Annotated in this window: 42 protein-coding genes and 1 pseudogene (2 of these 43 running past the window's edge); 18 read left to right on the top strand and 25 right to left on the bottom strand. The window is 69.5% G+C overall.

Annotation, left to right across the window (positions count from 1 at the left end):
• Together HWX31_RS06060 and HWX31_RS06055 are read left to right on the top strand one after the other, a co-directional pair.
• Positions 1-575, top strand: the 3' portion of a protein-coding gene (locus HWX31_RS06060; protein WP_174966085.1) for a DMT family transporter. 340 nt of this gene lie to the left of the window's left edge; only the last 575 of its 915 coding nucleotides appear in the window; the start codon falls outside the window, past its left edge; its stop codon occupies positions 573-575.
• A 339-nt stretch (positions 576-914) separates the two neighbouring features.
• Complete coding sequence (locus HWX31_RS06055; RefSeq protein ID WP_174966086.1) at positions 915-2,195, top strand: EAL domain-containing protein; 1,281 nt, start codon at positions 915-917, stop codon at positions 2,193-2,195.
• A gap of 9 nt (positions 2,196-2,204) precedes the next feature.
• Here the strand turns inward: HWX31_RS06055 and arfB are convergent, their stop codons facing one another.
• From arfB to recC, 4 genes are read right to left on the bottom strand one after another with little or no spacing between them, the layout of a single operon-like run.
• A complete protein-coding gene (arfB, locus tag HWX31_RS06050; RefSeq protein ID WP_059715641.1) occupies positions 2,205-2,609 on the bottom strand; it encodes an alternative ribosome rescue aminoacyl-tRNA hydrolase ArfB in 405 nt (134 codons plus the stop codon).
• Positions 2,606-4,858 carry an AAA family ATPase gene (locus HWX31_RS06045; RefSeq protein ID WP_175933879.1) on the bottom strand — a complete coding sequence of 751 codons (2,253 nt, stop codon included), beginning with the start codon at positions 4,856-4,858 and terminating at the stop codon, positions 2,606-2,608. Before HWX31_RS06045 ends, arfB begins: the two co-directional genes overlap by 4 nt.
• Positions 4,855-8,574, bottom strand: a complete 3,720-nt coding sequence (gene recB, locus HWX31_RS06040; RefSeq protein WP_174965682.1) for an exodeoxyribonuclease V subunit beta — start codon at positions 8,572-8,574, stop codon at positions 4,855-4,857. The genes HWX31_RS06045 and recB overlap by 4 nt, the downstream gene beginning before the upstream one ends.
• Positions 8,571-11,909: an exodeoxyribonuclease V subunit gamma gene (gene recC / locus HWX31_RS06035; RefSeq protein ID WP_174965696.1), complete on the bottom strand. Its 3,339-nt coding sequence runs from the start codon at positions 11,907-11,909 to the stop codon at positions 8,571-8,573. Before recC ends, recB begins: the two co-directional genes overlap by 4 nt.
• 184 nt (positions 11,910-12,093) lie before the next feature.
• Between recC and HWX31_RS06030 the strand changes: the two genes are divergently transcribed.
• Both HWX31_RS06030 and HWX31_RS06025 read left to right on the top strand, forming a co-directional pair.
• Positions 12,094-14,385, top strand: coding sequence for an FUSC family protein (locus HWX31_RS06030; protein ID WP_174965683.1), 2,292 nt, complete (start codon positions 12,094-12,096; stop codon positions 14,383-14,385).
• A gap of 240 nt (positions 14,386-14,625) precedes the next feature.
• Positions 14,626-15,993, top strand: a complete 1,368-nt coding sequence (locus HWX31_RS06025) for an amino acid permease (protein WP_174965684.1) — start codon at positions 14,626-14,628, stop codon at positions 15,991-15,993.
• A 67-nt stretch (positions 15,994-16,060) separates the two neighbouring features.
• Here the strand turns inward: HWX31_RS06025 and HWX31_RS06020 are convergent, their stop codons facing one another.
• Complete coding sequence (locus HWX31_RS06020) at positions 16,061-16,225, bottom strand: hypothetical protein (protein WP_174965685.1); 165 nt, start codon at positions 16,223-16,225, stop codon at positions 16,061-16,063.
• Between the two features lie 252 nt (positions 16,226-16,477).
• Here HWX31_RS06020 and HWX31_RS06015 point away from each other — a divergent pair, with 252 nt between their 5' ends.
• The 3 genes from HWX31_RS06015 to HWX31_RS06005 are packed head-to-tail and all read left to right on the top strand — an operon-like array spanning position 16,478 to position 19,968.
• Positions 16,478-17,521: a Fe(3+) ABC transporter substrate-binding protein gene (locus HWX31_RS06015; protein WP_059537643.1), complete on the top strand. Its 1,044-nt coding sequence runs from the start codon at positions 16,478-16,480 to the stop codon at positions 17,519-17,521.
• The gene (locus HWX31_RS06010) at positions 17,511-19,190 is read left to right on the top strand and encodes an ABC transporter permease (RefSeq protein ID WP_174965686.1); all 1,680 of its coding nucleotides are present in this window, start codon (positions 17,511-17,513) and stop codon (positions 19,188-19,190) included. Before HWX31_RS06015 ends, HWX31_RS06010 begins: the two co-directional genes overlap by 11 nt.
• A gap of 4 nt (positions 19,191-19,194) precedes the next feature.
• Positions 19,195-19,968 (top strand): ABC transporter ATP-binding protein, encoded by a 774-nt coding sequence (locus HWX31_RS06005; protein ID WP_174965687.1) that lies wholly within the window; start codon positions 19,195-19,197, stop codon positions 19,966-19,968.
• 69 nt (positions 19,969-20,037) lie between these two features.
• Here the strand turns inward: HWX31_RS06005 and HWX31_RS06000 are convergent, their stop codons facing one another.
• The 5 genes from HWX31_RS06000 to HWX31_RS05980 all read right to left on the bottom strand — a co-directional run bounded on the left by HWX31_RS06000 (position 20,038) and on the right by HWX31_RS05980 (position 25,031).
• Entirely contained in the window at positions 20,038-20,505 is a 468-nt protein-coding gene (locus HWX31_RS06000; RefSeq protein WP_174965688.1) for an Lrp/AsnC family transcriptional regulator, read from the bottom strand.
• 173 nt (positions 20,506-20,678) lie between these two features.
• Positions 20,679-23,168: a mechanosensitive ion channel family protein gene (locus HWX31_RS05995; protein ID WP_415493114.1), complete on the bottom strand. Its 2,490-nt coding sequence runs from the start codon at positions 23,166-23,168 to the stop codon at positions 20,679-20,681.
• A gap of 130 nt (positions 23,169-23,298) precedes the next feature.
• Positions 23,299-23,940 carry an NAD(P)-dependent oxidoreductase gene (locus tag HWX31_RS05990; RefSeq protein WP_174965689.1) on the bottom strand — a complete coding sequence of 214 codons (642 nt, stop codon included), beginning with the start codon at positions 23,938-23,940 and terminating at the stop codon, positions 23,299-23,301.
• Positions 23,941-24,073: 133 nt separating this feature from the next.
• Positions 24,074-24,529, bottom strand: a complete 456-nt coding sequence (locus HWX31_RS05985; RefSeq protein WP_174965690.1) for an Rrf2 family transcriptional regulator — start codon at positions 24,527-24,529, stop codon at positions 24,074-24,076.
• Positions 24,530-24,623: 94 nt separating this feature from the next.
• Positions 24,624-25,031, bottom strand: coding sequence for a BCAL1086 family glycoprotein (locus HWX31_RS05980; RefSeq protein ID WP_415493108.1), 408 nt, complete (start codon positions 25,029-25,031; stop codon positions 24,624-24,626).
• 186 nt (positions 25,032-25,217) lie between these two features.
• Here HWX31_RS05980 and HWX31_RS05975 point away from each other — a divergent pair, with 186 nt between their 5' ends.
• The 8 genes from HWX31_RS05975 to HWX31_RS05940 all read left to right on the top strand — a co-directional run bounded on the left by HWX31_RS05975 (position 25,218) and on the right by HWX31_RS05940 (position 38,977).
• Positions 25,218-25,553: a hypothetical protein gene (locus HWX31_RS05975; protein WP_174965692.1), complete on the top strand. Its 336-nt coding sequence runs from the start codon at positions 25,218-25,220 to the stop codon at positions 25,551-25,553.
• Between the two features lie 253 nt (positions 25,554-25,806).
• Positions 25,807-27,000, top strand: coding sequence for an ammonium transporter (locus HWX31_RS05970; protein WP_059614594.1), 1,194 nt, complete (start codon positions 25,807-25,809; stop codon positions 26,998-27,000).
• 159 nt (positions 27,001-27,159) lie between these two features.
• Positions 27,160-29,118, top strand: a complete 1,959-nt coding sequence (locus tag HWX31_RS05965; protein ID WP_059619205.1) for a PhoX family protein — start codon at positions 27,160-27,162, stop codon at positions 29,116-29,118.
• A gap of 483 nt (positions 29,119-29,601) precedes the next feature.
• The gene (locus HWX31_RS05960; RefSeq protein WP_059960622.1) at positions 29,602-30,426 is read left to right on the top strand and encodes an IclR family transcriptional regulator; all 825 of its coding nucleotides are present in this window, start codon (positions 29,602-29,604) and stop codon (positions 30,424-30,426) included.
• Between the two features lie 224 nt (positions 30,427-30,650).
• The gene (locus HWX31_RS05955) at positions 30,651-32,012 is read left to right on the top strand and encodes an MdtA/MuxA family multidrug efflux RND transporter periplasmic adaptor subunit (RefSeq protein WP_174965693.1); all 1,362 of its coding nucleotides are present in this window, start codon (positions 30,651-30,653) and stop codon (positions 32,010-32,012) included.
• Between the two features lie 15 nt (positions 32,013-32,027).
• The gene (locus HWX31_RS05950) at positions 32,028-35,141 is read left to right on the top strand and encodes an MdtB/MuxB family multidrug efflux RND transporter permease subunit (protein ID WP_174965694.1); all 3,114 of its coding nucleotides are present in this window, start codon (positions 32,028-32,030) and stop codon (positions 35,139-35,141) included.
• A gap of 3 nt (positions 35,142-35,144) precedes the next feature.
• Positions 35,145-38,450 (top strand): efflux RND transporter permease subunit, encoded by a 3,306-nt coding sequence (locus HWX31_RS05945; protein ID WP_174965695.1) that lies wholly within the window; start codon positions 35,145-35,147, stop codon positions 38,448-38,450.
• A gap of 143 nt (positions 38,451-38,593) precedes the next feature.
• Positions 38,594-38,977, top strand: coding sequence for a VOC family protein (locus HWX31_RS05940; RefSeq protein WP_059619214.1), 384 nt, complete (start codon positions 38,594-38,596; stop codon positions 38,975-38,977).
• Positions 38,978-39,024: 47 nt separating this feature from the next.
• On the opposite strand, the gene HWX31_RS05935 is transcribed toward HWX31_RS05940, so the two are convergent.
• On the bottom strand, positions 39,025-40,494 hold the full coding sequence (locus HWX31_RS05935; protein ID WP_175933878.1) for an NYN domain-containing protein: 1,470 nt from the start codon (positions 40,492-40,494) through the stop codon (positions 39,025-39,027).
• 230 nt (positions 40,495-40,724) lie between these two features.
• Between HWX31_RS05935 and HWX31_RS05930 the strand changes: the two genes are divergently transcribed.
• Positions 40,725-41,354 carry an SDR family oxidoreductase gene (locus tag HWX31_RS05930; protein WP_059614616.1) on the top strand — a complete coding sequence of 210 codons (630 nt, stop codon included), beginning with the start codon at positions 40,725-40,727 and terminating at the stop codon, positions 41,352-41,354.
• A 58-nt stretch (positions 41,355-41,412) separates the two neighbouring features.
• On the opposite strand, the gene HWX31_RS05925 is transcribed toward HWX31_RS05930, so the two are convergent.
• The gene (locus tag HWX31_RS05925; protein ID WP_174965146.1) at positions 41,413-41,967 is read right to left on the bottom strand and encodes a peroxiredoxin; all 555 of its coding nucleotides are present in this window, start codon (positions 41,965-41,967) and stop codon (positions 41,413-41,415) included.
• A 281-nt stretch (positions 41,968-42,248) separates the two neighbouring features.
• On the opposite strand from HWX31_RS05925, the gene cdpA reads away from it, so the two are divergent.
• Positions 42,249-43,991, top strand: a complete 1,743-nt coding sequence (cdpA, locus tag HWX31_RS05920) for a putative bifunctional diguanylate cyclase/phosphodiesterase (RefSeq protein ID WP_208456075.1) — start codon at positions 42,249-42,251, stop codon at positions 43,989-43,991.
• A gap of 31 nt (positions 43,992-44,022) precedes the next feature.
• Entirely contained in the window at positions 44,023-45,507 is a 1,485-nt protein-coding gene (locus tag HWX31_RS05915; protein ID WP_174965148.1) for an HDOD domain-containing protein, read from the top strand.
• Positions 45,508-45,603: 96 nt separating this feature from the next.
• On the opposite strand, the gene HWX31_RS05910 is transcribed toward HWX31_RS05915, so the two are convergent.
• From HWX31_RS05910 to HWX31_RS05855, 13 genes and pseudogenes are all read right to left on the bottom strand, one after another.
• Entirely contained in the window at positions 45,604-46,398 is a 795-nt protein-coding gene (locus HWX31_RS05910) for an ABC transporter substrate-binding protein (protein WP_059614629.1), read from the bottom strand.
• Between the two features lie 269 nt (positions 46,399-46,667).
• Positions 46,668-47,708, bottom strand: a complete 1,041-nt coding sequence (gene astE, locus HWX31_RS05905; RefSeq protein WP_174965172.1) for a succinylglutamate desuccinylase — start codon at positions 47,706-47,708, stop codon at positions 46,668-46,670.
• A gap of 7 nt (positions 47,709-47,715) precedes the next feature.
• Positions 47,716-49,056 carry an N-succinylarginine dihydrolase gene (gene astB, locus HWX31_RS05900; protein ID WP_174965149.1) on the bottom strand — a complete coding sequence of 447 codons (1,341 nt, stop codon included), beginning with the start codon at positions 49,054-49,056 and terminating at the stop codon, positions 47,716-47,718.
• A gap of 14 nt (positions 49,057-49,070) precedes the next feature.
• A complete protein-coding gene (gene astD / locus HWX31_RS05895) occupies positions 49,071-50,534 on the bottom strand; it encodes a succinylglutamate-semialdehyde dehydrogenase (RefSeq protein WP_174965150.1) in 1,464 nt (487 codons plus the stop codon).
• A 7-nt stretch (positions 50,535-50,541) separates the two neighbouring features.
• Positions 50,542-51,573: an arginine N-succinyltransferase gene (gene astA, locus HWX31_RS05890; protein ID WP_174965151.1), complete on the bottom strand. Its 1,032-nt coding sequence runs from the start codon at positions 51,571-51,573 to the stop codon at positions 50,542-50,544.
• Positions 51,570-52,625, bottom strand: coding sequence for an arginine/ornithine succinyltransferase subunit alpha (gene aruF, locus HWX31_RS05885; RefSeq protein WP_060001570.1), 1,056 nt, complete (start codon positions 52,623-52,625; stop codon positions 51,570-51,572). The genes astA and aruF overlap by 4 nt, the downstream gene beginning before the upstream one ends.
• 30 nt (positions 52,626-52,655) lie before the next feature.
• Entirely contained in the window at positions 52,656-53,888 is a 1,233-nt protein-coding gene (locus HWX31_RS05880) for an aspartate aminotransferase family protein (RefSeq protein WP_059614641.1), read from the bottom strand.
• A 194-nt stretch (positions 53,889-54,082) separates the two neighbouring features.
• Positions 54,083-54,307, bottom strand: a complete 225-nt coding sequence (locus HWX31_RS05875) for a hypothetical protein (protein WP_174965152.1) — start codon at positions 54,305-54,307, stop codon at positions 54,083-54,085.
• A gap of 233 nt (positions 54,308-54,540) precedes the next feature.
• A pseudogene (locus HWX31_RS35320) lies at positions 54,541-54,636 on the bottom strand (ion transporter); the annotation flags it as partial.
• Positions 54,637-54,679: 43 nt separating this feature from the next.
• Positions 54,680-55,723, bottom strand: a complete 1,044-nt coding sequence (locus HWX31_RS05870) for a GlxA family transcriptional regulator (protein WP_059614643.1) — start codon at positions 55,721-55,723, stop codon at positions 54,680-54,682.
• Positions 55,724-55,742: 19 nt separating this feature from the next.
• Positions 55,743-56,537 carry an ABC transporter ATP-binding protein gene (locus HWX31_RS05865; RefSeq protein ID WP_042583512.1) on the bottom strand — a complete coding sequence of 265 codons (795 nt, stop codon included), beginning with the start codon at positions 56,535-56,537 and terminating at the stop codon, positions 55,743-55,745.
• 21 nt (positions 56,538-56,558) lie between these two features.
• The gene (locus tag HWX31_RS05860; RefSeq protein WP_042583511.1) at positions 56,559-57,272 is read right to left on the bottom strand and encodes an ABC transporter permease; all 714 of its coding nucleotides are present in this window, start codon (positions 57,270-57,272) and stop codon (positions 56,559-56,561) included.
• Positions 57,269-57,671, bottom strand: the 3' portion of a protein-coding gene (locus tag HWX31_RS05855; RefSeq protein ID WP_174965153.1) for an ABC transporter permease. The gene runs 287 nt beyond the window's last position; the window shows 403 of its 690 coding nt (coding positions 288-690); its start codon lies off the right edge, out of view; it ends in the stop codon at positions 57,269-57,271. Before HWX31_RS05855 ends, HWX31_RS05860 begins: the two co-directional genes overlap by 4 nt.

Raw genomic sequence — 57,671 nt, 5'->3', positions numbered from 1 at the left:
ACGTGTGGCTGAAGGACAAGCTGTCGCTGCCGCGCGCGCTCGGCCTCGTGATCGGCTTCGCCGGCGTGCTCACGCTCGTCTGGGACCAGGTTGCGAGCGCGCACGGCGGCGCCGGCGCGGGCGCGACCGCACTCGCCGCGGCCGCGGCGCTCGGCGCGACGCTGCTGTATGGCATCGCGGCCAACTACACGAAGCGCAAGCTGACCGGCGTCGACCCGCTCGTCAACGCGACCGGCAGCATGATCGGCTCGACGGTGCTGCTGCTGCCGTTCGCGATCGCGACCTGGCCGGCCGCGCCGATCGGCGCGCACGCGTGGGGCGCCGTCCTCGGCCTCGGCATCGCGTGCACGGGCATCGCGTATTTCATCTTCTTCTACCTGATCGCGCACGTCGGGCCGGCCCGCGCGATCACCGTGACGTTCGTGATCCCGGTGTTCGGCCTGCTGTGGGGCGCGCTGTTCCTCGGCGAACACGTGTCGGCCGTGATGCTCGAGGGCTGTGCGATCGTGCTCGCCGGTACGGCGCTCGCGACCGGCGTGATCAAGCGGCTGCCCGGCATGCGGCCGGCGACCTGACCAACGCGCGGGCGTCGGCCTGGCCCGATGCCCGCCCGGATGCGCGCCGGACGCGCCCGCATGGGCGCGTTTTTTGCGTTCGCGCCGCCTCTCCCGCATCACGGTTTCCGTTGATCCATGTCGATGCCTGCGCGCGCCTTCCCGCCGGACCGGGTTGTACGCGCAGAGCGTGTGGAGTTACCCTGATACGCCAACCGGGCGTATCCCGCTACACTCGGAACACTTATCCGCAGGAGGCGGCCAAGATGGACCTCGTTCTACCGCGCCTGCCTGCGCGCGCGGCCGCTTCGGCGGCGCGCCGCGACACTGCGTTGCCGTTCGTCCCGGGGCGCCGCTGACATGCCGCAGACCCGTGGCCTTTCACTCGAATCCTTGCTCGAACGCCTCACGCCGACGCCCAGCGGCTGGGTGACCGACTATCGCGGCGTGACGCTGCGCAGCGTGTTCCAGCCGGTGCTGTCGATCACGCACAAGCGCGTCGTCGGCTATGAAGCGCTGCTGCGCGCGACCGATGCGAACGGCGAGACGCTGTCGCCCGGCATCCTGTTCGAGCAGCAACGCGGCGTCGCCGACGCGCTGCTGCTCGACCGGCTCGCCCGCTGCCTGCATACCGCCAATTTCGTCGCGCAAGGCATCGGCGACGGCTGGCTGTTCCTGAACGTGACGCCGCGCGTGCTCGATTCGGGCCTCGTGCAGCGCGAGTTCGTCGAGTTGCTGTGCAAGCATTTCGCGTTGCCGCCGAACCGCGTCGTGCTCGAGGTCGTCGAGCAGCCGTCGCGCGACGAAGCCGCGCTCGCCCGCACGATCGACATGATCCAGCACCGCGACTTCCTGATCGCGATCGACGATTTCGGCACCGGCTTCTCGAATTTCGACCGCGTGTGGCGCGCGAAGCCCGACATCGTCAAGCTCGACCGCTCGCTCGTCGAGCGCGCGACGTGGTCCGCCGAGGACCGCCGCATCATGCATCACCTCGTGTCGATGCTGCATCAGGCCGGCGCGATGGTGCTCGCGGAAGGCGTCGAGAGCGACGACGCACTGCAGGCGCTGATGGAAGCGGACATCGATTTCGTGCAGGGCTTCCAGTTCGGCCAGCCCGACCCGTCGATCGCCCGCGCGAGCGCGGCGGCGCCCGCGCTGCTCGATGCCGCGTGGAAGCGCTTCATCGCCCGCCGCCACGCGCAGACGAGCACCGCGCAGCCGGGCTTCGATGCGATCGAACGGCTCGTGCTCGCCGGCGCGGCCGCATTCGCCGCGAGCGGCGACCTGCACAACGCCGCGCAGCGCGTGCTCGTGATGCCGTCGGCGCGCCGCGTGTTCGTCACGAACGAGATCGGCGAACAGTTCCTGCCGTCGATCAGCGCGCAGCCCGACGAGCGCAATCCGGCCACCACACGCCTCGCGCCGCTGTTCCCGGAAACGCACAGCAACTGGTCGCGGCGCCCGTACTTCCAGCGCGCGATCGCCGCGCCGGGCCGCGTCGCGCTGATGGGGCCGCACTTCTCGCTGACGGAAGGCCGCGATTGCTATACGGCCGCCGTCGCGACCCGCGTGCACGAGCGGCTCGTCGTGTTCTGCGTCGACTTCGTGCTCGACAGCGCGGGCACGATCATGCGCTGACGGCGCGCGTCAATCCACGATCTTCCCCCGCCCGGACTTCACGACGCTGCGGCGCGCCTTGTGCTCCAGCCGCCGCTCTTTGGACGCGCGCGTCGGCCGGGTCGCGACGCGCGCGCGCGGCGTGACGGCGACGCCGCGAATCAACGCGTCGAGCCGCGCCAGCGCGGCTTCGCGGTTGCGCTCCTGGGTCCGGTGCTCCTGCGACTTGATCACGACGACGCCGTCGCGCGTGATGCGCTGATCGGACAGTGCGAGCAGCCGCTCCTTGAGCAGCGGCGGCAGCGACGACGCGCGGATGTCGAAGCGCAGGTGGATCGCGCTCGACACCTTGTTGACGTTCTGTCCGCCCGCGCCCTGCGCACGCACCGCGGTCCATTCGATCTCGGCCGGATCGAGCGTATAGCGGATCATCATCGCGACGCCTCCGTGGCGCACCGCGCGAGCGCCTCGGCGATGCGCGCCGACAGCCCCGAATCACGCTGCGTGCGCGTCGCGATCGCCTGCGCGAGCACGCGCCGCCCGCCGATCACCTGCACGCGCGTGCGCGCCCGCGTCACCGCCGTATAGACCAGCTCGCGCGACAGCACGCGGCCGAACGTCGCCGGCAGTACGAGCGCGGCTTCGTCGAATTCCGAGCCCTGCGATTTGTGAACGGTCAGCGCGAACGCGGTCTCGTGCGGCGGCAGCGCGGCCGGCGACACCGCGCGCGCGGTACCGTCCGCCCGCTTGAACCACACGCGCAGCACGCCCTGCGCGTCGGGCAGCGCGATGCCGATGTCGCCGTTGAACAGCCCGAGCGCATAGTCGTTGCGCGTCACCATGATCGGCCGCCCGGTGAACCAGTGCGCGCCGACCGCGAGCGGCACGCGCGCGGCGCGGCGCACGTGCGCCGCGACGAGCGCATTGACGTGTTCGGCGCCGCGCGCCCCGCCACGCGTCGCGCACAGGATCCGGAAGCGGTTGAGCGCGTCGAACAGCGGCAACGGGTCCGGCGCGGCGGCAGCGAGCGCATCCTGCAACGCGTCCAGATAGGCGGAAAAGCGACGCGCGAGCCGTTCGACGGTCGTCGCGGCGAGCGCGTCGCCGGCATCCTCGTGGAACGATGCGGCGGCCGCGTCGCTCGCCGGCAGCGCGTCGAGCGCCTCCTGCACGTCGCCGCGGCGTATCGCCAGCGACAGGCGGCCGATCGGCGAATCGAGCCCGAAGCGGTAATTGCGCTCGAGCCACACGACGCAATCCGCGAGCGGCGCCGGTGGGGTTGCTTCAGCCGCTTCAGCGGCCTCGACGTCCTCCCGGGAAACGGGAATCATCGCCGCGACGCGCTGCGCGGCACCGGCATCGAGCGGCGGCAACGCGGCCGCGTCGAGCCACGCGAGTTCGTCGGCCTCGATCCATGCGGGCCCATCGTCAGCGTCGTCAGCGTCGTCGGCGTCGTCGGCGTCGTCGGCGTCGCCCGCGGCTTCGTCGGCCGTCGCCACAGCCGCAGGTGGTTCATCATCGAACAGCGACGCCTGGCGGGGGCCGGCCGGCGGCGGCGCGACCCGCGTGCGCCCGATCGCGACCGCCGCCGCGGCTGCGTCCGGCTCCGCATCGGCCGGCGTCGGCAGCGCCGCGACGAACGCCGCTTCGTCGATGCCGAGCGCCTGCGCGATGCGTGCGCAAGCTGCCGCACTGAACGACGGCCGCGCGCTCAGTTCGGCGAACACGGCGCCCGCCTCGACCGCGGCAAGCTGGTCCTTGTCGCCGAGCAGCACGAGCCGCGCGCCCGGCGCGAGCGCGTCGAGCAGATGCGCGGCCAGCGCGACGTCGATCATCGACGCTTCGTCGACGACGATCAGGTCGTACGGCAGCGGGTTGTCGCGATGATGGCGGAACCCCGCCGCCCCGCCGCCGCCCAGCAGGCGGTGCAGCGTATACGACGTGTTCGGCAGGCGCGCGGCGAGTTCGGGCGGCAGATCGCCGGCCCGTGCGTGCAGCGCTTCCTGCATCCGTTGCGCGGCCTTGCCGGTCGGCGCGGCCAGCGCGATGCGCAGGCCGGGATGCGCGTCGAGCAGGCACGCGAGCACGCCGACGACGGTGGTCGTCTTGCCGGTGCCGGGACCGCCGCTGACGATCGTCACGCGGCCCGTCAGCGCCACGATCGCCGCGACGCGCTGCCAGTCGGTTTCGCCGGTCGCCGGCCCGAAGTAGCGGGCGAGGCGCTCGCGCAGCACGTCGGGCGCCGGCGCATCGTCGGCCGCCACCGCGCCCGCCTGCGCGACGAGCGCTTCGGCGAGCCGCCGTTCGTACGCGAAATAGCGCGCGAGGTAGAGACGGTCGTGCCGGTCGACGATCAGCGGCCGCTCGTCGCCGCGCTCGAGCGCGCCGAACGCGACGACGCCGCTCGCCGCGAGCGCCGCGCGCACGTCGGCGAGCGGTTCGTCGTAACGCTGTGCGAGCGCGCCGAGCGACACGCACACGTGTCCGCCGGCGGTCGCGCGGCTGGCCGCGAACGCGGCGCGCGCAGCCCAGCGCGCCGCCGCGGCCGGCGCGCCCGCACGGCGCGCGAGATCGCCGATCCGGCGCGCGAAGCCTTCCGCGAGCGCAATGCCGAAATCCGCGGGCTCGGGCAGGCGCGCGACGAGGCCGCCGGTAAACTCGAGCGTATCGTCGGGCGTGCTCATGCGCGGCCCCCTTCCATCATCCGGTCGAGCGCGTCGACGAGCTCGCGCGCGGGCCGCCGCGCATGCACGCCGGCCGGCCCGCCGCCGCTGCGCCAGCCGGGCCGCACGCCGCGCACGAACAGGTACAGGTAGCCCGCGATATGCGTGTCGTAGTCGTAGTCGCGCAGCCGGCCGCGCAGGTAGCGATGCAGCGCGACCGTATAGAGCAGCCCCTGCAGGTGATACGCGTGATCGGCCATCGCCGCGTCGAGCGCGCGCGGGCCGTAGGCATCCGGCGTATTGCCGAGATGGTTCGATTTCCAGTCGACGATCCAGAATCGGCCGTCATGTTCGACGATCATGTCGATGAAACCCTTGATGTAGCCGGCGAGCACGCCCGCCTCCAGCGCGACGTCCGGATACCCGTGCGCGACCAGCAGCCGGCGCAACGCGGTCAGGTCCAGCGACGGCGCCGCGAACAGGAAGCCCATTTCGTTGAGCCGCCTGGCCGGATCGAGCCCGGCCAGCCGCATGCCCGGCACGAGCTCGGTGCGCACGACGTCGTCGACGAGCCGCGCCATCATCGCGGGCAGCCGCTCGCCGAGCTCGGGCTCGGCCTCGACGGGCCGGTCGTGCAGCGCGCCGAGCGCGGCCGCGTGCCACGACCCCGGATCGGTGAAATCGCTCAGCTCGAACAGGCGGTGCAGGCACTCGCCGGCCGCCGCGCCACGCGGAAACACGAGGATGTCGTCGTCGGGCGGCACGGCCTCCGGCCACCCATCGCCCGGATCGTCATCCGGCGCGAGCGCCGCGAGCGCATCGTGATCGGGCCGCAGATCGTCTTCCGGCACGGCCGCGACGCCCGCCTCCTCGCGCGCCATCGACGCCGTCAGCGAACTGAAGCTCGCCATCCGCCACGCATCCCGCAGCAGGCGCGACGCCAGGCGCGCCGCCAGCGCCTCGTTCGCGTCGTGTCCGGCCGCAAGCCGCTCGCGGCGCGCGGGCACCGGCAGCGGCGCGACGCTCACGGCGCCGCCCGCGAGCGCGCGCCACGCCTGTTCGAGCGCCGCATCGTCGGGCGGCTCGTCGAGCCACGCGTCGAACGACCCGCCGCCGCCGGCCACGAGCCAGTTGAGCACGCTGCGCCGCGATTCGCGCGTCGAGCGCGACGACAGGTACGGCCCCGCGACGAGATAGCAGCGGTAGACCGCGCGCGTGAGCGCCACGTAGACGAGCCGCGCGCGCTCCGCCGCCTGCTCGCGCAACGCCTGTCGCGCCGCATGCTCGGCGGCCGCGTCGTCGCAGCCGTAGTGCAGCACCGCATCGCCCGCTTCGTCGTGATATTCGCGTGCGTCCGGCAACCCGGACGCGAACGGTTCGCGCAGCGCGCCGTCGTTCAGGAACGGGCAGAACACGATCGCGTATTCGAGCCCCTTCGATTTGTGCACGGTCACGATCTGGACGAGGTTGCGATCGGATTCGAGGCGCAGCTGCGCGTCCTCGCCGCCGCCGTCGAGCCGTTGCGCGGCCAGCCAGCGCAGCGTCGGCGCGATGCCCGGCTGCGCCGACGCGCGCGCCTGCGTCAGCTCGGCCAGATGGTTCACGTCGGTCACGCGGCGCTCGCCGTCGGCGCCCGCCATCAGCCGCTCGGCGATCCGCAGCTCGCGCGTGAACGTGCGCCACATCACCGCGAAGCCGCGTTCGCGCCACACCAGGCGGTAGCGCGAAAAGCGCTCGACCCAGCTCATCGCATCGGCGCCGTTGGCGGCAACGATAGCGGCGGCATCCGCGCCGGGCGCATCATCGCCGCCCTGCTCCATCCGCCACAGCGCGTGAGCGTCGAGGCCGAACCAGTCCGACGCCAGCGCCGCGCGCAGCCGCCGCAGGTCGCCCGGCGCATCGATCGCCGCGAGCACGCGCTCGAGCTGCTCGGCGTCGCCGGTCGAGAACACCGATGCCTGCGCGAGCTCGACGCTGCCGATCCCCCATCGCGCGAGCTCGCGCTTCACGAGGCTGCCCTGCTTGTGCGTCTGCACGAGCACCGCGACGTCACCCGGCGACAGCGGCGTATCGCCGAGCCGCACGCGGCCGTCGCGCGCGCCGCGCATCAACCGGGCGATCTCCGACGCGCACGCCTGCGCGGCATACGCTTGCGCGTCGCGCTTGAGCCATACGTCGTCGCCGTCCGGCAGCGTCCAGATCCGGAAATCGCCCGCCGGGCCCGCATCCGTCTCGTCGGCCAGCGGCGCGCGCACACGCGTGCCCGCGCGCACCGGGTAATAGTCGAGCCCGTCGAGCACGAACGCGCGCGGGTTCGACTGGAAGAAGCGGTTGCACGCATCGACGATCGCCGGCGTCGAGCGCTGGTTGACCGCGAGCGTGTAACACGCGCTCGCCCGCGCGCGCGCGGCCAGGTACGTGTGCAGATCCGCCGCGCGGAAGCTGTAGATCGCCTGCTTCGGATCGCCGACCAGGAACAGCGGCCCGCCGGGCGCGAAGATCCGGTCGAAGATCGCGAACTGCAGCGGATCGGTATCCTGGAACTCGTCGATCAGCGCGGCCGGATAGCGCGCGCGCAGCGTGTCGGCGAGCCACGGATGCTCGTGCAGCGCGTGATACAGGTTCGCGAGCAGATCGTCGAACGACACGATGCGCCGCGTGCGCTTGCGTTCGGCCAGCTCGCGCGGCGCCTCGTCGAGCCAGGCGGCGATCAGCGCGAGCCAGCGCGCGCGCTGCACGGCCTCGGCCGCGGCCACCGCCGCGTCGAGCGCGTCCGCGATCTCGAAGAACGGGTGCGCGGGCGTCGCGCCGCCCTTCTTCGTCGCCTTGACGAGCGCCGTGCGCGTCAGCTTCAGCGCGGCCTTCGGCAGCGCGGCCGTCGCATCGGCTTGCGCGAAATGCGCGGCCCATGCGTCGAGCGCATCGGCGATCGCCTCCGGCTTGTGCGAGCGCTGGTTGAGCGCCGGCTGCGCGGCGCGCAGCAATGCGTCGAGCGCGTCGCGCTCGGCCGCCCACATCCGGGCCGCCTCCGCGAAACATTCCGCCGCGGCCGCTTCCGCCGTTTCGTCCGGCTCCGCGACGCCGTCCCAGCGCAATGCGGCGAGCGGCTTCTTCAGCCGGCGCGCGAGCTGCGCGTCGAGCGCGGCCGGCCCCGCGCCGGATTCGACGAGCCACGCGGCGAAGCCCGGCCAGCGCGCCGCCATCGGTTCGACGCGGGTGCGCCAGAAATCCGCCGCGAGCTCGAAGCGCAGCGCCGCATCGTCGGCCTGCATCTCGAACGCGAACGGCATCGCGGCCGCGAACGGGGCCTCCTGCAGCGCGCGCTGGCAGAACGCGTGGATCGTATGAATCGCGGCCTGGTCGAAGGCGCGCAGCGCGCGCCGGATCCGCTTCGCCGCCGTCTCGGGATCGAGCACGCCGCCGTCGCCGAGCGTCGTGTCGACGAGCCGCGCGATGAACGGATCGCCGCCGTCGTCGCCGGTGTCGAGCGCGTGCGCGAGCTGCGCGAGCCGGCCGCGGATGCGCTCGTGCAATTCCGCGGTCGCGGCCTTCGTGAAGGTCACGACGAGAATCTGGTCCGCGCCGAGATCCTTCTCGAGCAGCAGGCGCACGTACAGCGCGCAGATGTTCCAGGTCTTGCCGGTGCCCGCCGACGCCTCGATCTGGTTGACGCCGTCCAGCGGACAGGCGAACACGTCGAGCTCGAGCGACGCGTGCGGATGCGATGCGCCGCTCATGCCGCCTCCCTCAGGTGCTCGACGAGCGGCTCGAACACGAGCCGCGCGAGCGTGCCGAACGGCTCGTCGAGCGACGGATTCGCGCCGCGCCACGCGATCGCGAGCGCGGGATCGTCGGCTTCGCTCACGACCCGGTCGTTGATCCACACGCTTGCCGCCTTCGCTTCGCTGTCGGTCACCCGGGCCCACGCGCTGCGCGGAAAGAAGCGCAGCGGCATGCGCCGGCCGGCCCTGAACAGCGCGGCGAGCGGCGCGAGGCGCTCGAGCGGCGCCGCGACGGGCGTCAGCTCGAACGCGCCGCCGCTGCCGAACCACAGCGTGCGGCGCGGCCCGTCCGGCACGGCTGCGCAGTAGACGAGATGCGCGAGCCATGCGGACAGGTAGTCCCGCGCGCTCGGCCGCGCATAGCGGAAGATAACCTGCCCCGCGGCCGTCACGCGATTCAGCGTGCCGTGCAGCGCGAGCGGCGCGGCCGCCGCGTCGCGCGACAGCGCCGCGTCGAACGGGCCGAACAACGCCTGCTCCGTTGCGGGCCACGCCGGCGCGACCTCGATCGAGAACGGCAGGCGCTCGGCGCCGTCGGCGAGCGCCTGCCGCACGTTCGTCGCCAGTTGCGTCAGCGAACCGAGCGCCTGGTCGCGCCACACGGCCCCGGTCGCGCCGCCCGGCAGCTCCGGGCTCGCGTCCGCGATCCGCAGCGCATGGTCGCGTGCGCGCGCGTCGCCCGATTCGATCAGGAGCGGCAGCACGCGCTCGGCGAGCGCGTCGCTGCCCGCGTAGTCGAGCGCGAATGGCTCGGTGTCGAGCAGTTCGGCCTGCGCGTCCGCGAGCACGATGCCGAGGCGCTCGCGCAGCAGAGCGCGCGCCGGGTGACGCCAGAAGCGCTCGAAGTCCGCGAACGCGACCGGCTCGACGGGCTCGGCCGGCAGCGGCTGCGCAAAGAACGCCGCGGCGCGCGCGCCGTCGCGCGACGGCTCGGCGGCCAGCAGCGCGGCGAGCGACGCCCGTTCCGCGTCATAGGAAAACAGCGGCCCTTCCGGCCGGAAATACTCGGCGGCGAACGGCTGCAGCGGATGCTCGACGAGGAACGCGCGACGCGCGGCGTCGACCGCGTCGGGCGCGGCGTCGGGACCGGCCGCGACGAGCGCGAGATGGTCGAGCAGCTCGTCGACGAGCGCGGCCGGCGGCAACGGCGCGTTGTCGCGGATGCTGCGCCCCGTGTAGGCGATCATCAGCCGGTCGCGCGCGCCGAGCACCAGGTCGAGGAACAGGTTGCGCTCGTCGTCGCGCCGCTGCCGGTCGCCGAGCTTCGGCAGCACGCCCATCAGGTCGAACTCGTCGGGGCGCGCGAGGCTCGGCAACACGCCGTCGTCCATCCCGAGCAGGCACACGATCCGGTACGGCAGCCCGCGCAGGCTCGTCAGCGACGAGAACGTCACGCCGCCCCACGGCACCCCGCCGCGAGCGGGATCGTCGAGCGCGGCGGCCAGCCCCGCGCGCACGACGGCGGCGGGCAGCCGTTGCTCGGGCGCGCCCTCCGCCATCGCCGCGAGCATCGCGTCGAGCGCGTCGCGCACGCCCGCGAGCGCGTCGGCGTAAGCGGCGCCGGAATCGAAGAAGCGCGCGAGCGTGTCGGCGAACAGCTCGCTCCACGCGCGCGGCGCGTGCGGCTCCGACACCCGCCGCGCGAACCCGTCGAGATCGTCGGTAAAGCGCGCGAGACGGCCGAGCAGTTCGGCCTCGCTGCCGGTCGCGGCCTCGATCGGCAGCCAGCCGCCGACCGGCGCCGCGCCGTCCGGCATCGCGTAGCCGAGAAACAGGCGTGCGAGCGCATCCGAGAACGTATGGCGCGGCGACGGCACCAGCGCGTCGTCGCTGGCTTGCGGCGCGAGCCCGCGGCGCGCGCCGGCGGCCGCCAGCCAGGTCTGCACGGTTTCGAGCGCGGCCGCGTCGATGCCGTAGCGCGCGGCCACCGCATCGACGCGCAGCCATTCGACCAGCTCCGGCGCGCCGACCTGCCGTTCGGGCAGCGCGAGCCAGTCGAGCAGCACGCGCGCGACCGGGTTCGCCTGCGACGGCGGCAGGCCGGAAATCCGGTACGGGATGCGCGCGCTGCCGGCGCCGGACGTGCCGAACACCGCGTCGATCAGCGGCCCCGCCGCGGCGAGATCGGCCACCGCGACCAGCACGTCGGACGGCCGCAGGCTGTCGTCCGCGTCGAACCATGCGAGCAGGCGGTCGTGCAGCACCTCGAGCTGGCGCGCGAGACTGTGGCACACGTGCACTTCGATGCCGTGTTCGGCCGGCGGCTCGCCGAGTTCCGCCTCGGACTGCAGGTCGAGGATCGCGTTCTGGATCCGCGCGAGCCACGTCGGCGCGGGATTCCCGACGTAGCGCGACGCGTCGCTCGACGCCGCGCTTTCGGTCAGCTCGTGCAGCATGTGCAGCTGCGCCTGGGTCTGGCGGCCCCATTCGGCGAGCAGCGGATGCCCGACTTCCTGGTAGTCGAGCCGCCCCGCCGCGTCGAGCGCCTCGGCGTGCGCGGCGGTGACGATGTCGAACCAGAATTCACGGCACGGATTGAGCGCGTAGATGCGCACGTCGATCCACCTCGACAGCTCGCGCAGCAGCGCGACGTGCAGCGGCGGCATCGTCGGCAATGCGAACACGCTGACCGATTCCGGCCAGTCCGCGCGCGCGACGGTGTCGAGATCGAGATGCCGCGCGTCGCCGAGGAAGCGGTGCGCGGGCGGCGTGCCGCTGTCGCTCAGCTCCGCGAGCAGCGCGCGCCACAGCGCCGCCTGCCAGCGCTCGTCGTCGCGCGCCGCGTCGCCGATCCCGCGCGGCGCGCCGTCGCCCGCGAGCACCGACTCGCCCGCCTGCCACGCGGCGAGCCATTCGGGACGATAGGTCAGGTAATGATCGAGCACCGTCGCGACGCGCTGCGCAAGCTCGTAGCGCATCGCATCGTCGGACGCGGACAGATATCCGGCGAGCCGCGGCGACGCAAGCCAGGGCGCATCGCCGCTCGCCTGCGCGAGCAGCCGGTAGCAGCGCCACACGAGGCGGTCGGGCGCGAACGGCGAGCGCGCCGGCACCGTCATCACGCGGCCGATCTGCGCCCACAGCCACTGCGCGAGATAGGTAAACTCGACGTTCGCGCACACGCCGTGGCGCTCGGCGATGTCGAGCTCGAGACGGCGGCGCAGCGCCGCGCTCGGCACGATGATCTGCTGAGGCGCCCACGGCGCGTTGCGGGCCGGGAACGCGGCCAGGTCGTCGAGCAGCGCGTCGGCCAGCGTTTCGTGACGGTTCGAATAGAAGAGATGGAGCATCAATCAAGCATCGGGACGTCGCGTCGGCGGGCCGGGCGAACGGAAGCACCAAGGATAGCAAAGGGACGCCGCAAAGCGTATCTGTCGAACGGCCAGGGGCTTGGGCCCCGCGAAATACGATAGACTCGTCGCCAGTCTCGATGCCGCCCTGGCGTCGTCTCGTCGTCAGCCATTCCGACCATCGATGCGCTATTCCGTCGAAATCAGAAAGTTTCTTTACAGCCAGTATTTTTTCGGTGGCCTGCGCATCGCGATCGGCGTGTCGCTGCCGGCCGTGCTGTGCCTGATCGTGTTCAACAACCGCGAGATCGGCTTCACGATCTCGACCGGCGCGCTCGGCGCCTGCGTCGTCGACATGCCGGGCCCGCTCAAGCACAAGCACAACGAAATGCTCGCGTGCAGCGTGATCGGCTTTCTCGCCGCGCTCGCGACGGGCCTCGCGACGCCCAACATCTTCGCGCTGTGGCTGACCATCGTGCCGCTCACGTTCGTGCTGTCGCTGATCGTCGTGTACGGCAACCGCTGGCCGCAAATCAGCTTCGCGACGCTGTTCATGATGGTGATGACGCTCGAAGAGAAGCTCACGCCGCTGCAGGCGTTCGTCAACGCGGGCTGGATTCTCGCGGGCGGCCTCTGGTACACGTATTGGGCCACCGTCGTGTCGAGCTGGCAGGCGCGCCGGATCGAGCAGCAGGCGCTCGCCGAGAGCCTGTTCGCGTGCGCCGACTACCTGCTCGCGCGCGCCGCGTTCTACGACCTCGACGCCGATCTCGACGAGTGCTATCGCAACCTGGTCGCGAAGCAGATCACCGCGGTCGAGACGCAGGAAACCGCACGCGACATCGTGCTGCGCAACCTGCCGAAGCTGCGGCGCGGCAAGCTCGACCCGGGCCGCGTGACGATGTACAACCTGTTCATCAACAGCGTCGACCTGCACGAGCTGTTCGTCGGCGCGCACACCGACTACCCGCTCGTGCGCAACACGTTCGGCGGCTCGGACCTGATCATCTTCTACCGCGACCTGATCCGCAAGGCGGCCATCGACCTCGAGCAGATCGGCCTCGCCGTGCTCGAGAACCGCGCGCCGCATTCGCGGATCAGCGTGAAGGCCGAACTGCGCGCGATCGAGTACGAGATCGAGCTGATGCGCAAGAAGAACTTCCCGACCACCAACGCCGAAGCGTACGCGGCGGTGCTCGCGACGTTCCGGCGCATCTGGAGCGCGACGCGCCTGATCGACCGGATGCGCCGCAACCTGTCGGGCCGCGCCGATCCGCAGCAGACCGAACTGCGGATCGACAAGGCGCTCACGCGCTTCCTGCAGCGCCGCAGCGTGTCGCCGCTGCTGGTCTTCTCGAACCTGAACATGCGCTCGCCGAGCTTCCGCCACGCGCTGCGCGTGACGATCGCGGTCGCGGTCGGCTTCTGGCTCGGGCGGCTCCTGCCGCTCACCAACGCGTACTGGATCGTGATGACGACCATCATCATCCTGAAGCCCGGCTACTCGCTGACCAAGCAGCGCAACACCGCGCGTATCGTCGGCACGCTGATCGGCTGCGCGGCGAGCGTCGCGCTGATCTACACGGTCAAGGATGCGCACCTGCTGATCGCGATCATGTTCGGCTCGATGGTGATGAGCTACAGCCTGCTGCTGTTCAACTACGCGGCGAGCGTCGTGTTCACGTCGGCATACGTGCTGCTGATGTTCCACCTGCTCGCGCCGGGCAACATGGCGATCATCGGCGAGCGCGCGATCGACACCGTGGTCGGCTGCATGATCGCGATCGCCGCGAGCCGGCTGTTCCCGTACTGGGAATACCGGCTGATGGGCAAGCAGGTCGCCGACATGCTGACGGCCACCCGCAAGTACTTCCAGGCCACGTGGCGCGCCGGGCGCGGCACGTCCGCGCCGGCGGTGCCGACCGCCGACGGCGCGGCCGTCGTGCCGGTCGTCGCCGCGGCGGTCGAAGCGCCGGCCGCCGGCCTCGACGACGATTATCCGTACCGCCTCGCCCGCAAGAACGTGCACATCGCGTTCGCGAACCTCGGCCAGGCATTCCAGCGGATGATGATCGAGCCGAAGGCGCACCAGCGCTTCGTGCCGGAGCTGAACGACCTGCTCGTGCAGACGCACGTGCTCGGCGCGCAGATCACGGCCGCCGCGCCGCTGATCCGCAACGCGTGCGCAGCCGAGCCGGGCTCGAGCCACGGCGACACGCTCGAACGCGGGCTCACCGCGATCCTCGAGAACCTCGAGAAGGCCGAGGCCGGCGAACCGCCGCCTGCGTACCAGCTCGAAGCCACCAAGCAGATCACGCGCGAGCTCGACGCAATGGTGGTCGCCGCCGAGCAGTCGGACGCGGTCGGCGCGGAACTCACGCACGACCTGAAGGTGCTCGCGCACCAGTGCAAGCAGATGCTCGCGTCGTCGCTGCTGATCCGCAAGGACGCGAGCGTCATCCGCCTGCCCGCATGACGTTTGCCGCCGCGGGCCGGCCCGCGGCGTTTCCCGATAAAGCGAAGCCCCACGCATGACCTGCCCGCGCCACGCGCACGCCGCGCGCCATTCCGTCCGGCGCGCCAGTCAGGGAATACCCGATTCCAGCCACCCGGCCCCGCTTGTTATCATTCGTTCACAATTAAGTTGTATAGACAACTTGAGACGACCAGACCGGCGCGCTCGCCCGGTCCGTCGCAAAACGATATCGGAGACTCGATGAAGAACTTGCAGCGCCACCTGAGCGCGCGGCACATCCGCTTTCTCGCGCTGGGCTCGGCGATCGGCACCGGCCTCTTCTACGGCTCGGCGTCCGCGATCCAGCTCGCGGGCCCCGCGGTGATCCTGGCTTACCTCCTCGGCGGCGCGGCCGTCTACATGGTGATGCGCGCGCTCGGCGAGATGGCCGTGCGCGAGCCCGTCGCCGGCTCGTTCGGCCACTACGCGACCGAGAACCTCGGCCCGTTCGCGGGCTTCGTCACCGGCTGGACCTACACGCTCGAAATGGTGATCGTCGCGATCGCGGACATCACCGCGTTCGGCATCTACATGGCCTTCTGGTTTCCGGGCGTGCCGCAGTGGATCTGGGTGCTCGCGGTCGTGACGATCATCTGCGGGCTCAACCTGTGCCACGTGAAGGTGTTCGGCGAGCTCGAGTTCTGGCTGTCGATCATCAAGGTCGGCGCGATCGTCGCGATGATCGGCGGCGGCGTCGCGATCCTCGCGGCCGGCATGCGCATCGGCCACGCGGCCGACGCGCCGTCGTTCGCGAACCTGTGGAATCACGGCGGCTTCCTGCCGAACGGGATCGGCGGGCTCGTCGCGTCGCTGTCGGTCGTGATCTTCGCGTACGGCGGCATCGAGGTGATCGGGATGAGCGCCGGCGAGGCGAAGGACCCGGAGCGCGTGATCCCGCGCGCGATCAACGCGGTGCCGGCGCGGATCCTGCTGTTCTACGTGCTGACGATGGTCGTGCTGATGTCGATCAGCCCGTGGACGAGCGTCGGCAACGACGGCAGCCCGTTCGTGCAGATCTTCTCCGCGCTCGGCGTGAAATCCGCGGCGACGATCCTCAACCTCGTCGTGATCAGCGCGGCGATCTCGGCGATCAACAGCGACATCTTCGGCGCGGGCCGCATGATGTTCGGGATGGCGCGGCAGGGCCAGGCGCCGCGCGTGCTGACGAAGACGTCGCGGCACGGGGTGCCGTGGGTCACGGTGCTCGTGATGGCCGGCGCGCTGCTCGTCGGCGTGCTGCTCAACTACCTGATGCCGAAGGACGTGTTCCTGATGGTCGCGGCGATCGCGACGTTCGCGACCGTTTGGGTGTGGCTGATGATCCTGCTGTCGCAGGTCGCGATGCGGCGGCGCCTGTCGGCCGCGGAAGTCGCGGCGCTGAAGTTCAAGGTGCCGCTGTGGCCCGTCGCGCCGGCGCTGACGATCGCGTTCATGGGCTTCGTGATCGCGATGCTCGGCTGGTTCGACGACACCCGCATCGCGTTGTATGTCGGCGCCGCCTGGCTCGTGCTGCTCGCGGCGGTCTTCTTCACGCGGCTCCGGCCGAAATTCGCCGCTGCGTCACGTTGACGCGCGGTTGATGCACGGTTGACGCATACGCGCGGCACCCCGCTTCGGCGGGCGTCCGCGCGCGGCGTCAGTGCGCGGCAGATGCGCTCGACGCGACGGCCGGGTGCGCGTCGTCGTACGCGCGCTTCTCCGAGATCGCGTTATAGAGGATCGTGCCGATCACGAGCAGCACGGCCACGACGATCAGGATGCTCACATTGCGTACAGGGTTCTTCTTGCGCTGATCGTTCATAGTCCGGCCCGGCTCCGTCAAATTCATCGAAGCGGGCATTCTACGCGCTTGCGTGCGCGTTGCCGCGCATTTCCCCACTCCCGCCGCCCTCCCGCCGCCCGCCCTTCTCCGCACCCGCTCAAGCTTTCATTTGATAATCGTTCCCATTTCGATCTAGAATCCGGAGTCTTTCATTCTGTAATGTTCCGGGCCGATCGAACGGCAGGCGCGGCCCGGCGCGCCCTCTTCGTCCGCCTGCCTCACGGAGCTCCCATGTCGCACTCGCGCACCCGCCTGCTTCCGCTCGTCGGCGCCGTCGCCTTCGCCGCCGCCGCGTTCGCGCCGCTCGCCCACGCCGCCGAGGAAGTCAGCCTGTACACCACCCGCGAGCCGAAGCTGATCCAGCCGCTGATCGACGCGTTCACGAAGCAGAGCGGCATCAAGGTCAACACGGTGTTCGTGAAGGACGGCCTGCTCGAGCGCGTGAAGGCGGAAGGCGGCCAGTCGCCGGCTGACGTGCTGATGACGGTCGACGTCGGCAACCTGCTCGACCTCGTCGACGGCGGGCTCACGCAGCCGGTGCGCTCGAAGGCGCTCGACGACGCGATTCCCGCGAACCTGCGCGGCGCGCAGGGCGACTGGTATGCGCTGTCGCTGCGCGACCGCGTGCTGTACGTCGAGAAGGACCTGAAGGTCGACGCGTTCCGCTACGAGGATCTCGCCGATCCGAAGTGGAAAGGCAAGGTCTGCATCCGCTCGGGCCAGCACCCGTACAACACGGCGCTCGTCGCCGCGATGATCGCGCACGACGGCGAGGCCGCGACCGAGAAATGGCTGCGCGGCGTGAAGGCGAACCTCGCGCGCAAGGCGACGGGCGGCGACCGCGACGTCGCGCGCGACATCCTCGGCGGCATCTGCGACGTCGGCCTCGCGAACGCGTACTACGTCGGCCACATGAAGCACGCCGAGCCGGGCACCGACGCACGCAAGTGGGGCGACGCGATCAAGGTCGTGCGGCCGACCTTCGCGAACGAGAAGAGCGGCGGCACGCACGTCAACATCAGCGGCGCGGCGGTCGCGAAGCACGCGCCGCACAAGGCCAACGCGGTCAAGCTGCTCGAATACCTCGTGTCGCCCGACGCGCAGACGCTGTATGCGCAGGCGAACTACGAGTATCCGGTGCGCGCGAACGTGAAGCTCGATCCGGTCATCGCGAGCTTCGGCACGCTGAAGGTCGATCCGCTGCCGCTCGCGGAAATCGCGAAGTACCGCAAGCAGGCCAGCCAGCTCGTCGACAAGGTCGGCTTTGACAACTGACGCCCCGCTCGCGCCCGCGCGCCGCTTGCGGCGCACGCCGCGCCTGACGGGCGGCGTGTGGCTCGCCGCGGCGCTCGCGATCGCCGCGGCGGTCGCGGCGCCGCTCGCCACGCTCGTCGGCGCCGCGTTCGATGCCGACCTCGCGCACTGGCGGCATCTCGCCGAATTCGTGCTGCCGCACGCGCTCGCGAACACGCTGCTGCTGCTCGCGGGCGTCGGCGCGATCGTCACGCTGGTCGGCACCGGCTGCGCGTGGCTCGTCACCGCGTACGACTTCCCGGGGCGCCGCGCGCTGACCTGGGCGCTGCTGCTGCCGCTCGCGGTGCCGACCTACATCGTCGCGTTCGCGTATCTCGACCTGCTGCACCCGATCGGCCCCGTGCAGGGCGCGATCCGCTGGCTGCTCGGCTTCGACAGCCCGCGCCAGTTCCGCCTGCCCGACCTGCGCTCGCTGCCCGGCGCGATCTTCGTGCTCGGCTTCGTGCTGTATCCGTACGTGTACCTGAGCACCCGCGCGATGTTCGTCACGCAGTCGGCGAGCCTGCTCGAAGCCGCGCGCACGCTCGGCGCGGGACGCATCGCGACGTTCTGGCGGGTCGTCGTGCCGCTCGCGCGGCCGGCGATCGCGGTCGGCGTGAGCCTCGCGCTGCTCGAGACGCTGAACGACATCGGCGCATCGGAATTTCTCGGCGTGCAGACGCTGACCGTGTCCGTCTACACCACCTGGATCACGCGCTCGGATCTCGCCGGCGCCGCGCAGATCGCGCTCGCGATGCTCGCGATCGTCGTCGGCATGATCGTGCTCGAGCGCTACGGGCGCCGCCGCCAGCGCTATGCGCACGGGCGGCGCATGCGCCCGCTCGCGCCGCGCCGCCTGAGCGGCCCGGCCGCGTGGGGCGCCGCCGCGCTCGGCTGGCTGCCGGTGCTGCTCGGCTTCGGCGCGCCGGCCGCGTATCTCGCGGTCGAAACGGGCAAGCGGCTGCATCTCGTCGGCGGCGTGTCTGCGCAGCTGCTGACGGGGCTCGCCAACACGCTGACGATCGCGCTCGCCGCGACCGCGGCGACGCTCGCCTGCGGGCTGATCGTCGCATGGGCCGCACGCGCGCAGCGCGACAGCGCGGGCGCGGGTCCGGCGCGCGTGGGCGCGCGAATCGCGAGCCTCGGCTACGCGGTGCCGGGCACGGTGCTCGCGATCGGCCTGCTGCTGCCGCTCGCGGCCGCCGACCGCGCGATCGGCGCGGCGCTCGGCCGCGACGGGCTGATCCTGATGGGGTCCGCGGCCGCACTCGTGATCGCGTACACCGTGCGCTTCCTCGCGATCTCGGCCGGCAGCATCGAAGCCGGCCTCGCACGCATCCCGCCGTCGCTCGAACAGGCGGCGCGCTCGCTCGGCGAAACCGCGGGCGGCACGCTGCGGCGCGTGCACCTGCCGCTCCTGCGGCCCGCGCTGACGACGAGCGCGCTGCTGGTGTTCGTCGACGCGATGAAGGAGCTGCCCGCGACGCTGCTGCTGCGTCCGCTCAACTTCGACACGCTCGCGACCTGGCTGTATGCGGAGGCTGCGCGCGGCACCTACGAGGAAGGCGCGGTCGCCGCGCTCGCGATCGTGCTCGCCGGGCTCGTGCCCGTGATCCTGCTCGCCCGCACCCGCCACCAGATCGGAGCCTGACACCGTGAACCTGCTCGAACTCGACGCCCTCACCCTCGCCTACGACACACCGCACGGCCCCCGCACGGTGGTCGACGGGCTGAGCCTCGCGCTGGCCCGCGGCGACATCGGCTGCCTGCTCGGCGCGTCCGGCTGCGGCAAGACGACCGTGCTGCGCGCGATCGCCGGCTTCGAGCCGGTGCGCGCGGGCCGCATCCTGCTGGACGGCGCGCCCATTGCGACGCCGACGCTCGACGTGCCGCCCGAGCGGCGGCGCATCGGCATGATGTTCCAGGATTACGCGCTGTTCCCGCACCTGAGCGCCGCGGACAACGTCGGTTTCGGGCTGCGGCGGCAGCCGAAGGCCGCGCGGCGTGCGCGCGTCGCGCAGATGCTCGAACTCGTCGGCCTCGCTCACGCCGCCGCCGCGTATCCGCACGAGTTGTCCGGCGGCCAGCAGCAGCGCGTCGCGCTCGCCCGCGCGCTCGCGCCGTCGCCGGAACTGCTGCTGCTCGACGAGCCGTTCTCGAACCTCGACGTGGATACCCGCGAACGGCTCGCGTTCGAGGTGCGCGACATCCTGAAGGAAACCGGCCACACGGCGATCGTCGTCACGCACAACCAGGCGGAAGCCGTCGCGCTGGGCGACCGGATCGGCGTGATGCACGAAGGCCGCCTCGCGCAGTGGGACACGCCGTATGTGCTGCGTCACGAGCCGGCCGACGCGTTCGTCGCGTCGTTCGTGCGCGACGACACGCTCGCCGACGAGCGGCGGCGCGCGCTCGCGCGCGGCTGCTGACGCGCCGATCGCGCCGATCGCGCCGAAGCAACGGGGCGCGGCGGCCCGCGCGGCCGTCAGCGCGCACGGCTAAGCGCCGTCGTCCGCGCGCACCGGCAGTGCGGTCGAGTACTTGATCTGCTCCATCGCGAACGACGAGCTGACGTCGAACAGCGGCACCGAGCGGATCAGCTGCTTGTAGACGCGGTCGTAGTCGTCGATGTCGGCCACCACGACGCGCAGCAGGTAATCGGTCTCGCCGCTCATCCGGTAGACCTCGACGACTTCCGGCATGTCGCGCACCGCCTGCGTGAAGCGCTGCGCCCATTCCTCGGTGTGCTGGTTCGTGCGCACCGCGACGAACACCGTCGTGCCGACCCCCAGCTTGCGCGGATCGCACAGCGCGACCTGCGCGCGGATCGCGCCGGTTTCCTTGAGCCGCTGCACGCGCTTCCAGCACGGCGTCTGCGACAGGTTCACGCGCTGCGCAAGTTCCGCGATCGGCAGCGTGGCATCCGCCTGCAACAGCTCCAGCAGCTTGCGATCGATGGCATCCATTTCCCCGGTTCCTCGTGTATAGAAATTTATTCTATGCATACTTCGTTCGGGGGAACAATATGAAAAAACGCTTCTCGGCGTCGACCGGTATAAATACCGACATGCGCGTGCGGCGCGCGTAAGCGCGAACCCTGGTCAGGGCGTAGAGGAAGTCACACGCCAATCGCGGCGGCTCACGCGCCGCCGCCGTCGCGCGCGGCCCGCGCCGCTGCCGCCGCCGTTGCCGGCGCAGACGCCAACGGTTCATTGGCCGCCCCGGCCTCGCCCGCCCCGACGACCGGCCCTTCGACCGCCCCGTCTGCCGCCGCGCTGCGCGGCGACGACACCACCTGCATCTGCGGCACCGGAATCTCGATGCCTGCCGCCTCCATCCGCGCCTTCACGCGCGCGTTGAACGCGCGCATCACGGTCGACTGCTGCAGCGGCTGCGTACGGATCTGCCCCTTGAAGATCAGCCAGTTCGGCTCGAAGCGATCTAGCCCCCACACCTCGACGCCGCCCAGCATCAGGCGCCGCACCGTGAAGTCGCTCCACAGGTCGGCGCCCGCGTCGCGGATCAGGTGCGTGATCTCGTCGACGTCGGCGGACAGCGGCGCGCGCACCTCGAACACCGCGCAGCCGAAGTCGCGCGACAGGTTCTTGACGATCTTGATCTGCGAGAACGGAATCGCGTGCAGCGCGCCCTGCCCGTCGCGCAGCCGCACGGTGCGGATCGACAGGTGCTCGACGGTGCCCGCGTGGCCGCCGTCGACGTCGATCCAGTCGCCGACCGAGATCGTGTCCTCGACGATGATGAACAGCCCGGTGATCAGGTCGGACACGAGCGACTGAGCGCCGAAGCCGACCGCGAGGCCGATCACGCCGGCGCCGGCGAGCAGCGGCGTGACGTTGATGCCGAGGTTCGCCGCGGTGACGACCGCGGCGATCGTGAGGATCGTGACGAACACCACGTTGCGCACGAGCGGCAGCATCGTGCGCGCGCGCACGCTCGGATTGCGGCCGCGGCGCGCGGCCGCCGAATTGAGCGCCTCGAGGATCGCCGTATCGACGATGATCCACGTGAGCCACGACACGAACCACGTGATGACGATCGCGGACATCGCCTGCGCGATGCCGCGCGCCGCCACGCTGTGCTCGACGATGCGCGCGATCGAGATGCCCCACAGCCGCGACGTCAGCTCGACGTAGCCGAGCCAGATGAACAGCGTCATCAGCGAGCCGGCGAAGCGCACGAGCCGCGCCACGTAGGCGGACTGGTTGCGCCGCACGCGGCGGTGCGCGGGGTTCGGACGGGTGACGCGCAGCACGACCGCCGACAGGAAAAACGCGAGCACCAGCAGCAACGCGGTGACGATCGACGTCTGCAGCAGGTTCGACGACGTGCGGCTGCCCGCCAGCGTGCCGAATACCGCGGCGAACGCGAGCAGCAGCACCGGCACCGGCCAGATCCACGCGGCAAATTCGGCCATCTCGGTCGTCGCGCGATGCCCGGTGCGCAGCGCGTAGCTGCGGTTGCGGATCAGGTGCGCGACCGGGCGCCGGAACGCGAGCGCGAAATACGCGCACAGCGTGGCCGCGATCATGTTCGCGACCGTCGCGATCAGGCCCGCGAGATTGGTGCCGAGCAGATGCGCGACGTCGTAGTTGAGCGCCGCGTCGCCGAGCGCGCCGAACGCGCCGATCACGCGCAGCAGGCGCCACGATCGCTCGATCAGCACGCGCCCCGCCGCGCGGCGGTGGCCGGCGCTGAACAGCGCGAACATGATCAGGCACAACGCCGCGAACACCGAGCCCGCCACGATCGCATACGCGATCACGAGCGCGACGGTGCGGCCGAGCGATTCCGGCAGGTTGCGCGCGATCGACAGCACGAGCACGAACGCGATGATCCACGGGCCGACCCGGCGCAGCGCGAACATCAGCATCTCGTGCGCGCTCGGGTTCGGATTCAGCCTGACGGCCACGCCCAGGCGCGCGGCGAGCCGCTGCTGCACGGCAATCAGCGCGACCGCGCACGCCCCCCAGCCGACCAGCAGCAACGCGCAATCGAGCAGGGTCATGCCGAACGATTCGGGGCCGTGGCCGCTCACGATCGTATAGAGCTCGTTGCCGGCCGCGGTGAAGCGCCCCGCCCAGTAGTGCAGCGGCGAATCGCCCTGCTTCATGCTCGATTCGACGGACGCCATCCCGGACGCGATCGCGCCCCACAGGCCGGCGTTCGCCGCCGACGGGGCCGATGTGGCGGAAGCCGCCTGCGCGGTCTGCGCGACGTCGCGCAACGCCTTAAGTTGCGACACGAGCGCGGTCCGCTGCCGATCGTTGTCGAGCATGCGGATCACGGAATTGAACGATTGCGCGATCTCGGCGGCGCTCGCCGGCGACGGTGCGGAAGCCGCCGCGGCGCCCGACGCGGCCGCGCCGGAAGCCGCAGACGCGGGCGCCTCGGCAACCGCGGGCGCGATCAGCTTCTGGAACGTCGCGAGCCCGGGCACGGTCGCCGCCGGCGCGGGCTGCGCGAACCCGACCCCGAACACGAGCCCGAGCGCGGCGGCACACGTCGCGATACGGCCCGCAACACGGGCCCCGACACGGGCCGTAACAAGGGGCCGGACCGGCCGACGCACTGCGACAAGGCAGGACAGCAAAACGACACAACAGGCCATTGCTGCCCAGCCCGGAAATTGCAAGGATAACGAAAGCAAATTGCGATCCTGTCTGGGGGAGCACGGATCGCCTAGTGTAGCGTCAACCGGCGGAGCCCCCGCCAAAACGGGCCGCGCCGCCGTCCGCCGCTCAATACGCAACGGTCGCGATCTCGCGCACGAAGCTGCCCTGCTCGAGCGCGTCGACGAACGCGATCGCGTAGTCTTCGGCCGAGATCTTGCTGTCGCCGTTCGCGTCGACGATCAGCTTGCCGGCGCCGGTGCGGAAGGTGCCCGTGCGCTCGCCCGGGGCGATCAGCGCGGCCGGCGCGAAGAACGTCCAGTCGAGATCGCCGACGCTGCGCAGGTACGTGAGTGCATCGCGGTGCGCGAGCGCGACCGCCTTGTACGCGTCCGGGAAGCCTTCGGCGTCGACGAGCTGCTTGCCCGGCGCGACTTCGAGCGAGCCCGCGCCGCCCACCACGACGAGCCGCTTCAGGCCGGCCCGGCGCACGCCGGCGACGAGCGCCTCGGTGGCCGCGACCACCTTCGCCGGATCGTCCTGCTTCGGGCCGTACGCGCTCGCGACGACGTCGTGGCCCGGCAGCGCGGCCGCGATGCTCGCCGGGTCGAACAGGTCGGCGGCCTTCGCGGTGATGCCGGCGCCGCCCGCGCCCGGCGTGCGCGACAGCGCCGTCACGCGGTGCCCGCGCCGCGCGGCTTCCGCGACGATGCGCGAGCCGATCGTGCCGGTTGCGCCGAACAGGGCGATGTTCAAGGTACGTTGCGTCATGTCGATTCTCCAGAAAGAAAGATATGTAACTTAGTTAATTACATATAAGATCGAAAAAAATGGGGTGATCCACCCCGTTGCACCGGCCACGCGCGGCGCGGCCGGCTCACTGCTCCGTCATTCGCTCATCCGCTCATCCGCCGACGCCGGCCCGATCCAGCCGAAGCTGCTCGGAATTCAGCACGTCGGCCGTCACGTCGGTCAGCGTGCGGGTGGCGAGCGATGCTTCCATCGCGCGCTGCGCATCGCCGATATAGTCGGTCAGCACGCCCTGGATGTGCCGCCCGACGAGACACGCCGGATTCGGCGCCTCGCGATGCAGCGCAAACAGCTGCGCGTCGTCGACCGCCCGGTACACGTCGAGCAGCGTGATGCTGCCCGGCTCGCGCGCCAGCAGCGCGCCGCCGCCCGCGCCGAGCTGGGACGTCGTGAGCCCGGCCGCCGCGAGCATCGACAGCAGCCGGCGAATCAGCGCCGGATTCGTGTTCACGCTGCCGGCGATGATGTCGGACGACAGCGGCACGCCCTCCTGCATCGACAGCAAGGCGAGCACGTGAACGGCAAACGCGAATCGGCTGCTGGTATTCATTCCTTGCTCACTCGACCGCCGCCGGTCCGAACCGGCTGCCGGCGACAATGTGTAACCATGATAATTACATTTAGTGAATCGTGCAAGCGGCCGCTCACTGGCCGCTGGCAGGCTTGGTGGCGGACGCGCCCTGCTGGCTCCACTGCTGGAGCTTGCGCCCGGCTTCCGCGAGCTTCGCGCCGGCTTCGGACGCAGCGTGCGCGACGACCGCGGACGCCGCAGCGTCGATCTGCGCCTGCGCGGCGGACGCGAGGCCGCTCGCGGAGAGCGGCGGCACGGCGGACGCCGCGGACGCGATGCCGGCCTTCGCCGCGCTCGTCACCTGGTCGATCGCCTGCGCCGCGTGCTTCGCCGCGTCGGCGGCCGCGCTCGCGGCCGTGTCGGGTTGCGCGGGCGAGCCCGACTTCTCGCATCCTCCGAGCAGCAGCGCCGCGCACGCGGCGGCAACCGCCAGCGCGGGCCCGTGCCCGCTCACTCGCCATTCACTTGCCTTCATCTGCATTCCCCGGCCACGCGCCGCGCGGCCTTTCTGGTTGAAACGACGTCGATGATACCGCCGATGCACGCCGCATTTCGCTCACTCCGGGTTAAAAACAGCTTTCAATTTCGGATTCGTCTGATTCAATCGCGCGTGCGATCGCCCTAAAGTGAAGCCCCCCCGACCCGCGTCGCCCGCGATCCGCATTTCATGGACTTTCTCGTCAACTGGCTCATCATCCTGGCGGCCCTGCTGGCCGTCGCCTGGCTCCTGTGTCTGCGCGCGCCGTGCGCGCGCCACCCGCCGGAGATCGGCCGCGCGCGCCGCATCGCGTCCGCGCGCCTGCTCACGCAGGGGATTCTCGGCTTCTGGACGGCCGCGCTGATCGTCGCACGCGAATTGCTGGCGGCCGACAGCGCCGACGCGTCCCCGGCCGGCTTCGCGGCGATCGTGTTCGCCGCGCTCGGGCTCGCGGCCGTCGCCGCGTACTGGTGCGCCTGCGCCGCGCGGCTGCGCCGCCCGCGCCTGTTCTTCCGGCGCTGCTGACGCGCCGGGCCGGTGCGCGATGCCGCACCATCGCGCACCATTGCGCGCCTCGTCCGCACCAGATCGGAACGTCACGCACTACACCCGTGCGACCGCTGCCGCCCCGTTTTGGACAGGCGCCACTCCCCGGTGCGCGCGCATCGCGCCGGCGCCCCATCCGGCAGCGCGCGCCGCACCAATTCCACGCAGCCGTTCACCAGCTTGGCTCGATTTTTGCGTTCCTCGCCCTCTTTTTGAGCAAGGAAGCCTCGGAATGGATGGTCTGAAATCCGGCGTCGACACGCTGTTCCTGTTGATCGGCGCCGTCATGGTGCTCGCGATGCACGCGGGCTTCGCGTTCCTCGAACTGGGAACCGTGCGCAAGAAGAACCAGGTCAACGCGCTCGTGAAGATCCTGGTCGATTTCTCGGTGTCGACCATCGCGTACTTCTTCATCGGCTATACGATCGCGTACGGCGTCGAGTTCTTCGACGACATCGGCACGCTGTCGCAGCACAGCGGCTATGCGCTCGTGCGCTTCTTCTTCCTGCTGACGTTCGCCGCGGCGATTCCGGCGATCATCTCCGGCGGCATCGCCGAGCGCGCGAAATTCAACCCGCAGCTCGTCGCGACGCTGATCATCGTCGGCTTCGTCTATCCGTTCTTCGAAGGCATCGCGTGGAACGAGCGCTTCGGCGTCCAGGCGTGGCTCGCGCACGCGTTCGGCGCGCCGTTCCACGATTTCGCGGGCTCGGTCGTCGTGCACGCGTTCGGCGGCTGGGTCGCGCTGCCCGCCGTGCTGCTGCTCGGCGCGCGCCACGGCCGCTACGGCAACGACGGCCGGATCGCCGCGCACCCGCCGTCGAACATCCCGTTCCTCGCGCTCGGCGCCTGGGTGCTCGCGGTCGGCTGGTTCGGCTTCAACGTGATGAGCGCGCAGACGCTCGACAAGGTGAGCGGCCTCGTCGCGCTGAACTCGCTGATGGCGATGGTCGGCGGCACGCTCGCCGCATGGATGGCCGGCCGCAACGATCCGGGCTTCACGTACAACGGCCCGCTCGCGGGGCTCGTCGCGGTCTGCGCGGGGTCCGACGTGATGCACCCGATCGGCGCGCTCGCGACCGGCGCCGCGGCCGGCGCGCTGTTCGTCGCGATGTTCACCCGCGTGCAGAACAAGTGGCGCATCGACGACGTGCTCGGCGTGTGGCCGCTGCACGGGATGTGCGGCGCGCTCGGCGGCATCGCGGCCGGCGTGTTCGGGCTGCCCGCGCTCGGCGGCCTCGGCGGCGTCGCGTTCGGCTCGCAGGTCGTCGGCACGCTCGGCGGCATCGCGATCGCGCTCGCCGGCGGCACGCTCGTCTACGGCGCGCTGAAGGCGACGGTCGGCCTGCGCCTCGACCGCGAGGCGGAATTCGACGGCGCCGACCTGTCGATCCACCGCATTTCGGCGACGCCCGAACGCGACTGAGATTCGAGCGAACACTCGACAACCCTACAACTTCGATTCAAAAAACTTTCATCTGGCGTCCCTACACTTCGGTTCAGTTTTCAATTCGCCTTCGCCCGGCTTGCGATCGCAAGCAACGCGAAGGCGACGACGCTTCCAACAACCGAAACTGGACACCACATGCCCGCGTTGCCCAATGCTTCCCGTCGCCAGGCCCTGAAGATTCTCGCCGGCGCGCCCATGCTTCCCCTTTCCGGACTCGCGCTGCCCGCCCTGCTGACGGGCTGCGGCGGCGACGACAATCCGGCCGCGACGCCGGCCGCCGCGGCATTCGCCGCGGCGAGCTTCGCGTCGATGGCGGCGCCCGCGCTCGACAACCCGGCGGCCATGGCGACGACGACGGTGGGCTCGACGCTGTCGGTGTCCTTCTCCGACGGCACGTCGCGCAACTTCAAGCTCGCCTACCGGCCGTTCTTCGTGACGGGCGACCTGGTGCCGGACGGCAAGGGCGGCACGATCCTCGCGGGCGGCTACTACGACATCAACAACCAGCCGATCATCGACCGCTCGGTCGCGGGCAAGGAGCGCCAGTTCTATTCGGACTGCCCGGACGGCAGCTCGCTGCTGACGCTGAAGAACGCGAACGTGCCCGGCGTGAAGGGCAATACGGTGTTCGCGGTCGTGCAGTTCGAATACACGACGCGCGACCAGGCGAGCGTGTCGCAGTACGGCCAGCTGCCGTCGCCGATCGCGGTGCTCACGCTCGACCAGGACCCGGCCACCGGCGCGCTCAAGCTCGTCAAGTACCACAACGTCGACACGTCCAAGGCGCACGGCCTGTGGATCACCTGCGGCGCGAGCCTGTCGCCGTGGGGCACGCACCTGTCGAGCGAGGAATACGAGCCGGACGCGACGAAGGCCGCGACCGACGCGCAGTTCAAGGCATTCAGCCGGAACACGTTCGGCGACGAGACGAAGGCCAACCCGTATCACTACGGCCACCTGCCCGAGATCACCGTGAACCCGGACGGCACCGGCACCGTGAAGAAGCACTACTGCCTCGGCCGCATCTCGCACGAGCTGATCCAGGTGCTGCCGGACCAGCGCACCGTGATGATGGGCGACGACGCGACCAACGGCGGCCTGTTCATGTTCGTCGCCGACAAGGCGGCCGACCTGTCGGCCGGTACGCTGTACGTCGCGAAGTGGACGCAGACGTCGTCGGCGGGCGCGGGCTCCGCGACGCTCACGTGGATCAAGATCGGCCACGCGACGAGCGCCGAGATCGAGGCGCTCGCGAACACGCTGAAGGCATCGGACATCATGGACGTGTCGACGACCGATCCGGCCGACGCGAGCTTCACGAAGGTCCACTTCGGCGGCAAGTTCAACTGGATCCGCGTGAAACCGGGCATGGAAAAAGCCGCCGCGTTCCTGGAGACGCACCGCTACGCGGCGCTGCTCGGCGGCAGCATGGCGTTCACGAAGCTCGAAGGCACGACGGTGAACGCGAAGGACAAGATCGTCTACACGGCGATGTCGCGGATCGAGACGTCGATGGTCAAGGGCAACGCGGTGTCGCGCGACGTCGCACTCGACAAGAAGATCGCCGCGGGCGCCGTCTACGCGCTGAACCTGAAGGGCGGCCAGCGCGACACGTCGGGCGCCGCGATCGACAGCGACTGGGTGCCGGTCGACATGAGCGCGCCGGCCGCGCTGGTCGGCGAGGACCTCGCCGCCGCCGACGCGCTCGGCAACCTCGCGAACCCGGACAAGATCGCGAACCCGGACAACCTGAAGTTCTCGGAGAAGCTGCGCACGCTCTTCATCGGCGAGGACTCGGGCATGCACGTGAACAACTTCCTGTGGGCGTACAACGTCGACACGAAGGCGCTCACGCGCGTGCTGTCCTGCCCGGCCGGCGCCGAATCGACGGGCCTGCACGCGGTCGACGAGATCAACGGCTGGACCTACATCATGAGCAACTTCCAGCACGCGGGCGACTGGGAGTCGCCGCTGCACGACAAGGTCAAGCCGACCCTCGATCCGCTCGTACGCGCGAACTTCAAGGACCGCTTCGGCGCGAGCGTCGGCTACCTGACGGCCGAGCCGACCAGCATCAAGCTCGCGAAGGCCTGACGCCCTGCACCGGTTCCCGTCGGCGACGGGAACCGCCCCCTGCTTCATCACGTTTCATTCGTGGCGCTACGCTGCTTCACGCGCGATGCCCCTTGCGGGCGTCGCGCTTTTTTTTCGCCCGTGCCGGGCGCGCGCAAAAAAAAAGCGCCACGGAGACCGTGGCGCTAAAAAAGTTCTAGCCATTCCGAGGGCCGTGCTAGAACCTGAGAGACTGCGCAAAACATCGTTGCCGGTTAAACTGCGAAACGATGTTTCGAAAACGTGAGACATTCTTTCCGTTTCCGCCGGACAAGTCAAGCGGTATTTGCATCCAACGATGCGGTTTTCCGCGATGCAGGATCAGGAGTTTTCCTAATAAACCAAGGGTGAACCCGTAAAATCCCATGTCATGACCGGTTGACCCGAATAACATGCATCCTTTGACAATCATCCTACAATTCCAACAAAATTGAAATCCAGTTTCGGAAATAGAGAGAACGCCCCGTGTCGACACCCGTGAATCCTCCTGCTTCCCGCGAACGCGAATCGTCGCCCGACGAAATCACCGCGCTCGCGCGCGGCCTGGCCGTGCTGCGGCGCATCGCCGCCGCCGACGCGCCGGTCAGCAACCGCGAGCTGACCGAACTGACCGGCATCCCGAAACCGACCGTGTCGCGGATCACCGCGACGCTCGTCAGCGCCGGCTTCCTGTTCCAGCTGCCCGACAGCGAGCGGTTCGTGCTCACCGCGTCGGTGCTGGAGCTGAGCCACGGCTTCCTGCGCAACTTCGACATCCGCGCGCGCTCGCGGCCGTTCATGATCGAGCTGGCCGAGCGCACGTCGCTGTCCGTGCACCTCGCGGTGCGCGACCGCCTCGACATGGTCGCGATCGACGTGATCCGGCCGCGCTCGGCGGTGCTCGTCACGCGCCTCGAGATCGGCTCGCGGATGGACATCGCGCGCACCGCGGTCGGCCGCGCGTATCTCGCCGCGCTCGAGGACGACGAACGCCGCGGGCTGATCGACGCGCTGCGGGCCGCGGCGGGCGACGACTGGCCGCACGTGTTCGCGCGGCTCAACCCCGCGCTCGACGATGCGCAGCGCCAGGGCCACACGATCGCGATCGGCGAATGGCGCGAGGGCCTGAACGCGGTCGCCGCCGGGTTCGTCGGCCCGTCGGGCCAATGCTATTCGGTCAATTGCGGCGGCGCGTCGCACCAGTGCCCGCCCGAATGGCTCGACGAGCACGTGGTGCCGGCGCTGCACGAATGCATCGCGAAGATCACCCGCGAGATCGGCGGCGCGCCCGCCCGGCGCCGCGTCGCTTGACGTGCGCGGCCCCGTCCGTCGCGTTCTGTAACGAACGTAACCCGTTGAAAGATAGACCGCTGGACTGTAACGGGGACGGGACGTAGCATCATGCCCATCGTCGCGCCGCCCTCGCGGTGCGCACCGCTCTTTTCCCGCGCAGGACGGGGCCCGGCCGGCTCCCCCTGACGCCGCATGCACATGCGCTGCCCGCCTCGCGGCACGCCGTCTTTCAGACCGAACCGATGGACAACCAACAAAAGCCCACGCCCCCCGCGCACGACCCTGCGCCCGCCTCCCCCGCCGCGCGCCGCCCGCGCCGCAAGCTGATGCTCGGCGCGCTCGCGCTCGTCGCGGCCGGCGGCCTGCTGTGGTGGCATCCGTGGAGCGGCGCGTCCGACGGCAAGTCCGGCACGGGTGCGAGCGCGGGCAGCGGCCGCCATGGCCGCGGCGGCCCGGCCGCGATGGCGAACGTGCCGCAGCCGGTGCAGGTCGCAGCCGCGACGCGCGGCGAAATGCCGATCGTGCTGTCCGCGCTCGGCACCGTGACGCCGCTCGCGAACGTGACCGTCAAGACGCAGCTGTCGGGCTACCTGCAGTCGGTCGCGTTCCAGGAAGGCCAGCTCGTGAAGAAGGGCGACGTGCTCGCGCAGATCGACCCGCGCCCGTACCAGAACGCGCTCGAGAACGCCGAAGGCACGCACGCGCGCGACGCGGCGCTGCTCGCGACCGCGCGCCTCGACCTGAAGCGCTACCAGACGCTGCTCGCGCAGGATTCGATCGCGTCGCAGCAGGTCGACACGCAGGCGTCGCTCGTCAAGCAGTACGAGGGCGCGGTGAAAACCGACCAGGCGGCGATCGATTCCGCGAAGCTGAACCTCGTCTACGCGCGCATCACCGCGCCGGTGTCGGGCCGCGTCGGCCTGCGCCAGGTCGACCCGGGCAACTACGTGACGCCGGGCGACACGAACGGCATCGTCGTGATCACGCAGATCCAGCCGATCAGCGTGATCTTCACGACGTCCGAGGACAACCTGCCGCAGATCCTCAAGCAGATGAACGCGGGCAGCAAGCTGTCGGTCACCGCGTACAACCGCAACAACACGGTGCCGCTCGAGGCCGGCTCGCTCGAGACGCTCGACAACCAGATCGACACGGCCACCGGCACGGTCAAGCTGCGCGCGACGTTCGCGAACCAGGACGGGCTGCTGTTCCCGAATCAGTTCGTCAACACGCGGCTGCTCGTCGACACGGTCCGCGACGCGACGATCGTGCCGACCTCGGCGGTGCTGACGGGCTCGATCGGCCAGTTCGTCTACGTCGTCAAGCCGGACGGCACGGTGACGGTTCGCAAGGTCAAGATCGGCCCGGTCGACGGCGAGCGCACCAGCATCGTCGACGGCGTCGCGGTCGGCGAGCGGGTCGTCACCGACGGGTCCGACCGCCTGCGCGAAGGCTCGACGATCACGATCCCGGCCGACAAGCCGAAGGGCGCGTCGGGAACACCGGGCGCGCACGGCGCGGGCGCGGCCTCCGGCGCATCCGGCACGCAAGGCGAGCACCGCGGCCAGCATCGCGGCGGCGCATCGCAAGCGCCGGCACGGTAACGCGCGGACCGTCCGATGAATCCGTCCCGCATCTTCATTCTCCGGCCGGTCGGCACCGCCCTCCTGATGGCGGCCATCATGCTGGCCGGCCTCGTCGCGCTGCGCTTCCTGCCGCTCGCGGCGCTGCCCGAGGTCGACTACCCGACCATCCAGGTGCAGACCTTCTATCCCGGCGCGAGCCCCGAGGTGATGACGTCGTCGGTGACCGCGCCGCTCGAACGGCAGTTCGGGCAGATGCCGTCGCTGAACCAGATGTCGTCGCAGAGCTCGGCCGGCGCGTCGGTGATCACGCTGCAGTTCGCGCTCGACCTGCCGCTCGACGTCGCCGAACAGGAAGTGCAGGCCGCGATCAACGCGGCCGGCAACCTGCTGCCGTCCGACCTGCCCGCGCCGCCGATCTACGCGAAGGTCAACCCGGCCGACGCGCCGGTGCTGACGCTCGCGGTCACGTCGAAGACGCTGCCGCTCACGCAGGTGCAGGATCTCGCCGACACGCGGCTCGCGATGAAGATCTCGCAGGTCGCGGGCGTCGGCCTCGTCAGCCTGTCGGGCGGCAACCGCCCGGCCGTGCGGATCCAGGCGAACCCGACCGCGCTCGCGCAGTACGGGCTGAACCTCGACGACCTGCGCACGACGATCTCGAACCTGAACGTCAACACGCCGAAGGGCAACTTCGACGGCCCGACGCGCGCGTACACGATCAACGCGAACGACCAGCTGACGAGCGCCGACCAGTACCAGGACGCCGTCGTCGCGTACAAGAACGGCCGGCCGGTGATGCTGACCGACGTCGCGAAGATCGTCGCCGGCTCGGAGAACACCAAGCTCGGCGCGTGGGTCGATGCGGAGCCCGCGATCATCCTGAACGTGCAGCGCCAGCCCGGCGCGAACGTGATCCAGACGGTCGACGCGATCAAGGCGCAACTGCCGAAGCTGCAGGAATCGCTGCCCGCGGCGCTCGACGTGCACATCGTCACCGACCGCACGACGATGATCCGCGCGGCGGTGCGCGACGTGCAGTTCGAGCTGATGCTCGCGGTCGCGCTGGTCGTGCTGGTGATGTACCTGTTCCTCGCGAACGTCTACGCGACGATCATCCCGAGCCTGTCGGTGCCGCTGTCGCTGATCGGCACGCTCGCGGTGATGTATCTGTCGGGCTTCTCGCTGAACAACCTGTCGCTGATGGCGCTGACGATCGCGACCGGCTTCGTCGTCGACGACGCGATCGTGATGATCGAGAACATCGCGCGCTACGTCGAGGACGGCGACCCGCCGCTCGAGGCCGCGCTGAAGGGCTCGAAGCAGATCGGCTTCACGATCATCTCGCTGACGGTGTCGCTGATCGCCGTGCTGATCCCGCTGCTGTTCATGGGCGACGTGGTCGGGCGGCTGTTCCACGAGTTCGCGATCACGCTCGCGGTGACGATCGTGATCTCGGCGATCGTGTCGCTCACGCTCGTGCCGATGATGTGCGCGAAGCTTCTGCGCCACTCGCCGCCGCCGGAAAGCCACCGCTTCGAGGCGCGCGTGCACCAGGCGATCGACTGGGTGATCGCGCGCTACGCGGTCGCGCTCGAATGGGTGCTGAACCGCGAGCGCTCGACGCTCGTCGTCGCGGTGCTGACGCTCGTGCTGACGGGCCTGCTGTACGTGCTGATCCCGAAGGGCTTCTTCCCGCCGCAGGACACCGGCGTGATCCAGGCGATCACGCAGGCGCCGCAGTCGATCTCGTACGGCGCGATGGCCGAGCGCCAGCAGCAGCTTGCCGCCGAGATCCTGAAGGATCCGAACGTCGAGAGCCTGACCTCGTTCATCGGCGTCGACGGCACCAACATCACGCTGAACAGCGGCCGGATGCTGATCAACCTGAAGGCGCGCGACCAGCGCAAGGAGACGGCGGCGGAAATCATCCGCGACCTGCGCCAGCGCGTGTCGCACGTGCCGGGCATCTCGCTCTACATGCAGTCGGTGCAGGACCTGACGATCGACTCGACCGTCAGCCCGACGCAGTACCAGTTCATGCTGACGAGCCCGAACGCCGACGAGTTCGCGACCTGGGTGCCGAAGCTCGTGTCGCGCCTGAAGCAGGAGCCGTCGCTCGCCGACGTCGCGACCGACCTGCAGAACGGCGGCCAGTCGGTGTACATCGAGATCGACCGCGCGAGCGCCGCGCGCTTCGGCATCACGCCCGCGACCGTCGACAACGCGCTGTACGACGCATACGGCCAGCGCATCGTGTCGACGATCTTCACGCAGTCGAACCAGTACCGCGTGATCCTCGAGTCCGAGCCGCAGATGCAGCACTACACCGACTCGCTGAACAATCTGTACGTGCCGTCCGCGGGCGGCGGCCAGGTGCCGCTCGCCTCGATCGCGACGTTCCGCGAGCGGCCGTCGCCGCTGCTCGTGTCGCACCTGTCGCAGTTCCCGTCGACGACGATCTCGTTCAACCTCGCGCCGGGCGCGTCGCTCGGCGAGGCGGTCAAGGCGATCGGCGCGGCCGAGCAGGAGATCGGCCTGCCCGCGTCGTTCCAGACCCGCTACCAGGGCGCGGCGCTCGCGTTCCAGGCGTCGCTGTCGAACCAGCTGTTCCTGATCCTCGCGGCGATCGTCACGATGTACATCGTGCTCGGCGTGCTGTACGAGAGCTACATCCACCCGATCACGATCCTGTCGACGCTGCCGTCGGCCGGCGTCGGCGCACTGCTCGCGCTGATGATGACCGGGCACGACCTCGACATCATCGGCATCATCGGCATCGTGCTGCTGATCGGCATCGTGAAGAAGAACGCGATCATGATGATCGACTTCGCGCTCGAGGCCGAACGCGCGGAAGGCAAGCCGCCGCGCGAGGCGATCTACCAGGCGTGCCTGCTGCGCTTCCGGCCGATCCTGATGACGACGCTCGCCGCGCTGCTCGGCGCGGTGCCGCTGATCGTCGGCTCCGGCGCCGGCTCCGAGCTGCGCCAGCCGCTCGGCATCGCGATTGCCGGCGGCCTGATCGTGTCGCAGGTGCTGACGCTGTTCACGACGCCCGTGATCTATCTCGGCTTCGATTCGCTCGCGCGCCGCGTGCGCGGCTGGTTCGAACGCCACGGCCCCGCCGCGGGCACGCGCACGGACGCGTAACCGATGAACCTGTCCCGCCCCTTCATCACCCGCCCCATCGCGACGACGCTGCTCGCGCTCGGCGTCGCGCTCGCGGGCCTGTTCGCGTTCATCAAGCTGCCGGTGTCGCCGCTGCCGCAGGTCGACTTCCCGACGATTCTCGTGCAGGCGTCGCTGCCCGGCGCGAGCCCGGAGACCGTCGCGACCAGCGTGACGAGCCCGCTCGAGCGGCATCTCGGCTCGATCGCCGACGTGTCCGAGATGACGTCGACCAGCACGGTCGGCAACGCGCGGATCATCCTGCAGTTCGGGCTGAACCGCGACATCGACGGCGCGGCGCGCGACGTGCAGGCGGCGATCAACGCGGCGCGCGCCGACCTGCCGGCCGCGCTGAAGAGCAATCCGACCTACCGCAAGGTCAACCCGGCCGATTCGCCGATCATGGTCGTGTCGCTGACGTCGGAAACCTCGTCGCCGGCGAAGCTGTACGACGCGGCGTCGACCGTGCTGCAGCAGTCGCTGTCGCAGATCGACGGGGTCGGCCAGGTGTCGGTCAGCGGCTCCGCGAACCCGGCGGTGCGCGTCGAGCTCGAACCGCAGGCGCTGTTCCACTACGGCATCGGCCTCGAGGACGTGCGCGCGGCGCTCGCGTCGGCGAACGCGAACAGCCCGAAGGGCGCGATCGAGTTCGGCCCGCAGCGCTACCAGCTCTACACGAACGACCAGGCCTCGCAGGCGTCGCAATACCGCGACCTCGTCGTCGCGTACCGCAACGGCTCGGCCGTGCGGCTCGCCGACCTGTCCGACGTCGTCGATTCGGTCGAGGACCTGCGCAACCTGGGCCTCGCGAACGGCAAGCGCGCGGTGCTCGTGATCCTCTACCGCTCGCCCGGCGCGAACATCATCGAGACGATCGACCGCGTGCGCGCGGCGCTGCCGCAGCTCACCGCGTCGCTGCCGGCCGACATCACGGTCACGCCCGTGCTCGACCGCTCGACCACGATCCGCGCGTCGCTGCGCGACACCGAGCACACACTGCTGATCGCGGTCGGCCTCGTCGTGATGGTCGTGTTCCTGTTCCTGCGCAACTGGCGCGCGACGCTGATCCCGAGCGTCGCGGTGCCGATCTCGATCGTCGGCACGTTCGGCGCGATGTACCTGCTCGGCTTCTCGATCGACAACCTGTCGCTGATGGCGCTGATCGTCGCGACCGGCTTCGTCGTCGACGACGCGATCGTCGTGCTCGAGAACATCTCGCGCCACATCGAGAACGGCACGCCGCGGCTGCAGGCCGCGTTCGACGGCGCGCGCGAGGTCGGCTTCACGGTGCTGTCGATGAGCCTGTCGCTCGTCGCGGTGTTCCTGCCGATCCTGCTGATGGGCGGCATCGTCGGGCGGCTGTTCCGCGAATTCGCGCTGACGCTGTCGCTCGCGATCGCGGTGTCGCTCGCGGTGTCGCTCACCGTCACGCCGATGATGTGCGCGCGGCTGCTCCCCGACGCGCACGACAAGCGCGACGAGGGCCGCTTCGCGCGCTTCCTCGAGCGCGGCTTCACGCGCATGCAGCACGGCTACGAGCGCTCGCTGTCGTGGGCGCTGCGCCATCCGCTGATGATCCTCGCGATCCTGTTCGCGACGATCGGCCTGAACGTCTACCTGTACATCGTCGTGCCGAAGGGCTTCTTCCCGCAGCAGGACACGGGGCTGATGATCGGCGGCATCCAGGCCGACCAGAGCACGTCGTTCCAGGCGATGAAGCTGAAGTTCTCGGAGATGATGCGGATCGTGCAGGGCAACCCGAACGTGAAGAGCGTCGCGGGCTTCACGGGCGGCTCGCAGACCAACTCGGGCTTCATGTTCGTCACGCTGAAGGACCGCACCGAGCGCAAGCTGTCGGCCGACCAGGTGATCCAGCAGCTGCGCCGGCCGCTCGCCGACGTCGCGGGCGCGCGCACCTTCCTGCAGGCCGCGCAGGACATCCGCGTGGGCGGCCGGCAGAGCAACGCGCAATACCAGTTCACGCTGCTCGGCGATTCGAGCGCCGAGCTGTACAAGTGGGGGCCGCTCCTGACCGAGGCGCTGCAGAAGCGCCGCGAGCTGACCGACGTGAACTCCGACCAGCAGCAGGGCGGCCTCGAGGCGATGGTGACGATCGACCGCGCGACCGCCGCGCGGCTCGGCATCAAGCCCGCGCAGATCGACAACACGCTGTACGACGCGTTCGGCCAGCGCCAGGTCTCGACGATCTACAACCCGCTGAACCAGTACCACGTGGTGATGGAAGTCGCGCCGAAATACTGGCAGAGCCCGCAGATGCTGAACCAGGTGTGGGTCAGCACGTCGGGCGGCAGCGCGAGCGGCGCGCAGACGACCAACTCGGCGGCAGGCACCTACGTCGCGACGAAGGCCGGCACGTCGAGCGCCGGCACCGGCGCGCAGAGCGCCGCCGCGATCGCGGCCGATTCCGCGCGCAACCAGGCGCTCAATTCGATCGCGGCGAGCGGCAAGTCGAGCGCGTCGTCGGGCGCGGCCGTGTCGACGTCGAAGTCGACGATGATCCCGCTGTCGGCGATCGCGACGTTCGGGCCGAGCACGACGCCGCTGTCGGTGAATCACCAGGGCCTGTTCGTCGCGACGACGATCTCGTTCAACCTGCCGCCCGGCGTGTCGCTGTCGCAGGCCACGCAGGTCATCTACGAGACGATGGCCGCGATCGGCATGCCGCCGACCGTCCACGGCAGCTTCCAGGGCACCGCGCAGGCGTTCCAGCAATCGCTGAACGACCAGCCGATCCTGATCCTCGCCGCGCTGATGGCCGTCTACATCGTGCTCGGCGTGCTGTACGAGAGCTACATCCACCCGATCACGATCCTGTCGACGCTGCCGTCGGCCGGCGTCGGCGCGCTGCTCGGCCTGCTGCTGTTCCGGACCGAGTTCAGCATCATCGCGCTGATCGGCGTGATCCTGCTGATCGGCATCGTGAAGAAGAACGCGATCATGATGGTCGACTTCGCGATCGATGCGACGCGCAACGGCGGGATGTCGTCGTTCGACGCGATCCACGAGGCGTGCCTGCTGCGCTTCCGGCCGATCATGATGACGACGATGGCCGCGCTCCTCGGCGCGGTGCCGCTCGCGTTCGGCAGCGGCGACGGCGCCGAGCTGCGCGCGCCGCTCGGGATCGCGATCGCCGGCGGCCTGATCGTGTCGCAGATGCTGACGCTTTATACGACGCCGGTCGTCTACCTGTACATGGACCGGCTGCGGGTGTGGGTCGAGAAGCGCCGCGGCCGGGGGTCGTCGGGCGGCGCGACGGTCGCGGGCAGCTGACGGAGACTGACGGCGGTCGGCCGGGGCCGACGGGACGCGCGGCGGCCGCGCCCCGTCTCCCGGCCTGCCCGCCTTGAACGCGGGCAAGCATCGACTATCGTGTATGCAAGCGCGCTGCCGCGCGCGCGTCACGGGGACACAACGTGAACGTCCAGTTGAACCATACGATCGTCTGGTGCCGCGACAAGCTCGCGTCGACCCGGTTCCTGACGGAGCTGCTGGCGCTGCCGCCGCCGATCCCGTTCGGGCCGATGCTGGTCGTCCAGCTCGACAACGGCGTATCGCTCGATTTCTACGAACGGCCGGGCGACATCGCGAAACAGCACTATGCGTTCCTGATCGACGAAGCCGAGTTCGACGCGGTCTTCGCGCGCATTCGCGACCGCGGGCTGGCGTACTGGGCCGATCCGTCGAAACAGCGCGCCGGCGAAATCTACCGGCACAACGGCGGCCGGGGCGTGTATTTCGACGATCCCGACGGCCATTTCCTCGAAGTGATGACCCAGCCCTACTCGCTCGGCAGCTAGGCCGCGCCGCCGCAACCGCCGCAACCGACGTGCGCGGCGGCCGGCGCTTACTCGGCGGCCGGCGCGGTCTTGCGCGGACGGCGCGCGCGCGGCGCCGTCTTGCGGGCCGGCTTTTTCGGCTTGGCGTCGGCGGCCGCTTCGGGGTGCGGCTCCACGGCGGCGACGTCAGCCGCCTTCGTGCCTGCCGACGCCGCGTCGGCATGCGCGCTGTCGACGAAGTTCATCTCGACCTGCGGAGCATCCGCGTGGGCCCGCTCCGCATGCTTCCCGTCGCCGTGCTTGCGCTCGCCGTGCTTCGCGTCGGCATGCTTCGCGTCACCGTGTTGCTCGTCGCCTTGCCGCGCGTCGGCTTCCTTCACGTCAGCCTTCTTCGCGTCGCCTTTCTTCGTTCCGGCCTTCTTTGCCGCGCTCTTGCGCGCACGCTTGCGGCCGTCCTTCTTCTCGTCGTGCACATCGCCCGGACCGGCCGGGCCAGCTGTGTCCGTGTGCCCCGCCGCTTCCGGCGCGGCGGCGTCCACCACATCGCGCTCGACCGCTTCGGCCACGACCGGCGCCGCCGCTTCCTGCGCGTGCGCCGCGCCGCGCCGCCCGTGACGGCGCTCGCGTTCGGCGTGCGCAGGTTCGACCGCCCGTGCGTCGTCCGGTGCCGCCGGCGCATCGGCGTGCGCCGCGAGCGCCGCCGGCTCCGCCGCCGCGGCCTGGCGCGCGCGCGACACGAACGCGCCCGACTTGTCGTCGCGGCCGACTTCGAGCAGGCCGCGCGCCTGCGCTTCGTCGAGCAGGTTGCCGAACGCGCGGAAGCCGTAATACGACTCGTTGAAGTCCGGCTTGCGGCGCTTGATCGCGCTCTTGAGCACCGACGCCCAGATCTTGCCGACGTCGTCGCGCTCCGACGCGAGCGCGTCGAAAGTCTCGACCGCGAGCGCGATCGCCTCGGTCCGGCGCGCTTCGAGCTCCGGCTTGCGGGACGGTTCGTCGGGCCGCTTCGCGCCGCCGTTGCCGGCGCGCTGCTGTTCGCGCTTCGCGAGCGCGCGCTGCTGCTCGCGCACGAGATCGTCGTAGAAGATGAATTCGTCGCAGTTCGCGACCAGCAGGTCCGACGTCGACTGCTTCACGCCGACCCCGATCACCTTCTTCGCGTTCTCGCGCAGCTTCGACACGAGCGGCGAGAAATCCGAGTCGCCGCTGATGATCACGAAGGTGTCGACGTGCGACTTCGTATAGCAGAGGTCGAGCGCGTCGACGACGAGCCGGATGTCGGCCGAGTTCTTGCCCGACTGGCGCACGTGCGGAATCTCGATCAGCTCGAAGCTCGCCTCGTGCATGGACGCCTTGAAGCCCTTGTAGCGATCCCAGTCGCAATAGGCCTTCTTGACGACGATGCTGCCCTTCAGCAGCAGCCGTTCGAGCACCGGCTTGATGTCGAACTTCTCGTACTTCGCGTCGCGCACGCCGAGCGCGACGTTCTCGAAGTCGCAGAACACCGCCATGCTGACGTTATCGAGGGGTAATGCCATGTGTACTCCAACCGGTTGGCCGACGCGTCGTCGCGTTGCGGCAAAAAATGCATGGCGCACATGATAGCCGGTTCGCGTGTCGCTTCAGCAGAAGCCGGTACGCCCTAGCCGGTACGCCTTCCGGTATGCCCCCATTTCCCCGCCCGCCGCCGGGCCAATTCGACATACACTTGAGTATCGGTCGTCCGTCCCCATCTGGACCGACGACGCATCGAGCAAGGAGCGGTTTCATGACGACGAAGGTACTGCTGATTGGCGCAACCGGCCGCACCGGCCAGGCCTGCGCGGATCTGCTGCTCAAGCAGCCGGAATTCGAGGTCACGGCGCTCGTGCGCCGGCACGGCTACACGCTGCCGGGCGCGAAGGTGATCGAGGCCGACCTCGCGGGCGACTTCTCGCACGCGTTCCAGGGTGTCACGCACGCGATCTACGCGGCCGGGTCGGCCGAGTCGGACGGCGCGGCCGAGGAGGAGCAGATCGACCGCGACGCGGTCGCCCGCGCGGCCGACTATGCGCTGGCCTGCAACGTGCAGAAGCTGGTCGTGATCAGTTCGCTGTCGGCCTACTGGCCCGAGCGCAGCCCCGACGCGCTGCGCCACTATTCGCAGATGAAACGCGAAGGCGACGACCACGTGATCGCGTCGGGCGTCGACTACGTGATCCTGCGCCCCGGCCCGCTCGCGGACGAGCCCGGCGTCGGCAAGATCGCGCTGACCGAGGAGCGCCTCGACCCGGCTCCGCCCGTGTCGCGCCAGGACGTCGCCTGGGCCGCGATCGAGGCGATCAAGCTCGGCATCTCGCGCAAGACCATCGGCTTCGTCGGCGGCGGCGTGCCGATCGAGCAGGCACTGCGCGCGTGATGCCCGCCCCCGCGGCCCCGGCGGCCGCGCGACCGCCGGGCGGCCGCCGCCGTCATCCTTACTGCTGCTTCGGGTGCGCGTCCGCCCACGCCTTGACGGCGCCGAGCGTATTCTCGACGTGCTTGTCCGGCGACAGGCTCGTGTACTCGTACAGGATCTTTCCTTCCGGCGAAATCACGTAGGACACGCGGTTCGCGCGGTCGAGCGCGGGCAGCTTGGCATCGTACGCGCGGATGATCCGCGCGTCGGGGTCGGCGGCGACCGGGAACTTGCTGCGGCATTCGCTGACCGAGAACTTCGTCAGCGTGTCGATCTTGTCGGCGGATACGCCGATCACGGTCGCGCCGTACGCGGCGTAGTGGTCGACCGCATCCGCGAACGCGTGCGCCTCGATCGTGCAGCCCTTCGTGAATGCGGCCGGGTAGAAGTACAGCACGACCGGCCCCTTCTTCAGCGCGTCGGCGAGCGAGTACGTGTAAGTCTTGCCGCCCAGCGACGCCTGCGTCGTGAAATCCGGCGCGGCATCGCCCGCCTTCAGTTCCGCCTGCGCGTTCAGCGCATGACCCGCTGCCAGCGCCGCCGCGGCGCACATCACCGTCAGTTTTCGCTTCATCTGCGTCCTCATTTCTTATAAAGTCAACCTCGATACGTGTTCGCAAATGTTCGACCAATGAACATCTGCACTTGATCCGGTCGCGCGGAACCGCTTCCATGCGGGCCGCGCATGAATTAAAGATTCCGCGTGATTTGCCGTTATTTGTTGCGGACAACCGGTTCCAGCCCTTCACGTCAGCGAGAAACATGGAAGCCAACAGGAAACAGACGCCACGCAAGGGCTCCTGGCGCAGCGCCCTGCATACGCTGCGCCGCTTCGCCTGGTCGGGCGGCGCGCTGATGCCCGCGCGCGCCGGCGCGCCGCGTCGCGACGACACCGTGCGCAACTGGCTGGAGCAGACGGTCGGCCCGGTGGACTTCCTCGCCCATGTCGATCGGGAACTGCGCTTTCTGTACGTCTCCGATGCGAGCCTGCGCTTCATCGGCTATCACCGCGACTACCTGCACACGCTGACGCTGCGCGACCTGATCGCCGAACAGGATACCGCGGCGCTCGAAGACCTGCTCGCGCGCGCCGCGCGTTCCGGCCAGCTCGAGAAAGCGACGATGTGCATCGTCAAGTCGCTGACCTACCCGCTCGACGTCGAGCTGCGCGCGGTGAAGAGCCGCCACCACGGCGTCGACGGCTTCGCGGTCGCCGCGTTCGACGTGTCGTCGTGGCGCGCGCTCGAGGCGCGCCTCACCTACGAGATGCATCACGACCCGATGACGGGGCTCGACAACCTGTCGGCACTGGTGCCCGCGCTGATGAGCGCGCAGAAGCTCGCTGAAGAGTCCGGCACCTGCGCGGCGCTGGTGCTGCTCGACCTCGACGACTACCAGCGGATCAACCGCGCGCTCGGTTACGACGCCGGCGACGCGCTGCTGCGCGAAACCGCGCAGCGGCTGCAGGCACTCGTGACGCCGGACGAGCAGCTCGCGCGGGTCGCGAGCGACAAGTTCGCGGTGGTGTTCACCGCCGCCGACCGCGCGCGGGCGAGCGACATCGCGGGCGCGCTCGGCCGCCGGCTGCAGGCCGCGGTGCGGCAGCCTTACGTGTACAACGGGCAGCCCGTGCACCTGTCCGCGAGCATCGGCATCGCACTCTATCCGGACGAGCGCGCGGCGACGCATCGCGCACAGCACCACAGCCCGCTGTTGCGCCGCGCGGATCATGCGCTCGAGCAGGCCAAGGCGTCGGGCGGCAACGCGCTCGCGTTCCACACGCCGCTCGACGATCGCTCCGACGCCGAGCGCCTGAAGCTCGAGGCCGACCTTTACGACGGCGTGCGCAACGGCGAATTCTCGCTGCACTTCCAGCCGATCACGCGCAGCCAGTCGGGCGCGGTGGTCGGCGTCGAGGCGCTGATCCGCTGGCGCCATCCGGTGCACGGGCTCGTGCCGCCGGCGACCTTCATTCCGCTCGCGGAATCGATCGGCCTCATCAACTACCTCGGCAACTGGGTGCTGAAGGCCGCGTGCATGCAGCTGGTCGCATGGGACCGCCAGGAGCTCCCGCTGCAGTACGTCGCCGTCAACGTGTCGCCGCAGCAGTTCCGCGATCCGCGCTTCACGCAGAGCGTGCGCGACGCGATCTCGCTGACCGGCATCGATCCGCGCCGGATCGTGCTCGAGATCACCGAGAGCCTGCTGATGCACGATCCGGCGCGCGCGAAGGGGCTGCTCGAAGAGCTGACCGAACTCGGCATCCGCTTCGCGATCGACGATTTCGGCACCGGCTATTCGAGCCTCGCCTACCTGCAGCGCTTTCCGCTCGCGAAGCTGAAGATCGACCGCAGCTTCGTCGAGAACCTGTTGACGTCGCGCAACGATCGCGCGATCGTGTCGGCCGTCGTCGGCCTCGCGCAGACGCTCGATCTCGAACTCGTCGCCGAAGGCGTCGAGACCGAGGCGCAGCGCGAACTGCTGACCGAGATGGGCTGCAACCATATCCAGGGCTGGCTCGTCTGCCAGGCGCTGCCGTCCGAGGAACTGGCGCAGCGCTTCGAGGCGCAGCAGCTCCGCCTGCACGAGGCGGCCTGACGCGCCGCCCACGCGAACCGAACCGATCCGTATGTCAATCACCGAACACCTGCCCCGGACGACGCTGCTCGACAAGCTGTGGGACCGGATGAACGAACGGGGCGACTTCCCGCTGCTGTCGGAATCGCTGCGCGCGACGATGGCCGCGATGAAGAACGACGATCTCGACTTCACCGCGCTCGTGCGCGTCGTGCTGTCCGATTTCGCCCTGACGCAGAAAGTGCTGCGGCTTGCCAACTCCGCGATGTACATGGCGTTCGGCGGCAACATCACGACCGTGACCCGCGCGCTGATGGTGCTCGGCATGGACGCGGTCGGCCACCTCGTCGTCGGCCTGAAGCTCGTCGATCACTTCCACCAGAGCACGTCGCGCCGCATCGACGCGAAGCTCGAACTGAACCGCGCGCTGCTGTCGGGCTGCGTCGCCCGCAAGCTAACCGAGCACGTAGACCTGCGCGCCGGCGAGGAAGCGGTCGTCTGCACGCTGATGCGCCAGGTCGGCAAGCTGCTGGTCGTCTGCTACCTCGACAGCGAATGGGACCGGATCCGTCGGCGCGCCGCCGAGCTGCACGGCGACGACGAGGCAGCCTGCGTCGACGTGCTCGGCGTCGGCTTCGACGAGATCGGCCTCGAGGCGGCGGCCCGCTGGCGGCTGCCCGACGTGATCCGCGCGAGCATGACCGACGACGACGGCCACGACCTCGTGGAAGTCGACGGCGAAGCGCGCGACACGGCCGACGACGACAGCCCGGCCAGCGAAATCGCGTGGCTGCGCACGGTGAGCCGCTGCTCGACCGACGTCGCGAGTGCGCTGGCGATGCCGGCGAGCCCGCAGCGCGACGCGCGCATCGCGTCGCTCGCGCAGCACTACGGCGCGGTGCTCGAAACGGGCCCGGACGCACTCGTCGAGATCGCCGACCGGCTGGTGCGCGAAGAAGCGAGCGATACCGTGATGCGCGAGATCGTCGAGCTGCGCGCGAACGCGGACGCGATTGCGCGTGCGCAGGGCGAGCCCGAGGCCTGCCTCGAGGCGGGCCTCTCGGACTTGCGCGCGCTGCCGTCCGAGCACGTGCTGACGCCGGTGCTCGCGCTCGCGTCGGAAAGCCTGCTCGCGGGGCTCGCGTTCACCCGCACGGTGATGTTCGTGCGGCACGACGACGGCACGTTCGCCGCGCGCCTCGGCTTCGGCGCCGGCGTCGACGCGGCGCTCGACAAGCTGCGCTTCAACGAGCGCTTCGAGCCGGACGTGTTCCACCTCGCGATCACCAATTCCGTCGGCATCTTCATCGAGCAGGCGCGCGAGCCGAAGATGATGAAGCGCTTGCCGGCGTGGTATCTGGAGGCGTTCGACGACGCGCACGCGTTCGTGCTGCTGCCGGTGCGCGTCGGCGCGGGTTCGGTCGCGCTGCTGTATGGCGACTGGGCGGGCGCGCAGCCGGCGCGGAAGATCACGCAGCAGGAAATGGCGGTGCTCAACGAGATGGCGCGGGAGCTGGCGCGGTTCTTCAAGCACTGAGCGGCCCGGCGGGCCGGCACCGCAAACCCCTCCCCCAAAAGCAAACCGGCCGCATCAGCGGCCGGTTTGCTTTGTGCGACGGATCGGACCGCGCGCTTACTTCAGCGTCACCGGCACGCTGAAATACTTCTTCGCGAGGTTGTCGATCGTACCGTCCGCCTTCAGGTCCTTGAGCGCCTGGTCGAGCGCGGTCTTCAGCGCCGCGTCGTTCTTGCGCAGGCCGAAGCCGACGCCCGTGCCGAGGATCTCGGCGTCGCTGACCGTGCCGCCCGCAAACGCGAAGCCCGCGCCCTGCGGCTTCGACAGGAAGCCCTTCGCGCCCGCTTCGGAATCCTGGAACGCCGCGTCGAGACGGCCCGACTTCAGGTCCGCATACGCGAGATCCTGCGTCTGGTACGGCACGACGTCGACGCCGGCCGGCGCCCACTTCTTCTTCGCGTACGCTTCCTGGATCGTGCCCTGCAGCACGCCGACGCGCTTGCCCTTCAGCGACTGCGGAGTCGGCTGCAGGCCGCTGCCCGCCTTCGCGATCAGCTGGTTCGGGATCGTGTAGATCGGATCGGTGAATGCGATCGCGTGCTTGCGCTGGTCGGTGATCGTCATGTCCGAGTTGATCGCGTCGAACTTGCGCGCCTGCAGCGCCGGGATCAGGCCGTCGAAGTCGTTCTCGACCCACACGCACTTCGCCTTCAGCTTCGCGCACACCGCGTTGCCGATATCGATGTCGAAGCCGGTCAGCTTGCCGTCGGGCGTCTTGTATTCGAACGGCGCATACGATGCCTCGACGCCGAAGCGGATCTCCTTCAGATCCGCGGCAAACGCGCTGCCCGCCGCCACGGCCACCGCCGTCACTACCGCGTGCGCGGCCACTTTTCGCCAATCCAACTTCATCAGGGAATCTCCTCGATACGAACGGATAGTTCTGGAACAACGTGCGCATGCATCATTGCAGGGCCGGAACGGCCGGACAATCGCGATGCGTCGCCGTGATGCGGCGCAACAGCCGCAAGGCCGCGATTGTACCAATCCCCGCGCGCCGTCACGGCAAAGCGGCCGGCCGCGCGGCCTGCTGCACTGCGTGCACGCCGCCACGCGGCGCGCATGCGGAACTTGCAAGACGATGTCGCAAATGCGCAAGGCAGCCGCCGCTGCCCCGCGCGTCAGACGAGCGCGGCGAGCGTCTCGCGCGTGGTGTCGACGACGAGCAGGCCCGCACGCAGGCCCGGCTTCACCGACGGGTTCGGAAACACGATCCGCTCCTCGTCGTGCCGCACCGTGTAGCGGTACGCGCCATCCTGCGCGAGCACCGTGCCGCGCGGAAACGGTGTGAAGTTCGCGACGTCGGCCGCGACGAACAGCTCGAGCGCGTCGCTCTGCTTCGTGATCTGGTCGATCACCGTGAACACGCGCGGCAACGGAGCGCCTTCGTCAAGCCGAGCGCCCGACACCAGCCGGCGCACCGCCAGGTCGGCGGCCGCGAAGCGCGTCAGGTCGTTCTGGCCGAACGGCCGCACCTTGCCTAGCTCCAGCGTGCACGCGAGCGCGCCGCAATGCTCGGCCGTGAAATGCGAATACGTATGGCCCTTCGCGGTATGCAGCAGCACCGCCGCGATGCGCGCATCGCCGAGCCATTCGATCATCGCGCGCGACGGCGGCGTGCCCGTATGCGGCAGCAGCGCGAACTGCTCGAACACCGACGCGCGGATCGCCGTGTGCATGTCGACGTGCCAGCGCGCGCCGGGCGTGTCCGGCGCAGCGGCGAAGAACGCCGCGGCGGCCGCCTCGAGCTGCGCGGCGCGCGGCGCCTCGCGGCTGTCCGGCACCTGCGCGTGGCGCCCGCCGAACAGGCGGTTCAGGTCGTCGTCGAGATAGCGCCCGCCGGCGCGCATCGCCGGCGAATTGCCGAGCACGACGAACAACCGGCACGCGAGCGGCAGCGTGCCGGCCGCGACGTCGCGCACCAGCATCGACAGCAGCTCGATCGGCGCGGTCTCGTCGCCGTGCACGCCGGCCGACACGAGCACGCTGCGGCTCGATGCCAAACCTGCCGGGTCCGCCGCGCCCGGCTCGAGCGCGAGCAGCCCCTCGCCCTGCCACTGCCAGCGCACCGCACCGCCGGCGCAGACGCCGTCGCGCACGGCCGGCGCTTCGCCGGCCAGCGTGAACGCGAGGAAGTCGTCGAGCCAGGCCGCGTCGCGCATGCGGGCCTCAGCGCTGGAAGTCATACAGCGACCCGACGCGCAGGATCTGCGTCAGTTCGTCGAGCGCGGTGCGCGACTCGTCGAGCAGCGCCGGGTCGGCCAGGTCGTCCGGCGCGAGGCGGTCACGATAGTGCTTCTCGATCCATGCGTCGAGCGACGCGAACAGCGTGTCGTTGATCCACACGTTCGACGTGACGGCCGCGCGCTCCGCATCGTTCAGCACGACACGCAGGCGCAGGCACGCCGGCCCGCCGCCGTTCTTCATGCTCTCGCGCAGGTCGAACACCAGCACGTCGCGAATCGGGCCGTGGCCGGCCGCGAGGCTGTCCAGGTAGGCGGCGACGTTCGCGTTCTCGCGGCATTCCTGCGGCACGACGAGCACCTGCGAGCCGTCGGCGCGCGACAGCAGCTGGCTGTTGAACAGGTACGACGTCACCGCATCGGAGACGCTCACCGCCGCATCCGGCACCTCGATCACGTTCAGGTGCGCGCCGCGCGCGTCGAGCGCCGCCGTCAGCGTGTCGTAGACCGCCTGCTTGTTGACGAACGCCCGCTCGTGCGTGAACAGCGTGTCACGGTTGCCGACCGAGATCACGTCGTTGTGGAACACGCCCGCGTCGATCACGTCGGGGTCCTGCTGCGCATAGACCGTCGCATCCTCGCTCAGCCCGTGGCGATGCGCGACCGCGCGGCTCGCCTCGAAGGTCTGGCGCGCCGGGAAGCGCTTCGGCTCCGGCCCGCGGCGGTATTCCGAGCGGCCGTACACGAAGAACTCGACGCCCGGCTGGCCGTACTGCGCGCAAAAGCGCGTGTGGTTCGCCGCGCCTTCGTCGCCGAGCGCCGGCGTGCCGGTCAGCGCTTCATGCACGACGAAGCGCGTCGGATCGGCGAACAGCGTCGACAGCGTGCGGCGCGTCGACTCGTGCTCGATCGCGCGGTGCAGCTTGCTGCACAGGTTCGCCGGCGTGAAGTGCACGCGGCCGTCGCCGGTATCGGCCGACGGGCTCACCGTCGCCGCGTTCGCCGTCCACATCGCCGAAGCGGAGCTCGCCGCGGCGAGCAGCTCGGGCGCCTGCTTCGCGGCCTTCGCGATCACGTCCGCGTCCTTGCCGGAGAAGCCGAGCTCGCGCAGCAGGCGCAGCGACGGGCGCTCCTGCGGCGGCAGCACGCCCTGCGCGAAGCCGAGGTCGGCCAGCTGCTTCATCTTGCGCAGGCCCTGCTTCGCGGCGGCCTTCGGGTTCGCGGCCGATTTCTCGTTGTTCAGCGACGCCACGTTGCCGAACGACAGCCCGGCGTAGTTGTGGGTCGGGCCGACGAGTCCATCGAAATTGGCTTCTTGTGCGTTCATCGTCGTTCCCTCGATCAGAAATGCAGGCCCGGCGACAGGCTCGCGGGCAGGGTCAGTTGCGTGCTCTCCACCGACGCCATCGGATACGCGCAGTAGTCGGCCGCGTAGTACGCGCTCGGGCGGTGGTTGCCGGAGCGGCCCGCGCCGCCGAACGGCGCGGCGGACGAGGCGCCGTTGGTCGGCCGGTTCCAGTTGACGATCCCCGCGCGGATCGTGCGGCGGAAGTGCTCCCACGCGCGCGCGTCGTCGGCGATGAGGCCCGCGGACAGGCCGAACGCGGTGTCGTTCGCGCGCTCGATCGCTTCGTCGAACGTCGCGTAGCGGATGATCTGCGCGAGCGGGCCGAAGTGCTCCTCGTCGGGCAGCCCGGCGACGCCGGTCACGTCGAGGATCGACGCGTTGACGAAGCCGAGGCGCGGGTCGCGCTGTTCCATCGCGATGATCGGCTTCGCACCTTGCGCGAGGAGACGCGACTGGGCATCGACGAGCTTCGCCGCCGCGCGCGCCGAGATCACCGCGCCCATGAACGGCTGCGGATCGGCGTCGAACACGTCCGCCGTGATCTTCGACGTGACGTCGACGAAGCGCGCGAGGAAGCGGTCGCCCGCCGCGCCCTGCGGCACGAAGATGCGGCGCGCGCACGTGCAGCGCTGCCCCGCGGACAGGAACGCCGACTGGATCGTATGGTGCACGGCCGCGTCGACGTCCTCGATCTCGCCGATCACGAGCGGGTTGTTGCCGCCCATCTCGAGCGCGAGCACGATCTCCGGACGGCCGCCGAACTGCTTGTGCAGCAGCGTGCCCGTGTCCGAGCTGCCGGTGAAGAACAGCCCGTCGATCTGGCGATGGTTCGCGAGCGCGATGCCGGTGTCCTTCTCGCCCTGCACGAGGTTCAGCACGCCGTCGGGCAGGCCCGCGTCCTTCCACACTTCGACGGTTGCGCGCGCGACGCCCGGCGCGAGCTCGGACGGCTTGAACACGACCGTGTTGCCCGCGATCAGCGCCGGCACGATATGCCCGTTCGGCAAATGGCCCGGGAAGTTGTACGGCCCGAACACCGCGACGACGCCGTGCGGACGGTGGCGCAGCACCGCGACGCCGTCGGCCATGTCATGGCGCTTCTCGCCGGTGCGTTCCTGGTACGCCTGGATCGAGATGCCGACCTTCGCGGCCATCGCCGCGACCTCGGTGCGCGCTTCCCACAGCGGCTTGCCGGTCTCGCGGCCGATCGCCGCGGCGAGTGCTTCCTTGCGCTCGTTGAGCAGCGCCGCGAAGCGCTTCGCGATCTCGCAGCGCGCTTCGAAGTCGAGCGCCGACCAGCCGGCGAATGCGCGGCGCGCGCTCGCGACCGCGCGGTCGACGTCGGCGGGCGACGCGCTCGCGCCCTGCCACGCGATCTCGTCGGTGCCCGGATTGCGCGAAGCGAAGACGTGGCCCGAGCCCGCGACCCAGGCGCCGTCGATGAAGAGTTCCGTCATGATTCGTTTATCCCTGTTTGACTTTGAGCGGCAGCACGCGGACCGGATCGCCCGCCTTCACGTCGAGCGCGGCGGCATCGTCGGCCGACAGCACGAACGCGCCGTTCGCGACCACGCCCGGCGCGACGCCGACGCGGAAGTCGCCGAGCGACGTGTTCGACACGAGCGACTTCGGCATATCGTCACGCACGTCGGGTGTGCCGATCGCGACCGGCACGACCACGCTCTCGCGCACCGTGCGCAGGTCGTTGACGTGGCATTCGAGCACCGGGCCCGCGTCGAAGATGTCGACGTGGTTCTGGTAGCGCAGCCCTTCCGCCTCGAGCATCTTGCGCGCCGGCAGCGTGTCGCGATGCGTGAGGCCGACCGCGTCCTGCGCGTCCTGCGGCAGCAGGTCGACGTACACCGGATAGCGCGGCATCAGTTCCGCGAGGAACGACTTGCGGCCGTGCGAGCTGAGATAGTCCGCGGCGTTGAAGTCGATCTGATAGAAGTGCGAACCGACCGCGCGCCAGAACGGCGACGTGCCGTCGTCGTCGAAGTGGCCGCGCAGCTCCGCGCAGATGCGTTCCGGAAACAGCTCGCGGAACTGTGCGATGAACATGAAGCGCGAGCGCGACAGCAGGCCGCCGACGCCGCCCGTGCGGTAGCGCGGGCTCAGGAACAGCGAGCACACTTCCGCGTAGCCGGTCAGGTCGTGCGAGATGTTCAGCGCGTGCATCCGCGTCCACACGCCGAGCTCCTGGCTCGCGTGGACGACCGTGCTCACGCGGTAGTTGTAGAACGGCTGCTCGAGGCCGACCTGCGATTCGATTCCGCACACGCCCGCGATGTCGCCCGTCGCCGAATCTTCCATCACGAAGAAGTAGCCGGCTTCCGACGGCGCGGCCCGCCCTTCGAGCGTGCGGCGGGTGCGTTCGATGCGCGCGGCGAGCGCGTCGCGGTCGGGCTTGAACGTGGTCAGGCCCGGACCGGTTTCCTTCGCGAGCGACACGAGCGCGTCCACGTCGCCCGTTTGTACGACCCGAACGACGATCATGCTGCGTCTCCCTTCGATTCTTCATCGTCGCGCTGGTGCAGCGGCACGCAGCGCACGACATCGCCATCCTTCACGTTCAGCGCCGCGCGCACGTCGCCGGCGAGCGGCGCGCCCTTGCCGGCATCGGCCGGCAGGTCCGCGAGCACGCAGCGGAACGATTCGCCGCTGCCGCTCGACACGAGGTACGCGGCGTCGCCCTGCTGGTGCGCGGCTTCGCGCACCGTGCGTTCGGCCGCATGCTTCACGCATGCGGTGCGGTCCATCTGCTGGGTCAGCACCGGGCCCGCGTCGAAGATGTCGACGAAGCGGTCCGGCTCGAAGCCTTCCTCGAGGTGGATGTCGTACGCGAGCAGCGCGCTCGCGTTCGGCTCGCCGAGCACGCGCTGCGCGGCTTCCGGCAGCAGCGGCACGTACAGCGGGTAGCCGGGCATCACTTCGGCGATGAACGTGCGGCTGCGGCCGCCCGATGCGATGTCGACGTCCTCGAAATCGCGGCCGAAGAACTTGCGGCCCACCGCTTCCCAGAACGGCGACGCGCCGTGCTCGTCGCTCACGCCGAGCAGCAGCGTGAACACTTCGGGCGTGAAGCGGCGGCGGTTCGCGGCGATGTACATCATCCGCGCGCGCGAGATCAGGTGCGCGGCCGCGTCGCCGCGCAGCGACGGATCGACGTAGAAGCCCGCGAGCCGGCTCTTGCCGGTCAGCTCGTGCGACATCGTCAGCGCGTGGATCTTGCGGTTCACGTGCAGCTCGCGCGATGCGTGGATCAGCGCGTCGTTGCGGAACGCGTAGAACGGCTCGGAGTAGCCGGCCGCCGCCACGATGCTGGCGGTGCCGAGCAGCTTGCCGGTCGCGGTGTCTTCCAGCACGAAGAGATAGAACTCCTCGCCTGGGAAGTCGACGTCCGCGCGAAACGAATCCTCCGAGAGCGCGACGCGCGCCTCGAGCGCCGCGCGATCGTGCGGCAGCGAGTGCAGGACCGGCTGCGCGGTGCGCGCCATCTGCGCGAGCGCATCGAGATCCGTGAGTTTGCCGGGGCGAACAAATAGCATCGTCGTTCCTGTCTGCGATGGAGGCGCCGATCAGCGCGCGTTGGCTTCCTGCGCGGCGAGCACCTGTTCGACCGCCTTCTCGAAGCGCGCGAGGCCTTCGTCGAGCACGTCGAACGGGATCACCAGCGACGGCACGAAGCGCAGCACGTTGGGGCCTGCGATCAGCATGATCACGCCCTGCTCGGCGGCCGCGTTCACGAAATCCTTCGCGCGGCCGTCGAATGCGGCCGTGAGTTCCGCGCCGACCAGCAGGCCCTTGCCGCGCACTTCCTTGAAGATGCCGAAGCGCGCGTTGATGCGTTCGAGCGCGCCTTTCAGGCGCACGCTGCGTTCGCGCACGCCTTCGAGCAGCGCCGGCTCGCCGATCAGCTCGACGACCTTGTCGGCGATCGCCGACGCGAGCGGGTTGCCGCCGTAGGTCGTGCCGTGCACGCCGACCTTGAAGTGCGCGGCGAGTTCTTTCGTCGTCAGCATCGCGCCGATCGGGAAGCCGTTGCCGAGCGCCTTCGCGGTCGTCAGGATGTCGGGCGTCACGCCCGTGTCCATGTATGCGTAGAAGTGGCCGGTGCGGCCGACGCCCGTCTGCACTTCGTCGAAGATCAGCAGTGCGTCGTTGGCGTCGCACGCTTCGCGCAGCGCCTTCAGGAAGGCCGGATCGGCCGGGATCACGCCGCCTTCGCCCTGCACCGGCTCGACGATCACCGCGCAGGTCTTCGGGCCGATCGCGGCCTTGGCGGCTGCGATGTCGTTGAACGGCAGGTGCTTGATGCCTTCCGGCACCGGGCCGAAGCCTTCCGAGTATTTCGGCTGGCCGCCGACGCTGACCGTGAAGAACGTGCGGCCGTGGAACGACTGCACGAACGAGATGATTTCGAATTTATCGGCGCCGTGGCGTTCGAATGCGACGCGGCGTGCGAGCTTCAGCGCCGCTTCGTTCGCTTCCGCGCCCGAGTTCGCGAAGAATGCGCGGTCGGCGAAGGTCAGCGATTCGAGGCGCTTTGCGAGCCGCAGCACCGGCTCGTTCGTGTAGCCGTTGCCGATGTGCCAGAGCTTGCGGCTTTGTTCGTCCAGCACCTTCAGCAGTTCCGGGTGGCCGTGGCCGAGCGACGTCACGGCGATGCCGCAGGCGAAATCCACGTATTCACGGCCTGCCGTGTCCCACACGCGCGAGCCTTCGCCACGATCCGGCACGAACGGCGCGGGGGAAAACACCGGCACCATCACTTCGTCGAAAGTCTGGCGGTTCACGGTCAGGTTCGTCATGGCGATTCCTTTCGGTAGAGGTCTTGAACAATAGGTTCAAGTTTAGGTAAGGGTCGTGCAAGCGTCTTGCGGAATTGCGACGGGTTCTATCGGGATGGGGTTGCTCGCGCTTTTTGGGGTGGTCCGCCTGGGTTTTTCGTGAAGCACCTGTAATGTTTTCGGTCTGTTAGCGTCGCCCCTCCCCGGGGCGGGGGTCACTTTTCTTTGTCTTGCCAAAGAAAAGTAACCAAAAGAAAGGCGCCCGGATAACGCAAGACTTCCCGTGCCATGGCCGTCAGAGTGGATCGCACAAAAGTGTCCGAGCCAGTCACGACACCGGAGTGGTTCGAGCAATGGATCTGACGCACCGCACCACAAGGCAAAGTGGTATACCGCTCATCGGTTCCATCCTCGCTACGCTCGGCTGCGAGGTACTTCATGGTCGCGCTACACGTGCATCACCGGCGATAGCCAACGCCAATCGACCGAAGCCCTCTGCAGCAGGCGTTAACCTGTCGGCCGAGCGTAGCGAGGACGGAGCTGGCGGGCGGTATACCGCTCTGCTCCGTGGTGCGGCGCGTCAGATCCATTGCTCGAACCACTCCGGTGTCGTGACTGGCTCGAACACTTTTGCGCGGTCCACTCCGATGACGATCGCACTGGAACCTGGGGCATTTCGAGCGCCTTTCTTTTGGTTACTTTTCTTTGGCAAGACAAAGAAAAGTGACCCCCGCCCCGGGGAGGGGCGACGCCAACAAACCGAAAGCATTACAGGTACTTCACGAAAAACCCTGACCGCCCACCCAACAAACTCAGTCCTTGCTCACGCGCTCGACGAGCGCCCCAGCCCGCGGTTCGGCGCCGCCGCCCGTCTGCTTCTCGAGCCACGCGCGCCGATCCTCCCGCGGCGTTACACCAAACCGCTCGCGGTACGCATTAGAAAAATGCGCGGCAGAAGAAAACCCACAGGCGAGACTGACCTGCACGACCGACTTGCTGGTCCGCTGCAACTGCGTGCGCGCCTTCAGCAACCGCAAATTGAGGTAATACTTGGACGGCATCGCGCCGAGATACTGCCGAAAGAGCCTCTCCAATTGTCGGCGCGACACGCCGACCAACCCGGCGATTTCATCCGTCGTCAACGGATCCTCGATGTTGGCTTCCATCAGCAGCAATGCATCGTTCAACCGAGGATGCCGCTCGCCCGGCGCGGTCACGAACGGAATCCGCTGCCGCTCCTCGCCACTGCGCAAAGTGCCCGCGCCAAGCGCATCGGCAATCCTTTCCGCCAGTTCGGGCCCATGCTCGCGCCCGATCATGGCGAGCATGAAATCGACGGTCGCCTGCCCGCCGGCACATGTCGCGCGGTCCCGGTCGATCTCGAAGATCTGCTGCGTGACGATCGACCGCTCGAACTGCTCGGCAAACTGCTGGTACGTCTCCCAGTTCACGCTCACCCGGTAGCCGGACAACTGCCCCGCCATCGCGAGCCACCACACGCCATGATGGATGCCCGTCACGAGCGGCGTGCGCTGCCCGACCCGCGCGAGACTCGCGAGAAACAGCCGGTAGTCGGCGAACTGCTGGAACCGCTCGCTGACGACGATCAGCCAGTCGCACGCGATCGCGTCGTTGAACGCCGCATCGGCATGCCACTGCGCGCCGCCCGCGAGCGGCACCGGCCGCCCGTCCCACGAACACACCTGCCAGCGGTACAGCAGCCGCCCGTCGATCTCGTTCGCGAGATTCAGCGCGTCGACGATCGGACCCACGCCCGACATCGACACGGGCGGCAAGGCGACGATCGCCACCTGCGTCGTGCGGGTGGCGCCTGCGGGACGGAGCACCGATACCACGTTTGCGACCTGCGTGACGTTACTTGAGGCTTCCGGACAGGAACTGCTTGAGCCGCTCGCTCTGCGGCCGCACGAGCACCTCCGACGGATTCCCCTCTTCCTCGGTCCGCCCCTGGTGCAGGAACATCACGTGGTTCGACACGTTGCGCGCAAAGCCCATCTCGTGCGTGACGACGATCATCGTGCGGCCTTCCTCGGCCAGCTTCTGCATCACCTTCAGCACTTCGCCAACGAGTTCGGGATCGAGCGCGGAGGTCGGCTCGTCGAACAGCATCACGTCCGGATGCATCGCCAGCGCCCGCGCAATCGCGACGCGCTGCTGCTGACCGCCCGACAGGTGCGACGGATACTGCTTCTCGACCCGCGGCGCCAGCCCGACCTTCTCCAGGTACTCGCGCGCACGCTCCTCGGCTTCCTTCTTCGGGATGCCGAGCACGTGCACCGGCGCTTCCATCACGTTCTCGAGCACGTTCATGTGCGCCCACAGATTGAAGTGCTGGAACACCATCGCGAGCTTCGTGCGGATCCGCTGCAGCTGCTTGTGGTCGGCGACCTCGAGCGCGCCGGCCTTGTCGGTCTTCGTGCGCACGGCCTCGCCGTCGACGACGATCTGCCCCGCATTCGGCCGCTCGAGGAAATTGATGCAGCGCAGGAACGTGCTCTTGCCCGAGCCGCTCGCGCCGATGATGCTGATGACGTCGCCGGCCTTCGCATTCAGCGAGACGCCCTTGAGCACCTCGTTGTCACCGTAGCGCTTGTGAATGTCGAGCGCCGCAAGCTTGCAGGCAGCGCCCGTTTGAGTGATCTCGGCCAACTGGCTCTCCTCGAAGTGAAATCAATGACGGCCGGCCGCGAGATACGCGAGCCAGTGGCGCTCCGCACGGCGAAACGCCGCGACGAGTGCGAACGATACCGCAAGATAGATCAGCGCGGCGATGCCGAATGACTGGAACGCCATGTAGGTCGCGGAATTCGCGTCGCGCGCGACCTTCAGGATGTCCGGCACCGTCGCCGTGAATGCGACCGTCGTCGCGTGCAGCATCAGGATCACCTCGTTGCTGTACAGCGGCAGCGCACGGCGCAGCGCCGACGGCAGGATCACGCGGCGGTACATCGTGAACGGCGTCATCCCGTACGCACGCGCCGCCTCGACCTCGCCGTGCGGAATCGCGCGGATCGCGCCGGCGAAAATCTCGGTCGTGTACGCGCAGGTGTTCAGCGCGAACGCGAGAATCGCGCAGTTGAAGCCGCTCCTGAAGAACGCGTCGAGCAGCGAGTGCGAGCGCACGAACTCCAGGCTGTACATGCCCGTGTACATCAGCAGCAACTGCACGTAGAGCGGCGTGCCGCGGAACACGTAGGTGTAGAAGCGCACCGGCATCGACACCCATTTCTTCTTCGACACCCGCGCGACCGCCAGCGGCACCGCGCAGACGAAGCCGAGCGAAATCGACGCGACGAGCAGCCACAGCGTAACCGCAAGGCCCGACAGGCGCTGGCCGTCCCAGTAAAGGAACGCCTGGCCAAATTCCTGGAGAATCTCGATCATAGTTCTGCGTGGCGCACGCCCATGGAATAACGCTTCTCGAGCTGCATCAGCACGAGGTTGGAAACGGTCGTGATCGCGAGATAGATCAGCGCCGCGACGAGGATGAAGAAGAACATGTTGAACGTGCTCTTGCCCGCGTCCTGCGCCGCCTTCACGACGTCGGCCAGGCCGATGATCGACACCAGCGCGGTCGCCTTCACGAGCACCTGCCAGTTGTTGCCGATGCCCGGCAGCGCGAAGCGCATCATCTGAGGAAACATGATCCGCGCGAACACCCGCATCCCGCTCATCCCGTAGGCCGCCCCCGCCTCGAGCTGGCCGCGCGGCACCGACAGGAACGCGCCGCGGAACGTCTCCGTGAAATACGCGCCGTAGATGAAGCCGAGCGTCAGCACGCCC

The sequence above is a fragment of the Burkholderia ubonensis genome (assembly GCF_902833085.1).
Classification (GTDB): Bacteria; Pseudomonadota; Gammaproteobacteria; order Burkholderiales; family Burkholderiaceae; genus Burkholderia; species Burkholderia ubonensis.
The sequence above is the reverse complement of the archived record's forward strand: the minus strand, read 5'-3'. Positions and strand labels throughout refer to the sequence as shown.

What these genes read in the sequence shown, in the direction of transcription:
- HWX31_RS05995 (WP_415493114.1), bottom strand. Translation starts at nt 23,168, where the DNA reads ATGGCCTGTTGTGTCGTTTTGCTGTCCTGCCTTGTCGCAGTGCGTCGG.
- HWX31_RS05930 (WP_059614616.1), top strand. Translation starts at nt 40,725, where the DNA reads ATGACGACGAAGGTACTGCTGATTGGCGCAACCGGCCGCACCGGCCAG.
- HWX31_RS05975 (WP_174965692.1), top strand. Translation starts at nt 25,218, where the DNA reads ATGGACTTTCTCGTCAACTGGCTCATCATCCTGGCGGCCCTGCTGGCC.
- HWX31_RS06025 (WP_174965684.1), top strand. Translation starts at nt 14,626, where the DNA reads ATGAAGAACTTGCAGCGCCACCTGAGCGCGCGGCACATCCGCTTTCTC.
- HWX31_RS05990 (WP_174965689.1), bottom strand. Translation starts at nt 23,940, where the DNA reads ATGACGCAACGTACCTTGAACATCGCCCTGTTCGGCGCAACCGGCACG.
- cdpA (WP_208456075.1), top strand. Translation starts at nt 42,249, where the DNA reads ATGCCCGCGCGCGCCGGCGCGCCGCGTCGCGACGACACCGTGCGCAAC.
- astD (WP_174965150.1), bottom strand. Translation starts at nt 50,534, where the DNA reads ATGACGGAACTCTTCATCGACGGCGCCTGGGTCGCGGGCTCGGGCCAC.
- HWX31_RS05980 (WP_415493108.1), bottom strand. Translation starts at nt 25,031, where the DNA reads ATGCAGATGAAGGCAAGTGAATGGCGAGTGAGCGGGCACGGGCCCGCG.
- astE (WP_174965172.1), bottom strand. Translation starts at nt 47,708, where the DNA reads ATGCGCGACGCGGCCTGGCTCGACGACTTCCTCGCGTTCACGCTGGCC.
- astA (WP_174965151.1), bottom strand. Translation starts at nt 51,573, where the DNA reads ATGATCGTCGTTCGGGTCGTACAAACGGGCGACGTGGACGCGCTCGTG.
- astB (WP_174965149.1), bottom strand. Translation starts at nt 49,056, where the DNA reads ATGAACGCACAAGAAGCCAATTTCGATGGACTCGTCGGCCCGACCCAC.
- aruF (WP_060001570.1), bottom strand. Translation starts at nt 52,625, where the DNA reads ATGCTATTTGTTCGCCCCGGCAAACTCACGGATCTCGATGCGCTCGCG.
- HWX31_RS05945 (WP_174965695.1), top strand. Translation starts at nt 35,145, where the DNA reads ATGAACCTGTCCCGCCCCTTCATCACCCGCCCCATCGCGACGACGCTG.
- HWX31_RS05935 (WP_175933878.1), bottom strand. Translation starts at nt 40,494, where the DNA reads ATGGCATTACCCCTCGATAACGTCAGCATGGCGGTGTTCTGCGACTTC.
- HWX31_RS05880 (WP_059614641.1), bottom strand. Translation starts at nt 53,888, where the DNA reads ATGACGAACCTGACCGTGAACCGCCAGACTTTCGACGAAGTGATGGTG.
- HWX31_RS06000 (WP_174965688.1), bottom strand. Translation starts at nt 20,505, where the DNA reads ATGGATGCCATCGATCGCAAGCTGCTGGAGCTGTTGCAGGCGGATGCC.
- HWX31_RS05985 (WP_174965690.1), bottom strand. Translation starts at nt 24,529, where the DNA reads ATGAATACCAGCAGCCGATTCGCGTTTGCCGTTCACGTGCTCGCCTTG.
- recB (WP_174965682.1), bottom strand. Translation starts at nt 8,574, where the DNA reads ATGAGCGGCGCATCGCATCCGCACGCGTCGCTCGAGCTCGACGTGTTC.
- HWX31_RS05925 (WP_174965146.1), bottom strand. Translation starts at nt 41,967, where the DNA reads ATGAAGCGAAAACTGACGGTGATGTGCGCCGCGGCGGCGCTGGCAGCG.
- HWX31_RS06015 (WP_059537643.1), top strand. Translation starts at nt 16,478, where the DNA reads ATGTCGCACTCGCGCACCCGCCTGCTTCCGCTCGTCGGCGCCGTCGCC.
- HWX31_RS05875 (WP_174965152.1), bottom strand. Translation starts at nt 54,307, where the DNA reads ATGAAGTACCTCGCAGCCGAGCGTAGCGAGGATGGAACCGATGAGCGG.
- arfB (WP_059715641.1), bottom strand. Translation starts at nt 2,609, where the DNA reads ATGATGATCCGCTATACGCTCGATCCGGCCGAGATCGAATGGACCGCG.
- HWX31_RS06020 (WP_174965685.1), bottom strand. Translation starts at nt 16,225, where the DNA reads ATGAACGATCAGCGCAAGAAGAACCCTGTACGCAATGTGAGCATCCTG.
- HWX31_RS06045 (WP_175933879.1), bottom strand. Translation starts at nt 4,858, where the DNA reads ATGAGCACGCCCGACGATACGCTCGAGTTTACCGGCGGCCTCGTCGCG.
- HWX31_RS06030 (WP_174965683.1), top strand. Translation starts at nt 12,094, where the DNA reads ATGCGCTATTCCGTCGAAATCAGAAAGTTTCTTTACAGCCAGTATTTT.
- HWX31_RS05950 (WP_174965694.1), top strand. Translation starts at nt 32,028, where the DNA reads ATGAATCCGTCCCGCATCTTCATTCTCCGGCCGGTCGGCACCGCCCTC.
- HWX31_RS06055 (WP_174966086.1), top strand. Translation starts at nt 915, where the DNA reads ATGCCGCAGACCCGTGGCCTTTCACTCGAATCCTTGCTCGAACGCCTC.
- recC (WP_174965696.1), bottom strand. Translation starts at nt 11,909, where the DNA reads ATGCTCCATCTCTTCTATTCGAACCGTCACGAAACGCTGGCCGACGCG.
- HWX31_RS05915 (WP_174965148.1), top strand. Translation starts at nt 44,023, where the DNA reads ATGTCAATCACCGAACACCTGCCCCGGACGACGCTGCTCGACAAGCTG.
- HWX31_RS05910 (WP_059614629.1), bottom strand. Translation starts at nt 46,398, where the DNA reads ATGAAGTTGGATTGGCGAAAAGTGGCCGCGCACGCGGTAGTGACGGCG.
- HWX31_RS05970 (WP_059614594.1), top strand. Translation starts at nt 25,807, where the DNA reads ATGGATGGTCTGAAATCCGGCGTCGACACGCTGTTCCTGTTGATCGGC.
- HWX31_RS05965 (WP_059619205.1), top strand. Translation starts at nt 27,160, where the DNA reads ATGCCCGCGTTGCCCAATGCTTCCCGTCGCCAGGCCCTGAAGATTCTC.
- HWX31_RS05860 (WP_042583511.1), bottom strand. Translation starts at nt 57,272, where the DNA reads ATGATCGAGATTCTCCAGGAATTTGGCCAGGCGTTCCTTTACTGGGAC.
- HWX31_RS05955 (WP_174965693.1), top strand. Translation starts at nt 30,651, where the DNA reads ATGGACAACCAACAAAAGCCCACGCCCCCCGCGCACGACCCTGCGCCC.